The sequence below is a fragment of the Streptomyces sp. NPDC088810 genome (assembly GCF_044750305.1).
In the GTDB taxonomy this organism is placed as follows: Bacteria; Actinomycetota; Actinomycetes; order Streptomycetales; family Streptomycetaceae; genus Streptomyces.
In genome coordinates this window covers 686,637-742,577 of record NZ_JBIVJQ010000002.1, presented here as the reverse complement: position 1 = coordinate 742,577, position 55,941 = coordinate 686,637, and the positions used below count along the sequence as shown (strand labels likewise).

Here is a 55,941-nt window from a genome sequence, read left to right as displayed (position 1 = left end):
TACACCGCCCTCCTCGGCTACCTGCTGTTCCTGGCCTTCCCCTTGCTGTGGCTGCTGTCCACCGCGCTGAAGCCCCCGCGCGAACTGGGCAGCCTGCACCCGGCCTGGATCCCGCGCGACCCGACCCTGGCCAACGTCCGGCAGGCCTTCGCCGAGCAGCCGCTGGCGCGCGCCGCCCTCAACTCGCTGCTGGTGGCGTTCTGCACCGCCGTCGTCGCCGTACTGATCGCCACCCCGATGGCCTACGTCATGGCCCGGCACCGCACCCGGCTGGCCCGGGCCGCCACGGGGTGGGTGGTGGTCAGCCAGGCGTTCCCGTTCGTGCTGGTGATCATCCCGTTGTTCCTGGTGCTGAAGAACCTGCGGCTGATCGACTCCTTGACCGGACTGGTCCTGGTGTACGTGGTGTGGGCGCTGCCGTTCGCGCTGTGGATGCTCGTCGGCCATGTCCGTGCGGTACCCGTCGAGCTGGAGGAGGCGGCGGCCGTCGACGGGGCCGGCCGGCTGAGAACGCTGGTGTCGGTGACGGCGCCGCTGCTCGGCCCCGGCATCGCGGCGACGGCCCTGTTCACCTTCGTCACCGCGTGGAACGAGTTCTTCTTCGCCCTGGTGCTGCTCAAGAGCCCCGGCAAGCAGACCCTCCCGGTCGTCCTCACCCACTTCATCGGTGCGGAGGGTGTGGCCGACCTCGGCCCGCTGGCCGCCGCCGCGTTCCTCGCCACCCTGCCCTCCGTCGCCGTCTTCGCGCTCGTCCAGCGGCGGATCACGGGCGGCCTGCTCGCCGGGGCGGTGAAGAGCTGATGCGCACCACAATCGCCACGGCGCTCGTCGTCCTCCTGCTCCTCCTCGCCGGCTGCTCCTCGGGCGGCCGCACGGACGGCGGCCCGATCACCCTGCGCTTCCAGTCCCTGGCCTGGCAGCAGGAGTCCGTCACCGCCAACAGGGAGCTGGTGCGGGAGTGGAACGCCACCCACGCCGACGTCAAGGTCGAGTACGTCCAGGGAAGCTGGGACAGCGTGCACGACCAGCTGCTCACCTCCTTCGAGGGCGGTGAGGCCCCGGACGTCATCCACGACGCCTCCGACGACCTGGCCGACTTCGCCTACGGCGGCTATCTCGCCGACCTGACCGGGCTGCTGCCCGCCCGGCTGCGGTCGGACATCCCGCGCGCCGGCTGGGCGACGACCACCTTCGGACACGGTGTCTACGGCGTGCCGTTCCTCCAGGAGCCCCGGGTGCTGATCGCCGACGCCGACCGCCTGCGCGCGGCGAAGGTGCGCATACCGACGCCCGAACGCCCCTGGAGCTGGGCGGAGTTCAGGCAGGTCGCCAAGCGGCTGAGCGGGCCGGGGCGGTACGGCGTCGCCTGGCCGCTGAAGGAACCCGTCTCCGCCACGCTCAACCTGTCCCTGTCGGCGGGCGGGCGGCTCTTCCACCGGGGCGCGGACGGCAAGGTCACCGTACGCTTCACGGCCGGGGACGCGGTCGTACCGCGCACCATCCGCGACCAGGTCGTCCTCGACCGCAGCGCGCCCGCCTCGACGCTCGGCAGCGGCGGCTCGGACACCCTGCCCGGCTTCTTCGCCGGCCGGTACGCGATGGTCCCGCTGGGCTTCTCCTACCGCCAGCAGATCGTGCAGCAGGCGCCCGAGGGCTTCCGCTGGACGGTGCTGCCGGCCCCGGCCGGTGCGGACGGGCCCGCCCAGGGTGTCAGCCCGCAGACGCTGTCCGTGTCCGCCGACTGCCCGCACAAGAAGGAGGCGGTCGCGTTCATCGACTTCCTGCTGCGGCCGCGGAACATGGTCCGCCTCGCCCTCGGCGACTGGATGCTGCCCACCGGCACCCAGGCCCTGAAGGACCCGGCCCTGCACACCGCCGAGTACGGCTGGGCCACCGGCACCGCCCTGGCGGCCCGGCTGCGTCCGGCACCCGCCCAGTCCGTGCGCGGCTACCCGGAATGGAAGGACAAGGTGGCCACCCCGGCCTACCAGGAGTACTACAGCGGCGCGATAGGCCTCGCAGAGCTGCGCCGGCGCCTCGAAAGGGACGGCAACCTGGTGCTGGCCCGCTACCAGCGCTGAGCGGTCGCCTCCGGGAGGTGACGCGGTGCACGGAAAAGCGTTAGACGAGACGTATCGTCTCACCCAGCCTCAACGGTATGCCTTCTGCGACCGCACCCGCCCATATCGCCATGTTCTCCATCGCCGCCCACGGCCATGTGAACCCCAGCATGGAGGTGATCCGTGAACTCGTCGCCCGCGGCCACCGCGTCACCTACGCCATCCCGCCGGCCTTGGCCGACAAGGTGGCCGCCACCGGCGCCCGGCCCGTGCTCTACACCTCCACGCTGCCCGGACCCGACGCCGACCCCGACGCCTGGGGGACCACCCTGCTCGACAACGTCGAGCCGTTCCTGGACGACGCGATCCAGGCGCTCCCGCAACTCGCGGAGGCCTACGCCGGCGACATCCCCGACCTCGTCCTGCACGACATCACCTCCTACCCGGCCCGTGTCCTCGCCCACCGCTGGGGCGTCCCGGCGATCTCCCTCTCCCCGAACCTCGTCGCCTGGGAGGGCTACGAGGAGGAGGTCGCCGAGCCGATGTGGAAGGAGCCGCGGCAGACCGAGCGCGGACGGGCGTACTACGCCCGGTTCCAGGCCTGGCTGGCCGAGAACGGCATCACCCGGCACCCGGACCCCTTCACCGGCCGCCCGGCACGCTCCCTGGTGCTCATCCCCAAGGCCCTCCAGCCGCACGCCGACCGGGTCGACGAACGCGTCCACACCTTCGTCGGCGCCTGCCAGGGCGACCGCGCCGGCGAGGGCGACTGGCAGCGGCCCGCGGACGCGGAGAAGGTCGTGCTGGTCTCCCTCGGTTCGTCCTTCACCAAGCAGCCCGCCTTCTACCGGGAGTGCGTGCGCGCCTTCGCGGACCTGCCCGGCTGGCACGTCGTCCTCCAGGTGGGCCGGCAAGTGACCCGGGACGAGCTGGGCGACGTACCGGCCCAGGTGGAAGTGCACAGCTGGGTCCCGCAGTTGGCGATCCTGCGGCAGGCCGACCTGTTCGTCACGCACGCGGGCGCCGGCGGCAGCCAGGAGGGGCTCGCCACCGCCACGCCGATGATCGCCGTACCGCAGGCCGTCGACCAGTTCGGCAACGCCGAGATGCTCCAGGGGCTCGGGGTCGCCCGGCACCTGCCCGCCGAGGAGGCCACCGCCGGCCGGCTCCGGGAAGCCGCGCTCGCCCTGGTGGACGACCCGGAGGTGGCCCGCCGGCTCAAGGAGGTGCAGGCGGAGATGGCCCAGGAGGGCGGCACCCGGCGGGCGGCCGACCTCATCGAGGCCGAACTCCCCGGCCGCGCCCGGCGGTAGCCGGCCGTAGGAGGTACGCCGCGGTACGAGCCTTGTGGAGGACGGCGGTGGGAGCGCGGACAGGGCCCGCCGGTCCCCACGGGGGAACCGGCGGGCCCTGCGGCGGCGTGCGGGGTCAGACGGTCAGCCGCTCGCCCCGGTCGGTCACCGGCGACGCGGCCTGTTCCGGCGCCTCGTCGTGGGTGAGGTCCGGCAGCCGGTGCAGCCACTTCGGCAGGTACCAGTTGCGCTCGCCCAGCAGCGCCATCACCGCCGGCAGCAGCACCCCGCGGATGATCGTGGCGTCGATCAGGACCGCCGCGGCCAGGCCCACGCCCATCTGCTTCATGGACTGCATGGACAGCGTGCCGAAGATGGCGAAGACGGCGACCATGATGACGGCGGCGCTGGTGACGACCCCGGCCGTGGTGACCACGCCGTGCCGGATCGCGTCCTTCGTCGTACGGCCGCGCATCCGGGCCTCGCGGATCCGCGAGACCACGAACACGTGGTAGTCCATCGACAGCCCGAACAGGATCACGAAGAGGAACAGCGGCAGCCAGGTGACGATCGCGCCGACCCCCTCCGCGCCCACCAGCGAGGCTCCCCAGCCGTGCTGGAAGACGGCGACGAGGATGCCGTACGCGGCGGCCACCGACAGCAGGTTCAGCACGATCGACGTGATCGCGACCGTCAGCGAACGGAACGACAGCAGCATCAGCAGGAAGGCGAAGACGACCACGAACGCGAAGACCGGCACGACGGAGCCCATCAGCTGGTCGTTGAAGTCGTGGTTGCCCGCGACCTGCCCGGTGATCGGCGCCTCAACGCCGTCGGCCTTGCCGAGGGTGGCGGGCCGCACCTCGTCGCGCAGCTTCTCCAGGCTCTTCGTCGCCCGGTCCATGTCGGAGCCGCCGACCAGCGGCACGGACACCAGGGCGACGTTCTGCGCGTCGTACAGCTTGACCTCGACCGGGCCGCGTGAGGCGCCCGAGGCGATGGCCTGCTTGCGGAAGTCGGCCAGTGCCTGCCGCACGTCGGGGGCGTTGATGTCCTTGGCCTTGACGACGACCTGAGCGGGCTCGCTGCCGCCCGGGAAGGCGTCGTTGAGGTGGTTGTAGGTCTGCACCATGGGCAGCGAGTCACCGAACTCCTGGTCCAGGGTGAGCTGCTGGGTCTTCATGCCGAGCGCGGGCGCGGCGATCGCCAGCAGCGCGCCGGCCGCGACGACGACCGAGAGCAGCGGCTTGGCCAGCACACCCCGCAGCACGGCCGACCAGAACCGGCTGTCCCCGCTCCCCGTGCGCCGGCGGCGGCGCAGGTACGGGATGCGGCCCTTCTCGACCCGTTCGCCGAGCAGCGACAGCAGCGCGGGCAGCACGGTGACCGAGCCGACCATGGCGACCGCCACGACCATCAGCGAGGCCAGGCCCATCGCCTCGAACTCGGCGAGCCCGGTGAACAGCATGCCCGCCATCGCCACGCACACCGTCACACCCGAGACGACGATCGCCCGGCCGCTGGTGGCGGCGGCGATCCGCAGCGCGGTGCCCGCGTCCCGGCCGGCGGCCCGCTCCTCGCGCTCGCGGCGCAGGTAGAACAGGCAGTAGTCGACGCCGACGGCCATACCGACCAGCAGCATCACGGAGTTGGCGGTGTCGCTCATCGGCTGGAGGTGGCTGACCAGACCCATCAGGCCCATCGTCGCCATGATCGCGGTGATCGCCAGGGCCACCGGCAGCAGCGCGGCCACCAGCGCGCCGAACGCGATCAGCAGGATGCCGAGGGCGACCGGCACCGCCGAGTACTCGGCCTGCTGGAAGTCGTCCCCGAAGGCGTCCTTGTACTGCTTCTGCATGCTGGCGCCGCCGATCTCCTCGATCCGCAGGCCGGCGTGGTCCTTCTGCACCCCGGCGACGGCGTTCAGCACCGGCTCGATCCGGTCGGCGGCCGTCTCCGCGTCACCGCGCAGGTCGAACTGGACCAACGCGGTGCGCCCGTCACGGGAGATGGTGTGCGTGTCGTACGGCGAGGTGACGCCCGTGACCTTGCCGGTGCCCTCGACGGCCTTGACGACGTCGGCGACGGCCGCGCGGAACTCGGCGCCGGTGGCTTTGACGGTGCCGGTCCTCCCCTGGATCAGCACGGTCTCGCCGGCCGGCTCCTTGATCCCGGCATCCTCGATGATCTTCGCGGCGGTGTGTGTCTCGCCCTTGAGCTGGTCGCTCTGGTCCACGTCGACGCGGCCCGCCGCGGAGCCGAGCCCCATCGCCAGGACCACGAACAGCACCCATATGCCGACGGCCGCCCAGCGATGCCGGGCGCTCCAGCCGCCGGCGCGGGCGGCCAGCCCCCGCACCCGCACCTCAGTGTTCCCCATGACGGGTCTGCCCCCCTCGTGTGCGGTGACGGCCCCCTGCCGTCACCTCTGTGCTTGTTCGATTCGACGGTAGGGGCCGGATAAGAACGTCTCGTCGTACTGTCCGGTGAACTGCGCGGTGGCCGGATCACCGCTGGGGAGGACGACGGCCCCTTACATCTATCGCCGGTTCTCGGGGGCGGCTCTCAGGGGGCCCGGTGTCCGATCCGCCGCCAGGGCTCCCGGTTTGTCATTGCGAAAGTTTGTTGGACACGTCACAGCTGTGTGGCGGAGTTGATCCGCACCCCGCTGATCAGCGAGAGTTTCGCGCAACCCGGCCCACGCCGGGCGCGGCCGTCGTGCCCGCCCCCACGGGGCACGACGGCCGCACGGCCCAGCGCCGGGGACCGGGCGCCGCGGGACCGGCCGCGTGTGCGAGGCTCGGCGGCATGCGCTACCTCATCATCGGAGCCGGCGCGGTCGGCGGTACCGTCGGCGGCCGGCTGGCCCAGGCCGGACGCGAGGTCGTCCTCGTCGCCCGCGGCCCGCACCTGGCCGCCCTGCGCGAGCACGGGCTGCGACTGCGGGTCCCGCAGGGGGAGTCGACGCACCGGCTGCCCGCCGTCGACGGGCCGGGCCCGCTCGGCGAACTGCGCCCCGACGACGTCCTGGTGCTCGCCGTGAAGACCCAGGACACCGTGGCCGCCCTGGAGACCTGGGCCGGCATACCCGTCGCCGGCGGCGGCACCGCGGCCGAACGGCTGCCGCTGGTCTGCCTGCAGAACGGCGTCGAGAGCGGCCGGCTGGCACTGCGCCGCTTCCGGCGTGTGTACGGCGTCTGCGTCTGGCTGCCCTCCACCTTCGTGGAACCCGGTGTCGTCTCCGCCGCCGGCGCCCCGCTCACCGGCATCCTGCACCTCGGCCGCGCCCCGCACGGTACCGACGACACCGCCCGCCGGATCGCCGCCGACCTCACGGACGCGCACTTCGAGGCGCCGGTCGTGCCCGACGTGGCCCGCTGGCAGTACGCCAAGCTGCTCGGAAACCTCGGCAACGCGCTGGAGGCGGTCAGCGGACCCGTGGCGAGCGAGGCGGCGCAGGCCCTGTTCGCGCGGGTCCGGGCGGAGGGCGAGGCGGTGCTCGACGCCGCCGGGATCGCGTACGCCGGCGCCGGGGAACAGCGCGCGGCCCGCGGCGACAAGGTCACCCTGGTCCCGCTGGACGGGGTCCCGCGCGGCGGCGGCTCCTCCTGGCAGTCCCTGGTCCGGGGCACCGGCACCATCGAGGCCGACTACCTCAACGGCGAGATCGTCCTGCTCGGCCGCCTGCACGGCGTCCCGACCCCGCTCAACGAGCTGCTGCAACGCCTCGCCAACGAGTTCGCGCGCGAGGGCCGGCCGGCCGGTTCGCTGCCGGTCGCCGACCTGGTCCGGCTGGCCGACGAGGCGGTACGGCAGGGCGGGTGACCAACCTCCTCGACCGCAAGCATTCGTCGATTGGGCCAGTCACAGCGGGGGCGATTGGACCGGGACTGAGGTCCACCCGGGCACTAGCGTCGCCGTCATGACGCACCGCAGCACCGACACCCCGACCCGCACCGCCGCCGGCCCGACCCGGGTCGACTTCTTCTTCGACCCGGCCTGCCCCTTCGCCTGGATCACCTCCCGCTGGCTGCTGGAGGTCGATCGGTTGCGCCCGCTCGACCTCCGGTTCCGGGTGATGAGCCTGTACCTGCACAACACCGGAAACGAACTGCCGGACTGGTACCGGGACCTGGTGGACCGGTCGATCGGCCCGGTGCGGGTCGCCGCAGCCGCCGCCGAACGGCACGGAGATGCGGTGCTGCGCGACCTGTACACCGCGCTCGGCACCCGCATCCACGAACACGGCGTCAAGGACTTCGACATGGTGATCACCGAGTCGCTGGCCGAACTCGGGCTGCCCGCAGGCCTGTCGGCCGCCGCCCACGACCCGGCGTACGACGACGCCGTCCGCCGCAGCCACGCGGCCGGCGCCGAACCGGAGACCGGCGGTTACGTCGGCACCCCCACCCTGCACCTCGACGGCACCGTGTGGTTCGGGCCCGTGCTGCGCGCCGTGCCGCGCGGTGCCGAGGCGGCCGAACTCTTCGACAGCTTCCGGGTACTGGCCCGGCACCCCGACCTCTTCGAGCTGAAGCGCACCCGCACCGGGGCACTCCGGTTTGACTGACCCGGAGGAGAGATTGGCCGATAAGCGCCCCTGCGACGGGCCGGCCGCAGCGCACGTGTGACACGGCGGCCCCGGCCGGCGCAGAACCAAGAGCCGTCGCGGTCCGACGTCGCAGGGGAGCGCCGGACCGCGACGACCAATACCACACGCCGGCCCCCCGGCACCATGGCTCGCCGAACCACGCGACAAGCCCGCGGAGTCGTCCCTAGGGTGAAGCGCGCGGAAGGCCTGAGGGGGGCGGACGGATGAGTGTGACCGGCAGACCATCGCCGTCGTTGCCGCAGTACCGCAAGGACGGGGTGACCCGGCACGTGAGCGCCTCGGTGCACCTCGGCGACGACTTCGCCCTCTACGACATCAAGCTCGTCGCCCTCGCCCGGCACGCGCGCGTGGCCGCCCGCCGCGCCGCCCTCGACCGCCGGATGGTCTGCCGCCAGATCGCCCTGCCCGTCGGAGTCCGGGGACTGGTCAACGCAGACCCGTCACTCGGATGGGTGACGATTTTCGGCCCTCTCGTGGAACCGGAGGCCGAGGCCGCGCCCCATGACCTCGAACGCGCCAACGTCCTGCCGTACGCCGACGAGGCCGCCCACACCAAGCCGATCGTCGGCAGCGGCGAGAAGACCAAGGACGTCGTCTCGCACCCCCTCGACATCGGCAGACCCGCCGACGCACCCGGCGGCGAGAGCCGCCGTGCTCCTCCGGCCGCCCGGCCTCACCTGGGAAGTCGCCGCCCACGCGATACCGCCGCTCGACGGTCGCTTCCACCGCGTGGACCGGCTCCCGGTGGCCCCGTTCGACCACGCCACCCGCCGCACCGGCCCCGAACGGCGCGGCGCACTCGGCCGCGTCCTGCGCCGCCACCGCCGGCAGCGCGACCGCGAACGCGCCCTGGCCGGGTCCGCGACACGGTTCCTCCGACAAGGCCGTACAGGTCATCACAACGCAGACGTACAACATCGGTAACGTCAGCGGTCCCAGCAACTTCGGTGCCCCACGGGACAGTTCTCCTGGCCGGTCCGGCCGCGCCGAAGCCCCAACCCCAGCCATCGGACGACTCCTCCGGCCCGGAACCGAGCCGCCGGAGCACAAGCGAGGACAGGACATGAGTTCCTACAACATCGGCAACGTCAACGGCCCGGCCCACTACGGCGACCACGGGCAGACCCCGATCAACCACGCCAACCCCGACCTGCCGACCATGATGGACCTCGCCGCGCGGCTCACCGAGACGCTGCGCGCCGAGTACCCGGAACTGGTGCGCCAGGGCGAGATCATCCAGGCCCAGTTTCAGGAGTCCGCCGAGGACGGCCTGCCACCCAACCGGGGCCGGATCCGCTCCGCGCTGGAAACGATCGCCATCGCGGCCTCGGCCGGCACCGGCAGCCTCGCCTTCACCCAGCAGCTGCTCACCGCCCTGGGGCTGTGAGCGACCGGAGCGCCGCCGCCGAGGTGCAGGTCCAGCCCCGACCGCAGCGGCACCGTCCGACCGGGCCCGGCCGTCTGCACGGTGCCGCCGGAGCGGGTGCCCGTCCAGGTCTCCCGTGAGCTTGGCCCCGAGCGCCGCGTCCGAGCAGTCGTGCCGCGTCGCCTCCGGCGGCAGATGATGGGCCTGCACCCGGGCGGCGCGGCGCAGCCGGACGCGGTGCCCGGTGCGGGGCGGGGGAGTGGCCACCGTCAGCCGCGACGGCAGCACCAGCCGGGCCCGCACCCCCGGCAGTCCTGCGGCGGATTCTCGTACTCCGCCGCGTGGCCGCGACCAGTCACCGGCAACCCGCAGCCCGAGACGAACCGGCAGTCACGCCCCGAGAGCCGTCAGAGCCGGCCGGCAAGCGCCCTCGTACCGCTCCACCAGCACCCGAGCCACCTCGGGCGCCGCACCCAGCACATCGCCCAGGACATCCGCCCCGGCCGCGCCGCGCGCGATACGGTCCGGCAGGAAACCGGGGGCCAGGACGTACGGCGCCACAGCCACCCGCTCGCAGCCGAGCGCGCGCAGCTCCCGCACCGCGTCCTCGGTGCGGGGAAGGGATGCGGAGGCGAACGCAGGCCGCACGGCGCACCAACCGGTGTGCCACCACTCCCGCGCGATGTCGGCGATCACTGCGATCGCCTCCGGGTCGGAGGACCCCGCCGAGGCCAGCACGACCCCGGTCGAGGACTTGTCGGCGGGGGACAGTCCCGCCTCGTACAGACGCCGTTCGAGGGCGGACAGGAGCAGCGGCGACGGGCCGAGCACCTCCGCCTGGCGGATGCGCAGCCGCGCCGGCGCGTCCCGCAGCACGGCGGGGATGTCCGCCTTCGCGTGGAACGCGCGGGTCAGCAGCAGGGGGAGGGCGACGACGTCACGGACGCCCTCCGCCGCCAGCGACTCCAGCACCCCCTGCACGGACGGGACGTTGAAGTCCAGGAAGCCGGTCTCCACCCGCACGTCGGGGCGCAGGGAGCGCACCCGGCGTACGAGAGCGTGCACCGTCGCGGCATGGCGCGGGTCGCGGCTGCCGTGGGCGATGACGACGAGGACGGGACGGACCGGCTTCGCAGGGCGCATGGGGCTCAGCTCTTCACCAGCAGGCCGCGGCTGCGCAGCACCCACCGCTCCAGCGGACTGAAGATCAGCAGGTCGATCGCTATGCCGACGAACAGGATGAGCAGGATGGCGAGGAAGACCGTCGCCATGCTGCTGTTGGTGCGGCCCACCTCCAGCAGCTGGCCCAGGCCCATGCCCATGTCCGGCGACTGGGCGATGATCTCGGCGGCCATCAACGAGCGCCAGGAGAACGCCCAGCCCTGCTTCAGACCGGCCACATAGCCGGGCAGCGCCGCCGGCATCACGATGTGCCAGGTGCCGCGCAGCCCGGTCGCGCCCAGGGTGCGGCCGGCGCGCAGGAACAGCGGGGGCACCTGGTCGACGCCGGACACCAGGCCGTTGGCGATCGAGGGGACGGCGCCGAGCAGGATCACGGTGAACATCACCGAGTTGTTCAGGCCCAGCCAGATCACCGCCGGCGCGACCCAGGCGACCGAGGGCAGCGACTGCAGACCGGACAGGATCGGGCCGATGGCCGCGCGCACGAACTTCACCCGCGCCACCAGCAGGCCCAGCGGCGTACCGATGGCCAGCGCGAGCAGGAAGCCCAGCAGACCGCGGGAGACGCTGCCCCAGATGTAGTCGAGCAGGGTCCCCTTGAGCCACTGGTTTTCGACCTCGGCCCACACGCCTCCGGGAGAGGGCAGCTTCGACGGGTCGTCGACGACCGGGTACAGGAGGCTCCAGGCCGCCAGCACCACGGCGACGGCGACGATGGGCGGCAGGATCTTGTTCTTGAAGGTCTGGCTGAAGGGCGTACGGCCGGTGGCCGTGGTCTCCAGCGCGTCGAGGCCCGCCTCGACGCTTCCGGCGTCCTGGGCCGGCGTCGTCTCAGTGCTGGCCATGACGGCGGATCTCCCCACGCAGTACATCGGTGATCTCAAGGGACAGTTCGGCCACGGGCGCGTCCTCGATGCGCCGCGGCTGCGGGATGTCGACCGTCCACTCGCGCGCGATCCGGCCCGGGCGCGAGGACAGCAGGACGACCCGCTGGGCGAGCCGCACCGCCTCGCGCACGTTGTGCGTGACGAAGAGGACGGACAGGCCCGTCTCCGCCCAGATGCGGGTCAGCTCGTCGTGCAGCACGTCCCGCGTGATGGCGTCGAGGGCCGCGAACGGCTCGTCCATCAGCAGCAGGTTGCTCTCCTGGGCGAGGGCGCGGGCCAGCGCCACGCGCTGGCGCATACCGCCCGACAGCTCGTGGACCCGCTTGCCGTACGCGCCCTTCAGACGGACGAGTTCGAGCAGCTCCTCGGTCTTGCCGCGGCGATCGTTCTTCGGAACTCCCCTGAGCTTGAGGGCGAGTTCGATGTTCTTGCCCGCGGTCAGCCACGGGAAGAGGGCGTGCTCCTGGAACATCAGGGCGGGGCGGCCGTCCGTCGCGATGGAGCCGGCGGTCGGCCGGTCCAGGCCCGCGACCAGGTTGAGCAGAGTGGACTTGCCGCAGCCCGAGGCCCCCAGGAGGGTGACGAACTCGCCGGGCGCGACATCGATGCTGATGTCGTCCAGGACGAGCTGCTGCCCGCCCGGTCCTGCGAAGGACTTCGAGACGTGCTCAAGGCGGGCGGCGTACTCCACCGACTCTGCGGCCTTGGCGAGGGTCGTTGCCATGGTCGTCACCTCCTGGGAACTCATCGGGCGGGGATCAGCTGGCGCCGAGACCGGCGTCGTCGACCGTGTTCGCGCCCTCGGCCTTGAGGACCTTGTTGAGGATCGTGAGGTCGTAGATTCCCTTGAGGTCCGGCTTCTCCAGCAGGCCGGCCTTGACCGCGTGCTCCGCCTCGGTGTGGAGGGTGGCGGCCAGCGGGTCGTCGGTGAACTGGATGGACTTCCACGCCGGGTCCAGGACCTTGGCCGGCAGCGCCTTGCCCGAGTCCGCCTCGAGCTGCTTGTTCGCCACGGTCTTCGCCTGGTCGGGGTTGGCGTTGATCCACTTGTTGGCCTCGACCGAGGCCTTCAGCACGGCCTCGACGGCCTTCGGGTGCTCCTTGAGGAAGGCCTGGCGCACGATGATGTTCGTGATCACGAACTTCTTGTCCGGCCACAGCGAGGCCTCGTCGAGCAGCACCTTGCCGCCCTCGGCGACCAGCTTGGACGCGGTCGGCTCCGGCACCCAGGCGCCGTCGACGGCACCGGACTTGTAGGCGTCCGGGGTGATCTTGTTGTCGGTGCGGACCACCGACACATCGCCCTTGCCGGTGTTCGCGTCGACCTTCCAGCCCTGGTCGGCGATCCAGTTGAGGAACGCCACGTCCTGCGTGTTGCCGAGCTGCGGCGTCGCGATCTTCTTGCCCTTGACGTCCTTCAGGGACCTGATCTTCTTCGGGTCGACGACGAGCTTCACGCCGCCGGAGGCCGAGCCGCCGATGATCCTCAGGCCCTTGCCGTTGGACTTGACGTACCCGTTGATCGACGGGGACGGGCCGATCCAGCCGATGTCGATGGAGCCCGAGTTGAGCGCCTCGATCTCCGAGGGACCGGCGTTGAAGATCTGGTAGTCCGCCTTGGTGGCGCCGAGTTCCTTCTGGAACAGGCCCTGATGACGGGCGACGAGCGCGGTGCCGTGGGTCAGGTTGCCGAAGTAGCCGATCTTGACGGACCCGAGGCCGTCGATCTTGGACGAGCCGGCGGCGACCTTCTCCTTGGCGTTGTCGGCCGTGGACTCGGACCCGTAACCGCAGGCGGTGAGGGTGAGCAGGGGGAGCGCTGCTACCGCGGCGACACCGCGGCGAAGAAGAGCTGAGCGGATGGCAGGCACGGGAGGGTGTCCTCTCGTTGGCCCGGCGGTCACGGTCTTTCAGGTCGTGGCCGGGAATTCGGCAAGGGTCTTCGTCTCGTCCGGGACGTCGGGTGGGGGGACGGGGCGCGCAGGCGGTGCGCGTACGTCATCGCACACATCGCGCCACTCCGCCCTGCCCGCTGCCGAGGGCGCCGCTGCCGATGCGGCCGCCCTCCTTCGCGAACGTCGAGTAGAAGTCCGTGGAGTTCATTTTCAGAAGTCCCAGCCGTCGTCGTCGGCCGCGTCCTTGACCGGCTCGGGCGCGGCGAACGACTCGCCGACCATGCCGGCGGTGAGCGTGGTGCCGTCGGAGGGGTCGATCAGGATGAACGAGCCGGTGCGGCGCGAGTCGGCGTAGGAGTCGACCGGCAGCGGCTCGGCGGTACGGATCTTCACCCGGCCGATGTCGTTGGCGACGAGCTGTCCGGGGTGCGGGTGCAGGGACAGGTCGTCGAGCGTCAGCCGGGACGGGATGTCCTTCACGATCGCCTTGACCGTGCGCGTGCCGTGCTTGAGCAGGACCCGGTGGCCGACCGTCAGCGGGGCGTCGGCGACATGGCAGACGGTCGCCTCCACGTCCTGGGTGGTGGCCGGCGCGTCCTTCGTCGGCACGATCAGGTCGCCGCGCGAGACGTCGATGTCGTCCGCCAGCAGCACCGTCACCGACTGCGTCGTCCAGGCCACGTCGACCGGCTCGCCCAGCAGGTCGATGCCGGCGATCGTCGTCGTACGGCCGGACGGCAGGACGGTGACCGGCTCGCCCACCCGGAAGGTGCCGGCCGCGATCTGGCCCGCGTAACCCCGGTAGTCCGGGTGCTCGGCGGTCTGCGGCCGGATCACGTACTGCACGGGCAGCCGCGCGTGGCAGTGCGCCAGGTCGTGGCTGACCGGCACGGTCTCCAGGTGCTCCAGCACGGTCGGGCCGCCGTACCAGTCCATGTTCGCGGACGGCTCCACCACGTTGTCGCCGGCCAGCGCCGAGATCGGGATCGCGGTGACCTCAGGGACGCCCAGCTCGGTGGCGTACGCCGTGAACTCCTCGGCGATCGCGGCGAACACGGACTCCTCGTAGCCGACCAGGTCCATCTTGTTGACGGCGAGCACCGCGTGCGGGACGCGGAGGAGGGCGGCGATGGCCGCGTGCCGGCGGGTCTGCTCGACCACGCCGTTGCGGGCGTCGACGAGGATCACCGTCAGCTCGGCCGTGGAGGCGCCCGTCACCATGTTGCGGGTGTACTGCACGTGACCGGGCGTGTCGGCGAGGATGAACCGGCGGCGCGGGGTCGCGAAGTAGCGGTAGGCGACGTCGATGGTGATGCCCTGCTCCCGCTCGGCGCGCAGGCCGTCGGTGAGCAGCGCGAGGTCCGGGCCCTCCTGGCCGCGGCTCGCGGAGGCGCGCTCCACGGCCTCCAGCTGGTCGGTGAGGACCGACTTGGAGTCGTGCAGCAGCCGTCCCACGAGCGTGGACTTGCCGTCGTCGACGGAGCCGGCGGTGGCGAACCGCAGCAGGGTGGTGGCCGAGAGCGCCTCGGTCGTGGTCGTGCTCATGCTTAGAAGTACCCCTCGCGCTTGCGGTCTTCCATCGCGGCCTCGGACATCTTGTCGTCGGCGCGGGTCGCGCCCCGCTCGGTCAGCCGGGACGCGGCGATCTCGGCGATGACGGCGTCCAGCGTCGTCGCGTCCGAGTCGACGGCGCCCGTGCAGGACATGTCGCCCACCGTCCGGTACCGCACGAGCCGCTTCTCGACGGTCTCGCCGTCCTTCGGGCCGCCCCACTCGCCGGCGGTCAGCCACATGCCGTTGCGCTGGAACACCTCGCGCTCGTGCGCGAAGTAGATCTCGGGCAGCTCGATGCCCTCGCGGGCGATGTACTGCCAGACGTCCAGCTCGGTCCAGTTGGACAGCGGGAAGACACGGACGTGTTCGCCGGGGGCGTGCCGGCCGTTGTACAGGTTCCACAGCTCGGGGCGCTGACGGCGCGGGTCCCACTGGGAGAACTCGTCCCGCAGCGAGAACACGCGCTCCTTGGCCCGGGCCTTCTCCTCGTCGCGGCGGCCGCCGCCGAAGACCGCGTCGAACTTCTCCGACTGGATCCTCTCGGTGAGGGGGAGCGTCTGGAGCGGGTTGCGGGTGCCGTCGGGGCGCTCCTTGAGCACACCACGGTCGATGTAGTCCTGGACGGAAGCCACATGGAGACGCAGCCCATGTGCGTCCACCACACGGTCCCGGTACTCAAGGACTTCCGGGAAGTTGTGTCCCGTGTCCACATGCAGCAGCGAGAAGGGGATCCCGGCCGGCGCGAACGCCTTCAGCGCGAGGTGCAGCATGACGATGGAGTCCTTGCCACCGGAGAACAGGATCACCGGGTTCTCGAACTCGCCCGCCACCTCGCGGAAGATGTGCACCGCCTCGGACTCCAGAGCGTCCAGGTGCGACAGGGCGTACGGGCTCGCCGTGCCCTCGTCGACCTTGGCGACCGTGGTCATGCCAGTCCCCTCTCGCTCAGCAGCGCGTACACCGACCCGGCGGACTCCTGGACCGTCTGGTGCTGCGACTCGATCCGCAGGTCGGGCGTCTCGGGTTCCTCGTACGGGTCGTCGACCCCGGTGAGACCGGTCAGCTCGCCCGCCGCCTGCTTGGCGTACAGGCCCTTCACATCGCGCACGCTGCACACCTCGACCGGGGTCGCCACATGGATCTCCAGGTACGGCGTCCCGTTCTCCTCGTGCCGCTTGCGGACCGCGTCCCGGCTGTCGCCGTACGGCGCGATCACCGGCACCAGCGCCTTGACGCCGTTACGGGCCAGCAGCTCGGCGACGAAGCCGATGCGCTGCACGTTGGTGTGCCGGTCCTCCCGGGAAAAGCCGAGGCCCGCCGAGATGAACTCGCGGATCTCGTCGCCGTCGAGCACCTCGACACGGTGGCCCTCGGCACGCAGCCGGTTCGCCAGCTCGTACGCGATGGTGGTCTTGCCGGCGCTCGGCAGACCCGTGAGCCAGACGGTGGCTCCGGTCGTCACGTGGTTCTCCTGCTTGTCGAAAGTCGTCATCCGTGCAGCCCGCACTCGGTCTTGGCGCGGCCCGCCCAGCGGCCGGCCCGCGCGTCCTCGCCCTCCAGGACCCTGCGGGTGCACGGGGCGCAGCCGACGGAGGCGTAGCCGTCCATCAGCAGCGGGTTGGTGAGCACGCCGTGTTCGGTGACGTAGGCGTCCACGTCGTCCTGGGTCCAGCGGGCGATCGGCGAGATCTTGACCTTCTGCCGCTTCTCGTCCCAGCCGACGACCGGGGTGTTCGCCCGGGTCGGGGACTCGTCGCGGCGCAGGCCCGTCGCCCACGCCTGGTAGTCCTTCAGGCCCTCTTCCAGCGGCTGCACCTTGCGCAGCTTGCAGCACAGGTCGGGGTCGCGGTCGTGCAGCTTCGGGCCGTACTCCGCGTCCTGCTCGGCGACCGTCTGCCGCGGTGTGAGGGTGATGACGTTGACGTCCATCACGGCCTCCACGGCGTCCCGGGTGCCGATGGTCTCCGGGAAGTGGTAACCGGTGTCCAGGAAGACGACGTCCACGCCCTTCAGCACGCGCGAGGCGAGATGGGCGACCACGGCGTCCTCCATGGAGGAGGTGACGCAGAACTTCTTCCCGAAGGTGTCCACCGCCCACTGGAGGATCTCCAGCGCGGAGGCGTCCTCCAGGTCACGGCCCGCCTGCTCGGCGAGTGCCTTCAGCTCCTCGGTCGTACGCTCCTGCTGAGCCGTCGTCATATCCGGTCATCCCCTCCGTTGTCGGCTCGCTGCAGCCCCCGGGCGAGCAGCCCGAGGAACTTCAGCTGGAATGCGCGGTTGCACGCCCCGCATTCCCAGGCGCCGTGGCCCTGCTCGTGCGGACGCAGGTCCTCATCACCGCAGTAGGGGCAGTAGAAGGGCGCCGCACGCTCACTCACGACAACGCCTCCTCGGAAGCCCGGGAGGCCCAGGTCGCGAACCGCTCGCCGTCCTCGCGTTCCGCCTGGAAGCGCTTCAGCACCCGCTCGATGTAGTCGGGCAGCTCCTCGGCGGTGACCTTCAGGCCGCGCACCTTGCGGCCGAAGCCCGCCTCCAGGCCGAGCGCGCCGCCGAGGTGGACCTGGTAGCCCTCGACCTGCTCGCCCCGGTCGTCGAGGACCAGCTGGCCCTTGAGACCGATGTCCGCGACCTGGATACGGGCGCAGGCGTTCGGGCAGCCGTTGAGGTTGATGGTGATCGGCTCGTCGAAGTCCGGCAGCCGGCGCTCCAGCTCGTCGATCAGCTGCGAGCCGCGCTGCTTGGTCTCCACGATGGCGAGCTTGCAGAACTCGATGCCGGTGCAGGCCATCGTGCCGCGCCGGAAGGAGGACGGCCGCGCGGTGAGGTCCAGTGCCTCCAGGCCCTCCACCAGCGAGTCGACCTGGTCCTGTTCGACGTCGAGGATGATCATCTTCTGCTCGACGGTGGTGCGGACCCGGCCCGAGCCGTGCGCCTCGGCGAGGTCGGCGACCTTCGTCAGCGTGGCCCCGTCGACCCGGCCGACGCGCGGCGCGAAACCGACGTAGAACCGGCCGTCCTTCTGCCGGTGCACACCGATGTGGTCGCGCCACTGCTGCACCGGCTGCTCGGGGGCGGGCCCGTCGACCAGCTTGCGCCCTCCCAGGTACTCGTCCTCCAGTACCTGCCGGAACTTCTCCGCGCCCCAGTCGGCGACCAGGAACTTCAGCCGGGCGCGGTTGCGCAGCCGCCGGTAGCCGTAGTCACGGAAGATCGAGATGACGCCCTCGTAGACGTCCGGGACCTCGTCGATCGGCACCCAGGCGCCGAGCCGCACGCCCAGTTTGGGGTTGGTGGACAGACCGCCGCCGACCCACACGTCGAAGCCCGGGCCGTGCTCGGGGTGGCGCACGCCGACGAACGCGACGTCGTTGATCTCGTGCACCACGTCCAGCAGCGGCGAACCCGAGATGGCCGTCTTGAACTTGCGCGGCAGGTTCGAGTACGCCTTATTGTTCAGGACGCGGCGCTTCATCTCCTCCAGCGCCGGCGTGGCGTCGATGATCTCGTCCTCGGCGATGCCCGCCACCGGGGAGCCGATCATCACACGCGGGGTGTCACCGCAGGCGGTGACCGTGGACAGGCCCACACCCTCCAGCCGGTCCCAGATCTCGGGCACGTCCTCGATCCGGATCCAGTGGTACTGCACGTTCTGCCGGTCGGTGATGTCCGCCGTGCCGCGAGCGAACTCCTGCGAGATCTCGCCGATCACCCGCAGCTGCCGCGTGGTGAGCGCCCCGCCGTCGATGCGCACGCGCAGCATGAAGTACTCGTCGTCCAGCTCCTCCGGCTCCAGGACCGCGGTCTTGCCGCCGTCGATCCCGGGCTTGCGCTGGGTGTACAGCCCCCACCAGCGCATCCGGCCGCGCAGGTCGTTCGGGTCGATCGAGTCGAAGCCGCGCTTGGAGTAGATCGTCTCAATGCGTGTCCGCACATTGAGACCGTCGTCGTCCTTCTTGAACTGCTCGTTGCCGTTGAGGGGCGTGAAGTGGCCAACGGCCCACTGGCCCTCACCGCGGTGACGGCTCACCTTGCGGCGGGGCGCGGAGGCGGCAGGGTTCTGTGGGGTGGCGGCCATGGGTGTACGTCCTTCGGGACAGGCGGGAAGTCGGCTCTGACCTGCGCGTACGTGCGCATGCGGGCGTGGGTGCGCGCCATTGCGCAAGCGGGATCAGGTACGGGGAGTGAACGGCGGTGCTGGGGCGTCAGCTCGCCGGACACATGGCGCTGGACATGCGGCCGAGGTCGACGTGCCGCCGACTCACCAAGGCAATTCCAGTTCCAGGCATGACGGAAGCGTGGCACGGCGATCTGGACACAGTCCAGCTTCGTCCATCATGCGGACACCCTTGTCCCGGAATGTGGGACAAGGGTGTCGTCGCTCACATGCGCTGCCGCAAGGCTTGTCCCGTCAGGTCAGGCGGGGTATGCCCCGGGCCACGGCCCCGGCGTGGCCAGGTCCGGCTCCAGTTCCACCTTGGTGTCGAACAGCTTGAAGCCGCGCCGCTGGTAGTTGTCCATCGCGAAGTCGCCGTCCTTGCTGCACGTGTGCAGCCACACCCGCTTGGTCGGCGTCCGCCCGGGCCAGCGCTCGGCCAGGTCCCAGGCGCGGGCCGTGCCGTACGCCAGCAGGTGCCCGCCGATGCGCCGGCCGCGGAAGGCGGGGATCAGCCCGAAGTAGACGATCTCGACCACGCCCTCGTCCTGCGGGTCCAGCTCGACGAAGCCCGCCGGCGTGCCGCGGTCGTAGGCCACCCAGGTCTCCACGCCGGGCCGCTCCAGGTACTCCTGCCACTGCGCGTACGTCCAGCCCAGCCGGTCGGTCCACTGGATGTCGCCGCCGACCGAGGCGTACAGGAAGCGGCTGAACTCGGGGGAGGGCACCTCGGCGCGGACGATCCGGACGTCGCCGTCGGGGGCGGCGGCGGGCAGGAGATCGGCCGGGGAGGTCTGCTCCAGGGACCAGGTGGTGACAGGAACGCTGCTCATGCGGGCCAGGGAACCATCCCGCGGCCCGGTCTGTCGATCGGCGTCGGGGACCGCGGCCGGCCCCCGCTCCGCCCCGGCCCGCGGGGTCAGTCCAGGGCGCGGTCGAGGCCGGCCAGCGGCAGTGCGAACAGCATCCGGTCGGACAGCGACCAGACCTCGCCGGTCGCCTGCCAGTAGGAGAGGGAGCCCGCGTCCCGCGCCCAGCAGCGGTCCGAGGCGTCGGCGCCGCAGCGGGCCGCCCGGGCCCGCGCGGTGTCCTGCCGCCACAGCGCGCCGTGCCCGTCCTGCGAACCGGGCAGCCGTCCCACATACCAGGACGCCCGGTCGGCCCCCGCCTTCCGGTACGACAGCACGCCCCGGATCCCGGTCGCACGGGTCCGGTACGCCTCCACCGCGTCCGCCCGACCCCGGGCGTCCGTGGCGAGCAGCCCGGGGCGCGCCGGGTCGGTGCCGAACGCGTACCGCCACAGCCGGGCGCGCCGGTCGCCGTCGGGCGCGGTCCACTCCGCGGCGACCAGGCTGTCGGGCGCCGTACCCCGGTCCAGGGCGAGGGCGCCGGGACAGGGCGGGCCGGCGGGGGCGCAGCGGCCGGCGGTGAAGCGGTAGGAGCCGACCGCGGGCAGGACATAGCGGTAGCCGTCGGCGGACCAGCCGCCGGGCACCCGGCCGATCGCGGCAGCGTCGACGCTGGTGCGCTGGATGCGGTCGAGGTCGTAGACGTAGAGCGCGTCGGCGCTGCCGGACGTGGTGGTGACCAGCAGTTTGTTCTCGTACCAGACCATGCCGGAGATCCCGGAGGCCAGGCCCCGGTAGTCCCGGCCGCCGTCGACCGGGACCACCAGCAGCGCCCAGCGGTAGGCGAGGTGCGCGGGGTCGTCCGCGTCGACGAAGGCGACCCGGGCCAGGCCCCGCTCGGCGGGGCGGCCGGCGGTGGTGCTGTGGGTCCAGCCGGCCAGGACCACCCGGTGGGTGCCCCAGACGCCGTCGTCGTCGGCGTCCCCGGACGTGGTCACCGAGGCCGGCCGCCAGGCGTCGGCGGCGGTGTCGGCCGGGTCCCAGCAGTAGGCGCGGGCGGCAGCCGGGGCGACGGGCAGGGACCCGCGGTCGCCGGAGGAGCAGTCGGCGGCCTCGCGAAGCTCGCGGTCGGCGCTTTGCAGTACGTCGTCCACGCCGACCGGGCGGCCCATCGAGGCGGCGAGCCGGTCCAGCGTGCGGGCGGGGACCAGGCGCTCCTGGAGCCGGAGCGGGCCGGTGTCCGCGGGGGAGGTCAGCGGCTTCAGCGCGCCCGGGCCCTCGCCGACCTCGGCCTGGGAGGCACTGATCAGGGTGGCGGCGGCGGTGAGTGCCAGTGCCGTACCGGTCAGGACGGCGCGCAGTGCCGCGCCCCGTCTGCGCCGGCGGTGTCTGCCGCGATGCTTCATCTCTCCTCCAGAGGGCGGGCCAACTGCGCCTCATGATCCGTACGTTGACGGGAGGAACAGGTGGGGAGGCCCGTACGGGATGCTACGGCAGGAACGGGCCGGGCAGGGTGAAGTCGCCGCAGATCGGCGGAGGGAGCGCGGGCGGGGCCGGGGTCGGGCGGTCGGTCGTTCACGCCGGGGGCTGCCCGGTCCGGCCGTCGTGCGTGGCGTTCCGTTTCCGGGTCACCGCCGGTGCCGTCGACTGGGGGAGCAGGTCGCGTGGATCATGCGGAAGGATCACGTCCACTTCCGCATCGTCGCAGAAACGATACGGCCGATGGTGCAGGAGTTCCCCGAGGTACCGCCGGATCCTGGACATCTCGGCCCGCACGGTCACGGTCCGGGAGGGATCGCCGAACAGGTCCTCCGCCAGTTCCGCCGCCCCGCGCCCGGTCCGGTGCTCGGCGAGCAGGAACAGCAACTCGGCGTGCCGCGGACTGAGGTCCCGCGTCCAGGAGGCCGCCGAGGCCGTGACCTGCACCGTGCAGCGGCCCGCCCGGGAAAGGTCCAGCACGATCCGGCGGACGGCACCGGCCTGAGCCTCGTCCTCCGCCCGCAGCAGCCAGCCCCCGGCCAGCGGCTCCACCGCGCACGAACCGAGCGAGGGCAGCCACCGGCGGCCCGGCGCCAGCGACTTGGGCAGCGCCACCCGCCGCACGTACGGCATCCCGGTCACGGCCGCCGCCCAGCCGTTGCGGTCCACCACCAGCGCCCGCCCGGCCAGCCGGGCCAGCACCGGCGCCGCCACCGCCCGCAGCCCCTCCAGCGAGGTCTGGTGCAGCTCCCGCAGCCGGGCCTCGGCCAGCTTGGCCACCGAGTCCACCCAGGCCAGGGTGGCCGGATGCACGGTCTCCAACGGGCCGCTGACGTCCACCACCCCGAGCAGCCGGCCGTCCCGCGGATCGGTGATCGGCGCGCCCGTACAGGTCCAGGAGGCGTGCGACCGTACGAAGTGCTCGGCGGCGAACACCTGCACCGGCCGCCGCACCACCGCCGGGGTGCCCACCCCGTTGGTGCCGACGACGTCTTCCCGCCAGTCCGCGCCGAGTTCGAAGCCGAGTCCGTCGGCCTTGCGCAGCACCGCGGCCGACCCCTCCCGCCACAGCACCCGCCCGTCGGCGTCCGCCACCACCATGATGTGCTGGGTGACGTCCGCGACCGAAAGCAGCCCCTCCCGCAGCACCGGCAGGACGTGCCGCAGCGGGGACTCCTCCCGCCGGCGGCGCACCTCGTCGGACGGCAACAGCCCCGAGCGGAAGTCGTGTTCGGGGTCGACGCCGCTGCGCAGCATCCGTCCCCAGGACTGCTCGATCACCGGCCGGGGCGCGATCCGCGCACGTTGTCCGGCGAGCGTGGCCTCGCGCACCTCGTTCAGCACCCGCGCCGCCTGTGCCGCGTCCACGGCGGCCAAGCGCGCCACGTTCATCGGCGGGTTCACCACTGCGGTCCTCCGGGAAGGGCATCGAACACACTTGTCAAGTCGTCCGGGCGGCGGTTTCCGGTCCGACTGTGCCTCCCATACTGCCGCTCCGGGCATGGCGGAGGCACAGACTCCGCGCATGTGCCCCCATAAGTTGCAACCCCTTGCAACCCTGGTGGACCGCCGAGCGGTGGCTGAGACTTGGCCACGACGCCCTGCGCGTCCGCGGGCTCAACGGGCCCCGATGGTGGGGGTGGTGCCGTGTCGGCGCAGCACCACCCCCCGCCGTCCGGCGGTTCGGCCGTGCGCGGCGGGGAGTGCGCTTGCCGTGCACCGGCGGCTGCGGGCCCGTGTGGCTGGTCGCGCAGTTTCCCGCGCCCCCGGGCCGGTCAGGTCGGCCCGGGCTTCACAGCGTCGGGCGTGCCCGGTCCACCACCGACTCCAGGTCCAGGCCCGTCGGCAGCGTGCCGAAGGACGCGCCGTGGTCGCCGCCCAGGCGGGAGGCGCAGAAGGCGTCGGCCACCTCCGGCGGTGCGTGCCGTACCAGCAGGGAGCCCTGGAGGACCAGGGCGAGCCGCTCCACCACACGGCGAGCCCGGCCCTCGATGCCGTCCAGGTCGGCGAGTTCGGTGAACAGGTCCTTCACCGCGCGGTCCAGCCGGTGGTCGGCGCCGTGCGCACGGCCGATCTCGGTGAGGCAGGCGTCCAGCGCGCCCGGCTCCCGCTGCAGGGCCCGGAGCACGTCCAGCGCCTGCACGTTCCCGGCGCCCTCCCAGATGGAGTTCAGCGGCGACTCCCGCACCAGCCGGGGCAGGCCGGACTCCTCGACGTACCCGTTGCCGCCCAGGCACTCGGCGGCCTCCACCGCCACCGGCGCGCAGCGCTTGGTGATCCAGTACTTGGCCGCCGGCACCGCGAGCCGCAGGAAGGCCCGCTCCTGCTCCCCGCCGTCGTCGCAGGCCGCGGCGAGCCGCAGCGCGAGCGCGGTCGCGGCCTCCGACTCCAGCGCGAGGTCGGCGAGGACGTTGCGCATCAGCGGCTTGTCGACCAGCTTGCCGCCGAACGCCTCCCGGTGGGTGCAGTGGTGCACGGCCTGCGCCACCGCCTGCCGCATCAGGCCCGCCGAGCCGAGCGCGCAGTCCAGCCGGGTCGCGGCGACCATCCCGATGATCGTGTGCACCCCGCGGCCCTCCTCGCCGACCCGGCGCGCCCAGGTGCCGGCGAACTCCACCTCGGCGGAGGCGTTCGAGCGGTTGCCCAGCTTGTCCTTCAGCCGCTGGATCAGGAAGACGTTGCGCCCGCCGTCGGGCAGGACCCGCGGGACCAGGAAGCAGGTCAGCCCGCCCGGGGCCTGCGCGAGCACCAGGAACGCGTCCGACATGGGCGCCGAACAGAACCACTTGTGTCCGGTCAGCACATAGGTGCCGGGCTCCGTGAGGGGCCGCGCCACAGTGGTGTTCGCGCGGACGTCGCTGCCGCCCTGCTTCTCGGTCATGCCCATCCCGAACAGCGCGCCGGGCTTCTGGCCGGCGGGCCGCAGCTCCCGGTCGTAGACCGTGGACGCCAGCCGGGGCTCCCACTCGGCGGCCAGGCCGGCGTCGGCCCGCAGCGCGGGCACGGCCGCGTGCGTCATCGACAGCGGGCAGCAGGTGCCCGCCTCCACCTGCGTCCAGACCAGGAACCCGGCCGCCCGGCGCACATGCCCGGCGGGCCGCGTCCAGGCGCCGGTCAGACCGGCCGAGACGCCCTTGCCGAGCAGCCGGTGCCAGGCCGGATGGAACTCGACCTCGTCGATCCGGTGGCCGTACCGGTCGTGGCTGTGCAGCCGGGGCGGGTGTTCGTCCGCCTGCACCGCCCATTCGTGCAGCTGTGCGGAGCCGGCGGCCCGGCCGAGCGCGGACAGCTCGGCGCGCACCTCGTCCAGGACGTCCGGGGCCGTGTGGCGATCGACGGCCTCGGCGAGGGCCCGGTCGGCGGTGAAGACGTCGTAGCCGACCAGCGGGGGCGGCTGGTTCGTCACGGTGTGGGTGGAGGTGCCTGCCATGGTTGCGAACCTACCCGGGAAGGCGGCGGTGATGGCCTCCGGAGTGGCACGGCGCCGGGAACCGGACGGGTCGAACCCTTGATCGCCCCCGGAAGGTGAGGGCGGCCCGGCGCGGCGGATACCGTTAGGACGTGCAGCCAGCAAGTGAACCCCCCGAGCAGCCGGCCGGTCGGCTCCACCGGGCCAGAGCCCTCTACCGGAACGTCTCCAAGCGCAGGACCGCCTGGCTGTTGCTCAAGGACACCGTCAACTCCTGCATGGAGTACCGCATCCTGGGCCTGGCGGCCGAGGCGGCCTTCTTCACGCTGCTGTCCGTGCCGCCGCTGCTGCTGAGCCTGATCGGACTGCTCGGTTACGTCGACGACTGGACCGGCGCCGACACCATCCACAGCCTGGAGACCAACCTCCTGGAGGCCTCCCGCACCATCCTCTCCGACAAGGGCGTCAAGGAGATCGCCGAGCCGATCCTGCACGACGTGATGAAGGGCGGCCGGCCCGACGTCATCTCCATCGGCTTCCTGTTCGCCCTGTGGTCGGGTTCCCGCGCGGTGAACGTCTTCATCGACACCATCACCGTCATGTACGGCCTGGACGGCGTCCGGGGCATCGTCAAGACCCGGATCATGGCGTTCCTGCTGTTCATCGTGGCGCTGCTGATCGGCTCGGTGGCGCTGCCGCTCATGGTGGCCGGGCCGGACGCGGTGGTGCGGATCCTGCCCTGGTCGGAGACGGTCGTCCAGGTTCTGTACTGGCCGGTCGTGATCGTCCTGTCCATCGTCTTCCTGACGACCCTGTACCACGTGTCCGTGCCGGTCCGCTCCCCCTGGATCGAGGACGTGCCCGGCGCCCTGGTCGCCCTCGCCATGTGGGTCCTGGGCAGCTTCCTGCTGCGCATCTACCTCACGAGCACCATCGAGGGCGCCACCATCTACGGCTCCCTCGCCGCCGCCGTCGCCGTCCTGCTGTGGATCGGTGTGTCCGCCTTCGCCGTGCTCGTCGGCGCGGCCGTGAACGCGGCCATCGACCGGGTCTGGCCCGCCGCGGCCACGGCCGCCGCGCGCGAGGCCAACGAACGGATGCGCCGGGTGCAGGTCGCCGAGTACGTCGCCCGCGCCGCGGCGGCCCGCGAGGTCGACCCCGACGACCCCGACATGCCCTCCGAGTTCCCCGAGCGCTGGTCCCGCTTCCTGCCCCCGGAGGACGTGACGGCCCGCCTGCGCACCCACGCGAAGAATCCGCATCACGCCCACAAGGGGCAGGGCGGGCACGGGGGGCACGGGGGCAACGGCAGCGACGGCGGGACGGCACACCCGGTGAAGTGACGTTGCGGCCGGCAGCGACGGTGGCCGGCAGTGACGGTGGCCGGCAGTGACGGTGGGGCCGACCCGCTCCCCCGTGCACGTGGTGCCTGCCCCCTATCCGGTGCCCGTCTCCACCCTCGGGTGTGGACCCTGCGGTGGAGAAGGCGGCTGCGCTTGTCCCCGGATGTCCACCCGGCACTCCACCCCTGCGCCGATCCGCCGGACACCCTCCCCCGCCTAGCGTGAATGCGCAGGCCGGAGCCGTCCGGTCTGCGGCAGCACAGCCGGGCACCGCCGTCGTCGCACCGCCCGGTACGGCTCCGGAACCGGGCAGGGAGGCAGCGATGGACAGGGCGGACGCGAGGGGCCGGACGCGAGGGGGCGGTACGCCGCAGGAGGTGGGCGGGACGGCCGGGACGGCCGCGCCGGCCCGGCCCGCTCGGCCACCCGAACCAGCGCCCCGGCCCCCCGGAAGCGTCCGCGGCCCGCTCCTCTCCCTCGCCGTGGACGTCCTCCTGCCGCTCCTCGTGTTCTACGCGGCCCGGGCACTCGGTGCCGGTCAGACGGCCGCCCTGCTGCTGAGCGGTGCGCCGCCGACGCTGCGGCTGCTGGCCGGTGCGGTGCGGTACCGCCGGATCGACGGCGTGGACCTGTTCCCGACGGCGCTGCTGGCCACCGCGGCGCTGGTGTCGCTGATCGGCGGCGGTCCTCGCGTCCTGCTGTTCAAGAACGCGGCGCTGCCGCTCGCGGTCGGCGCCTGGGCGCTCGCCACCGCGTTCACCGGCAGACCCCTGGCGTTCCAGCTGGGACAGCGACTGCACCGGGCAGACGCGGCCCGCGCACGGGCGAGGGTCTGGCGGGACAGCGCCCCCTTCCGCCGCGGCCTGCGGGTCCTCACCCTCCTGTGGGGAGCCGAGCAGCTCCTCGACGGCACCCTCGGTGCACTCGCCGCCGCCATGCTGCCGACCGACACGGTGCCGCTGATCGACCGCGTCCTGTCCTTCCTCCTGCTGGGCGTGATCGCCGGGATCACCGCCGGCTACGCCCGCCGCTTCCGCACACGCCACTCCCTCCCGCTGTTCGGGGCCCCGGCACCGGCGGCGGAACGGCCCCGGAGCGGTGGACCGGGGCAGGGCACCGGCATCACCGGCGACGTACGCTGACTCCCGTGTACGCGGAGCGGGCATCCCGGCTGACCGGCGCGGTCGTGTGGACGAACTCCCCGGCCGGCACCGGCACCCGGCCCGTGCTGCCGGACGGCTGCATGGACCTGATGTGGAGCGAGGGCCGGCTGCTGGTCGCGGGTCCCGACACCCGCCCCTACCTGCCCGAGGGCCCGGCCCGCTCCTGGACGGGCATCCGCTTCTTCCCCGGCACCGCACCCGCGCTGCTCGGCGTTCCGGCACACGAACTGCGCGACCTGCGGGTGGGGTTGGCGGACCTGTGGCCGGCGGCGCGGGTCCGGCGGCTGGCCGGCCGGATCGCGGCGGCCCCCGACCCTGCGAGCGCCCTGGAGGACCTCGCGCTGGACCGGGCGGCGGAGGCAGGGCCGCCGGACCCGGTGCTGCGCCGGGTGGTGGAGTGCCTGGCCGAGGGACACCCGGTGTCCGCTACGGCCGCCGCACTCGGCCTCGGCGAACGCAGCTTGCACCGCCGCTGCCTGACCGCGTTCGGTTACGGCCCGAAGACCCTGGCCCGCATCCTGCGGCTGCAGCGGGCGCTGGCCCTGGCCCGCTCCGGGACGCCGTACGCCGAGACGGCGGTCCGCGCGGGCTACGCGGACCAGCCCCATCTGGCGCGTGAGGTGCGGCGACTGGCGGGGATGCCGCTCGGGGAGCTACTCGCCGGGGACGGGTAGCGGGGCGAACAGGTCGACCGCGTTGCCGTCGGGGTCGTGCACGGTGGCGTACCGCTGGCCCCAGAAGGCGTCCCACGGCTTCAGCTCCCCGTGGTGGCCGGCGGCCACCAGCTCCTCGTACCGGGCGTCGACCTCGGCGGGGGAGCCGCAGCGGAAGGCGAGCGAGACCCGGCCCGCGCCGGCGGGCGGCTGCCATCCGGGGTGGAAGGAGCGGACGGTGTCCTCGGTGTCCAGGGCGAGCCGCAGCCCGCCGGGCAGTTCGGCCTCGACATGCGGCTGGTCCTCGGCTCCCTCGGGGAAGACCAGTCCGAGGCGGCGGTAGAAGGCGAGCGAGGCGGCCAGGTCGGAGGCGACCAGGCCGATCACGGCGAATCGTACGGTCATGCGGGAACCGTAGGCGGCGGCCGGTCGGCCGGTCTTGAAGGAATCGGACACCGGCGGCGGGCACCGGACCGGTCAGGGGCGCCTCGCGCGGCGGTTCCGGCCGGTCGCCCCGAGGTGTTCGACGAGGACGAACGTGACGCTGATCAGAAGGGACCATGCGCCGAACTTGGTCAGCGGCACCGGCTGCCAGCCGCCGAGCTGCTGCGGGTAGCTCCAGGCGCCCGCATAGGTCGCGGCGTTCTCGGCGACCCACAGGAAGAAACCGATCAGGACGAAGGCCAGGGCGAGCGGCATGCGGTAGCGGTGTGCGCCCACGCTGAAGCCGACCCAGGTGCCGGCGGTCGCGGCGGTCATCGCCACCGCGAGCGGCCAGCGCAGGTCGGGAATCCAGTGGTGGGTGAAGAAGTTGAGGTAGACGGCGGCGGCGACCAGGGTCGTGGCGGCGGCGCGGTAACGGGTGTAGCGCAGCCGCATCAGCCGCCGGGCCCGGCAGACGTAGCTGGCGACCGCCGCGTACATGAAGCCTCCGTACAGCGGCACCCCGGCGATCTTGGTGAGGGCGTCCTCCGGGTAGCTCCACGAGCCCAGATGCACCTTGACCAGCTCGAACAGCAGCCCCAGCACATGGCACACGGCGATCACGGCGGTGTCCCGCCGGGTCTCCCAGCCGACCCGGCGGGCGACGAGGGTGAGCAGCACGCCGTAGCCGAGGACCAGGTCGTAGCGGGCGACGGGCAGCGGCGGCAGCAGCCGGGAGGCCGCGATCCCGGCCAGCAGCGCCCCGGCGAAGGCGCAGGCGCGGGCCTGGACCACGCCGAACCGCACCAGTTGCGCGAACCCGTGCCGGAGTCCGCCCGCGGCGGACCCGTCCTCCTTGCGCATGCCCCCTCCTTCGCGCGACAGCGAGGGCCCCGATGGGCAGGGCCGCATTTGAACACGTTCAATTGGAGGGCGTGGTTCCCGCGTGACCCAGCGAACCCGGCAAGAGCCGGAAGAAGGACCGTGGTGCTCGGCTTCCGGCGCTCAGCCGAAAGCGACCGGTCCGTTCGGTGTGTCCACGCTGAAGGAGAGCGCGGCCGGGCCCGCCGTGAGCGTCAGCGAGGTGCCCGGGGCGGCGAGGGGGCCGCGCACCAACTGAGGGCCCAGGGCCGGGGCCGGCACCGCCGGCAGCGGGGTGACCGGCAGGCCCGAGGCGGCCGGGTGCGGGGAGTCGCCCCAGTCGATGAGGAACGGCAGCAGACCCGAGGCCTCCAACGGGACCGGCGTCGGTCAGCCGCCACCGCGGCAGGGTGCCCTCCCGGGTACGGCGGCTCATCGGCCGTACCGCACCCGGGTCATGACCCCGCGCCCGCGCCGCGACGACCGCCGCGTCCAGGCCCGGCGGGCTGATCGCCCAGGCCGGCACGGAGGGGCCGGCCGGCCGGTCGACGCCGAACGGCCGCGGCCCGGCGGGCTCGGGCTGCTCCGGATCCGGCCCGAGGATCTCCAGACAGCTCCGGCCGCCCAGCCCCACCAGGTGATTGCGCGTCCCAGCCCGACATGCACCCCGCCGGGCACCGGCACGACCCCGGTCCGCCGCACGAACCCGGCGACCGCCGCGCCCAGGTCAGGCGTGGCGAGGACGAGATGGTCCGGCAGTGGCGGAATCTCGTTCACCGCCCAGGAGGTCACGGGCTCGAAACCGCCCCCGGGAACGCCCGTGCGGCACCATGGGCACATGATCCGTACCGCACGCGCCCTGCCGCTGCTGCTCCTGCCCGCCCTGCTCACGGCGTGCGGCACCGAGAAGGCGGATGCCGGCGACGCCCGGGAGCCCGCGCCGGCCACCACCCAGGGGCGGCACGAACTCGACGACCGGCTCCGCGCGTTGGGCATCGCACCCGAACTCGTCTACGTCACCGACGTACCGGGCTTCACGCTCGCCCAGCAGTCGGTCGGCGTGAACGGGGACGACGGCTTCTCCGCCTCGTACTGGGCTAGGGACGGCGCCGTACTCCACCTCTACGCCGAGCGCGGCAGCGCCGCCGACTGCCCCGAGGGCTACGTCTGCCGGGCACCGGCGAAGGGCCGGGTGGTGCGGATCGGCGGCGAGAAGGTCGCACCCGGCGTGCTCCGCCGAGCCGCCGACGCCGTCCACCGCCCCGCACCGGAGGAACTCGCCGGCCTCCTGCCGCCGCCCCGCACGGCGACGGCCCCGGTGCAGCGCGGCGACCTCCCGTCCTACGGCGACGGAGCGCCCGACAACAGTGTGGGCGAGGGCGGTTGACCCGTTCGTCCACCGGGGGCCGGAAACGCCGGTCCCGGGCCGGGGCGCGCCCGCCTGGAGTCGGGTGGCATGCCTCCTCGTCTCCTCCTCTACACCCGTACCGCCGACCACCGGCACGACTCCATCCCGGACGCCGTCGCCGCCGTCCGGGCCCTCGGCCGGTTCGCCGTCGAGCACACCGAGGACCCCGCGGACCTCGAACGGCCGCTGGACGCGTTCGCGGCCGTGGTCTTCCTCTCCACCAGCGGCGACGTGCTCAGCCCGGCCGGGCGCGAACGGCTGGGGAGCCACGTCCGTTCGGGCGGAGGCTTCGCCGGGGTGCACGCGGCGGCCTGCACCGAGTACGGGTGGCCGTACTACGGCGAACTCCTCGGCGCCCGCTTCACCCGGCACCCCGCCCACCAGCCCGGCCGCGCCCTCGTCACGGACCCCGCCCACCCCGCCACCCGGCGGCTGCCGGCCGTGTGGGAGGTCACCGACGAGTGGTACGACTTCGACCACCCTCCGGGCGGCGGGGCACGGGTGCTGCTGCGCGCCGACGAGACGTCGTACGACGGCGGCGGGATGGGTGCGGACCATCCGCTGGCCTGGTGCCGCGAACAGGGTGCCGCAGGCGGACGCGTGTTCTACACGGCGCTCGGCCATGCCGCCGACGCCTACCGCGACCCGGTCTTCCTGGCCCACCTCAACGGGGGTCTCACCTGGGCGGGACGGCTCGCCGAGTGACGTTTCTGCGGTGAACCGGTTCCGCCATCGGAGTGAGTAAAGCTGGCGTAGGAGGAAGGTCACGTGACTATCTAGAGATGCTCTTGTCTTGGCAAAGGGCGTCGAGACGCGGCGGCCCACCCCCCCTTCCGCCCCGCGTCACCCACCCACAGGAGGAGCCGGACCTTGACTTACGGGAAGAAGCTGCGCGAGCGCATCGCCGAGCCCGGGACCACTCCGCTGATCGGCGTGTACGACATGTACTCGGCGTCGATCGCGGCCAAGCACTACGACGGGATGTTCGTTTCGGGCTTCGGCTTCGCGGCCTCGTACTACGGGCTGCCGGACATCGGATTCATCGCCTGGCCCGACATGGTGGCCTTCGTCCAGCGGCTGCGGGGCGCGTTCCCGCACCACCACCTGCTGGTCGACATCGACGACGGGTACGTCGACCCCGAGGTCGCCTGCCACGTCGTCGAAGGACTGGAGCGCATCGGCGCCTCCGGGGTGATCCTCGAGGACCAGAAGCGGCCCCGCCGCTGCGGCCACGCCGACGGCAAGCAGGTGCTGCCCCTGGAGGAGTACCTGGAGAAGCTCCACAAGGTCCTTGAGACCCGCAAGGACCTGGTCGTCGTCGCCCGTACCGACGCCACCGACGAGCACGACATCCTGCACCGCGCCGAACAGCTGGCGGCCACCGACGCCGACGTGGTGCTGGTCGACGGCGTGCGCAGCGTCGAGTGGATCAAACGGATCCGGGAGGTCGTCGGGGACAAGCCGCTGCTGTTCAACCAGATCGCCGGCGGCAAGTCGCCCCGCCTGTCCCTCGGCGAGCTGTCCGACCTCGGCGTGGACGTCGCCATCTACAGCACCCCGTGCCTGTTCGCCGCGCACGAGGCGATGGACTCCGCCCTCGCCGGCCTCAAGGCCGCCGACGGCCGGCTGCCGGAGGTGGACCCGGAGAGCGGGGTCGGTGTGCAGGCCTCCACCAGCCTGCTGGAGCGCAACATCGCCCCCGAGCGGCTCACCCCCGAGCGGCTCACCCCCGAGGGCGTGGGCGTGTGACCGGAGCCGTACCCCGGCTCGGCGTGGCCACGGCGGTCGCCGCCGCGCTCCTCGCGACCGGTGCCGTACCCGCGGTCGCGTCGTCCGGGAGTCTGATCACCGTGATCGACAACTCGCAGGCCGACTCCTGGCTCGAGGTCGACCGCGCGGCCAACGTGCAGACCGGCAGCGGCACCGCCGGCAGCGACCACGACGGCAGCGCCGTGGACGTGGTGGAGGCCCTCTTCGGCGCCGACCGGGGCGAGGAGGACTGAGGGAACGAGAGACCGGGACAACCGGAACGGCAAGACGGCCGGGCACCCCGTGCGGGAGGTGCCCGGCCGTCGCCGTGTGTCCGGACCGTCCGGGGACTCAGTCCTCCGTGAGGTCGGGACGGCCGTTCTCGTCGAGCTCGACGTCCTCCTTCGGGTCGTGCTCGTCGGCGGGCGAGGCCACGGTGGCGCGCTGCGGTCCGGGAGCGACGGTACGGCAGGCGGCGTGCGCCGAGCCGTAGACGGTGACCAGGGCGGCTGCGGCCACGGCGAGGGCCGCGGCGGTACGCGTGGTGCGCTTCATGCCCGGCAAACGAACCCCGCACCGGCACGGTCACCGCACTCCGCCCGAACCGGCCGCCCACGTCACGCGGTCGACGGCCCGGCCGGCACCGGTCCGCGCGCCGCGGCGCGGCTCGCCGGAGGCGGGGCCGTGCTCGCCCGCTCCACCAGCCGAGTCGACAGCTCCGTCCGCGTCCCCTCCGGGCGCTCGCCGTGCATCATCCGCACCAGCAGCCGCAACGCCGTCGCCGCCATCTCCGCCAGCGGCTGGCGGACGGTGGTGAGCGCCGGAGCGACCCAGCGGGCCTCAAGCAGATCGTCGAAACCCACCACGCTCACCTCGTCCGGCACCCGCAACCCCCGCTCCGCGAGCGCCGCGTACACCCCGAGCGCCATCCGGTCCGCGCACACGAACACCGCGGTCGGCGGCTCGGGCAGGTCCAGCAGCTCGTGCATGCGCAGCCGGGCGGTGGTCTCGTCACGGCCCGCGTGCCGCACGTACTCGGCGCACTGCCGCACGCCCGCCGAGGCGAGCGCCGAGCGGTAGCCGGCCACCCGGGCGCCGTCGGCCATCGCACGCCGGTGCCCGGCGATCACCGCGATCCGCTCGTGGCCCAGTCCCAGCAGATGCTCGGTCGCGCTCACCCCGCCCTGCCAGTTGGCCGCCCCGACCGACACCACCCCGGCCGGCGGCTCGTGCACCGGGTCGATGAGCACGTACGGGATGCGGTGGTGGTCCAGCCACCCGTACTGCGCGGCGGACAGCTCCCCGAGCGGCAACAGCACGCCGGAGGAGCCGCGCGTGGTCAGCTTGTCCAGCCAGCCGCGCCCGGGCCGGGCGTCCCGGGTCCGGGTCGGCCCGGCCGAGACCACCACCTCCAGACCCGCCTCGTACGCCGCCGCCTCCACTCCCTGCAGCACCGCACCCGACCAGGAACTCTCCAGCGAGTGCAGCACCAGGTCCACCAGGCCCGGCGCCTTCGACGCGTCGAAGCGGGGCCGGCGCACATAGCCGAGCCGGTCGAGTGCCTCGGTCACCCGGCGGCGGGTCTCCGGTGCCACGTCCTCCCGGCCGTTGACCACCTTGGACGCGGTGGGCACCGACACGCCCGCCTCCCGGGCCACCACCGCCAGCGTCGGCCCGGCCGCCACGCTCGCACTCCCCGCACGGACCATAGGGAACCACCTCTCCGGCCCGCCCGTGGGCCACCGAAAGTTGCGACCAACGCTGCTCCTACGGCCTGCTCACCGACCGTACAGAAAGCGCTTCCTACGATAGGGGTGCGTCAAGACGGCGGGAAGACACGGGAATTCACGGGATGGCGGGCGCCACTGCTTTCGAAAGCAGGGTGCCTGTGGGCGGCGGTTCGGGCGGCCGTATCAGGCGACCCGGGACAGATCCGCGTGCCGCACCTCGTGCCGCGGCGGCAGGCCCTCGGCCAGCCGCTCCAGCTCCTCCACGACGATCGCGCCCAGCCGTTCCAGCTCGTTGCCGAGCGAGCCCGCGATGTGCGGGGTGAGGAAGACGTTGGGCAGCCGGTACAGCGGCGACCCCGCGGGCAGCGGTTCGGGGTCCGTGACGTCGAGGACCGCACCCAGGCGTCCCGACACCAGCTCCTGCGTCAGCGCCTCGTGGTCGACCAGCGCACCGCGCGCGGTGTTGATCAGCACGCCCCCGTCCCGGACCAGGGCCAGCCGGGCCCGGTCGAGCATGTGGTGGGTCTCGGGGATGTCGGGGGCGTGCAGGGTGACGATGTCGCTGCGCCGCAGCAGCTCCTCCAGCGGCACCGGTTCCGCCCCCAGGCCGGCGGCCTCGGCGGGACTGACGTAGGGGTCGTACAGCAGGACCGTGAAGTCGAACGGCCGCAGCAGCTCCATGAGCCGGCGGCCCACGCGGGAGGCGCCGACGACCCCGACGCGGCGGCCGAGGTTGCCGGTGGCCGCGGTTTCGGCGGGGTTCGGATGGGTGTGGGTGCGGCGGTAGCGCTCGCGGTGGCCGAAGGCGTCCTTGCCGACGAGCAGGATCATCGCGAGCGTGTACTCAGCCACCGGCAGCGCGTTGCCGGTGACCGCGCTGGAGACGGTGACGCCACCGGCCCACAGCGCCTCCCCGACCAGGGAACGGACCGAGCCGGCGGCGTGCAGGACGGCACGCAGCTTCGGCACCGCGGCCAGGACACCGGCGTCCAGGTGCGGGCAGCCCCAGCCGGTGATCAGCACCTCGGCCGAAGCCAGCGCGTCGGCCGCCGCCGGATCGGCGAAGTCCCGGACCACGAACGCCGGGTCGATGTCGGCCGTCCGCCTCAGCCGGTCCAGGAGCGGCGGGGGGAAGAGCAGCGGGAGGTGCACCGGATCCATCGCGAACACGGCCCGCGGCGGCTGAGGGCTGGGCATGGCTCTCCTGACGAAACGGGAGCGTGGAAGCGTTGTGAGAAAGCGCCTTCTAACGTATGTCCGCCGGGAAGAACGGGTCAATCGGCAGGGGCCGGGCGGCGGATCACGGCGGGTCGCCGGCCAGGCGGCGGCTCGCCGGCCGGCCGGCCTCTCCGGCCAGGCGGCGGGTTGCGTCCGGCGCGGCGAACCGACTGGACGCCGTCTGTGGTGCCGACCCGTTCACGGGTCCCCGGCGGGGGCGCGCTCCCGACCCGTGGCGCTTCGGGAGTGGCAACCGGTCGCCTGCCCGCCCGCGTTCACCGTCACCGCCACGGCCGGATGCACGAGCGGCACCCACCCTCATTCGGCCCTCACCGTAGGCACCCCGCCGCCCGCCCCGTGGATCCACGGCGACCTCGGCGACGTCCTCCTCGACGGCCGTGCCTGCGGCACTCTCGGTCTCGACGGCCGTGCCTACGGCCGTGCCTACGGCACCCTCGGCCGGGTCGCCGCGCTGCGGACCGGAAGCACCACCTGCGCACACGGAACCCTCGTGGTGCGGGCCACCGGGACCGACCCGACCGTCGACAACCGCTACGAGCAGCCCGCCTCCGGCGCACTCAGGTACGCCGAACAGCCCAGCCCCCAGGCCCCTGCACCGGAATACATCCGGGCGATGTGATGCTCTGATGTGAACGGTGCACGAGCGCGGCGAAGGGCTGGCGGGCGATGACGGCAGACCAGGCGGGCCCCGTGGTCAGCACACCCCACGGAGCCGTACGCGGTCGGTACGAGCACGGCATCGCGGTGTTCCGCGGCATCCCGTACGCCGCCCCGCCCTTCGGCCCCCGACGGTTCCGCCCGCCCCAGCCGCCCGAGCCCTGGGACGGCGTCCGCGACGCCGGCGCCTTCGGCCCCACCGCGCCGAAACCCCCGTACTCCGAGGCGTTCGCCCGGTACCTGTCCGACCCGGTGATCCCCGGCGACGACTGCCTCAACCTCAACGTATGGACCCCCGAGCCCGGACCCGGCGCCCGGCTCCCCGTCCTCGTCTGGCTGCACGGCGGCGCCCTGACGAGGGGCTCCTCCGCCGTGCCGGTGTACGACGGCCGCAACTTCGCCCGCGACGGCGTCGTCTGCGTCTCGGTCAACTACCGACTGGGCGTCGAGGGTTACGGCCTGTTCCCGGACGCACCCCCCAACCCCGGCCTGCGCGACCAGCTCGCCGCCCTGCGCTGGGTGCACGAAACGATCGACGCCTTCGGCGGCGACCCCGACCAGGTCACCCTGTGCGGCCAGTCGGCCGGCGCCATCAGCACCGGCGTCCTGCTCGCCGCCCCCGCGACCCGCGGCCTGATCCGGCGCGCGGTCCTGCAGAGCGGCCCGCCGGAAGCCTCCGACCGGGACAAGGTACGGCGCATGGTGCGCCGCATGGCCACCCGGCTGAAGATCCCCGCCACCGCCGAGGCCTTCGCCGCCGTCGACCGCGACCTGCTGCTGCGCACCCAGGCCGAGGTCGGCCGGCTCAGCAGCCCGGTCCTGGGCGGCCCCGCGTTCGGCATCGTCGTGGACGGCGATCTCGTACCCCGCGACCCCCTCCAGGCCCTGCTCGACGGCGACGCCGCCCAAGGCGTCCAACTGCTCATGGGCTGGACCCGCGACGAGTACCGGCTCTGGTTCGTGCCCGGCGGACTGCTGGAACACATCGACCGTCTCGGCCCTGTCGCCCTCGCCGTAGCCATGGCCCGCTGCCACGCCGGACACGAGGTGCCCCGCGCCTACCGTGCCCTCCACCCAAACGCCGGCGTCGCCGAGATCGTCGGCCAGATGGTCACCGACCACCTGCTGCGCGCCCCGCTGCACCGCCTCGCCGACGCCCGGCCCGGCACCTCCTACCTCTACGAGTTCGCCTGGCCGTCCCGCCTCCCCGACCTCGGCGCCTGCCACGCACTGGAACTGGGCTTCGTCTTCGACACCGGTGACGTGCCCGAGTCCAAGAAATTGGCCGGCGAGGGCGCCCCGCAGGAGCTGTGCGACGCGATGCACGCGGCCTGGGTGCGGTTCGTCGCGACCGGGGATCCAGGGTGGCAGGCCTGGGACGCGTCGCATCCGGTGCGGATGTTCGGCGACGGTGGACCGTATACGGCATACGGTCCACGGGATGCAGAACTCGCCCTATGGTCGACCACCTACACCACCACGGAGCCCGGCCCCGCCGAGATCCGGGCCCCAGGAGCCGAGTGGGCCGCGGCGGTACGGCGGTTGCGACGGTCGGCGGGGGCCCGACGGCGGTGATCGCCGTCTGTCATCTGTCGCTTGGCGACAGGTCACAGGCCACAGTCGACGGGCGACAGATGACTGTTGCCGGGCGACGGGCGACTGTCGCCGGTCGACAATCGCCGGAGCGGCCCAGTCAGGGGAGGACCGTCACCGACGCAGTCGGGTCTTCCGGCCGGCGGGCATGAGCGGCCGACGGCAGCAGAACGACGGCACCAGGACGATGACGCAGCCGGTGCCGCGCGGCGCGCTCAGACCGCGTCCAGCGCCTGCGCCATCGACGCGATCGCCGCCGGCCCCACCCGGCAGCACCCCCCGATCAGCCGAGCCCCCGCGTCCCGCCACGCCTTGACCTGCTCGGCGCTGAACGTGGTGCGCCCTGCCCAGGCACGAGCCTCCGCGTCCCACGCCTCGCCGCTGTTGGGGTAGACCACCACCGGTTTGCCCGTCACGCGGGCCGCGATCCCGACGGCGTCCGCCACATCCTCGGGCGCACAGCAGTTCACTCCGACCGCGATGACCTCGTCCACGTCTGCGGCCAGAGCGAAGGCTTCTTCCAGCGGCTGTCCCGCGCGGGTGTGCCGACCGTCGACCGTATACGAAAGCCAGGCGGGCACCCCCAGGCCGCGCACCGCCCGCAGCAGGGCCGCCGCCTCGTCCGCGTCCGGAACCGTCTCCAGCGCCAGGACGTCCGGCGCGGCCTCGGCCAGCACCTCCAGGCGCGGCCGGTGGAACCGCTCCAGCTCCTCGACGCTCAGACCGTACCGGCCCCGGTACTCGGAACCGTCCGCGAGCATCGCCCCGTACGGGCCGACCGAGGCCGCCACCCACAACGGCCGGTCATCACCCTCCACCTGGGCCTGCCGGGCGGCCTGCCGGGCCAGCTCCACGCTCAGCCCGAGCAGTCGGGTCCCCTCCGCACGGCTGATCCCGCGCTTCGCGAAACCCTCGAAGGTGGCCTGGTAGCTGGCGGTGATCGCGACCTCCGCGCCCGCCCCGAAGTAGGCGAGGTGTGCCTCGGTGACCGCCTCGGGCCGCTCGGCGAGCAGGCGTGCCGACCACAGCTCGTCGCTCAGATCGTGTCCGGCCGACTCGAGCTGGTTGGACATGCCGCCGTCGAGCACGACGGTTCCGGCGGCGAGGGCTGTGGCGAGACTGGGGGAGGTGTTGCTGGTCATGTCATGACGCTAATCGAAGCGCGAGGGAAGCGAACCCGGGTGTCCAGCAGGTGAGCAACCGCCCCTGCTCATCCTGACCTGCGGAAACTCCGCGCGCGGCAACCATTGTGTCCAGTTCGTGAACAGATCGCCCAGCATGTGGGACGCCGGGTTACGATCACGCCTCCCCCCTCCCGCTCCCCGTGTACGGAACCCGTCATGACTGCCCCCAGCTCCACCGAGCCCGCACGGCCCACCGAATCCTCCGCCGGCACTCCCCGGCGCCGCACCTTCGGCCTGGCTGCCGCCACCGCCCTCGTGATGGGCAACATCATCGGCGGAGGCATCTTCGCCCTGCCCGCCACCGTGGCCCCGTACGGCACGGTCAGCCTGCTCGCCTTCGCCGTCCTGTCCGTCGCAGCCGTCCTGCTCGCCCTGCTCTTCGGGAAGCTGGCCCGCCGCAGCCCGGTCACCGGCGGCCTGTACGTCTACCCCCGCGATGCCTTCGGCCCGTTCGCGGGGTTCCTGTCGGCCTGGTCGTACTGGACGATGTGCTGGGTCAGCATCGCCGCGCTCGCGGTCGCCGTCGTCGGATACGTCGACGTCCTCATACCCCTGCACGGCAACCACCTGCTCGAAGGTCTGGTCGCCGTTGCCGCACTGTGGCTGCCGGCCGCCGCGAACTTCGCCGGTACCCGTGTCGTCGGTATGGTGCAGATCGTATGCACCATACTGAAGTTCGTCCCTCTTCTCCTCATCGCCACCGTCGGCCTGTTCTTCGTACACACCGACAACTTCGGCCCGTTCAACGCCACCGGTGACAGCGTCCCGGGCGCCGTCGCCGCCTCGGCCGCACTGCTTCTCTACAGCTTCCTCGGGGTCGAGTCGGCCGCGGTGAGCGCGGGCGAGGTGGACGACCCGGAACGCACGGTGGGCCGCGCGAGCATCCTCGGCACGCTGGGCTCCGCGCTCGTCTACCTGCTCGGCACGGTCGCCGTCTTCGGCCTGGTCCCGCACGCGCAACTCGCCCAGTCCGGCGCGCCGTTCGCGGATGCCGTAGATGCGATCACCGGCGGCCACTGGGGCGGCACCGCCATCGCCCTGGTCGCCGTCGTCTCCATCACCGGCTGCCTCAACGGATGGATCCTGCTGGCCGCGCAGATGCCGTACGCCGCCGCCCGCGACGGACTCTTCCCGGCTTCCTTCGCCAAGACGGGCAAGGGCGGAGTGCCCGGCTTCGGAGTGTGGGCCTGCGCGGTCCTCGGCACAGCCCTGATCGCCCTCAACTACACGGCGGGTCCGGACACCACCTTCCGGGTCCTCGTGCTCATCACCACGTTCACCGGCTGCGTGCCCTATCTGCTGTCCGCCGCCGCCCAGTTGTACTGGCTGGTGCAGGGCTCCCGCGCCCAGGTCCGCCCGGCCGGCCTCGCCCGTGACCTCACCGTCGCCGCGCTGTCCTTCGCCTTCTCCTTCTGGCTGATCGCCGGCGCCGGCTACGCGGCCGTCTATCAGGGCGTGCTGTTCCTCTTCGCGGGCATCCCGGTGTACGTGTGGCTGCGCGGCCGTCAGGAGCAGGCCGGAACGCCCGCCTGACGTCAGATGTCCACCCCCGGAGGGGAAGCGCTTTCCCCTCCTCCCGTCCGACCCATTGACCCTCTCGTGGCCCACCCTTACCTTTTCGGCGTTCGGGATCACAGATGCTGTGCGTGATTTCGAACGTACGACATGTCGAAGGTACCGCTGTCCCCCACCGAGAGGCAGTCCGCATGAGCCGCGACCACGACCTGCCCGAAACACCCTCCCGCCGGCTGCTCCTGAAGGGTGCCGCAGCCGCCGGTGCCCTGGCGGCCACCTCCGCGACCCCCGCGCTCGCGTCCCCGCCCGCGCCCGGCAAGGCGGCCCCCCACGTGAACCCACTCGTCCTCCAGCGCGCCGACCCGCACATCACCCGCCACACCGACGGCCTCTACTACTTCACGGCGACCGTCCCCGAGTACGACCGCATCATCCTGCGCCGCGCCCCCACCCTGAACGGACTGTCCACCGCCGCCGAGTCGGTGATCTGGCGGGCACACGCCACCGGCCCGATGGGCGCGCACATCTGGGCACCCGAGCTGCACCGGATCGGCGGCAAGTGGTACATCTACTTCGCCTCCGCCCCCGCCGAGGACGTCTGGGCCATCCGCATCTGGGTGCTGGAGAATGCGAACCCCGACCCCTTCAAGGGCACTTGGGTCGAACGCGGCCAGGTCAAGACCGCCTGGGAGACCTTCTCCCTCGACGCCACCACCTTCAAGCACCACGGCACCCGCTATCTGGTCTGGGCCCAGCACGAGCCCGGCATGGACAACAACACCGCGCTGTGGATCTCCAAGATGACCAACCCCTGGACGCTGACCGGCCCCCAGGTCCGACTGTCCACTCCCGAGTACGACTGGGAGTGTGTCGGCTACAAGGTCAACGAGGGCCCTTCCGTCCTGCAACGCAACGGCCGCGTCTTCCTCACCTACTCGGCCAGCGCCACCGACTGGCACTACTGCCTGGGCCTGCTCACCGCCGACATCCACAGCGACCCGATGGACCCGCGGAGCTGGAGCAAGTCGCCCGTCCCCGTCTTCACCAGCAACGACACCACGAAGCAGTACGGCCCCGGCCACAACTGCTTCACCGTCGCGGAGGACGGCCGTACCGACGTCCTCGTCTACCACGCCCGCCAGTACAAGGAGATCACCGGCGACCCGCTGCACGACCCCAACCGGCACACCCGCATCCAGAAACTCGGCTGGAAGCCGGACGGTACCCCGGACTTCGGCGTCCCCGTGGCCGACACCGTGAAGGCGGGTGCCTGAGATGAGACGCGCGTACGCCATCCTGCTCGCCCTGTGCTGCGCCCTCGCCGCCGCCCTGGCGACCGCCGGCCCCGCCCAGGCGGCACCGCAGACGATTGCCAACGGTATACAGTTCGCCGACACCGCAGGGAATCCGATGCACGCCCACGGCGGCGGCGTCCTCAAAGTCGGCGCGTACTACTACTGGTTCGGCGAGGACCGCAACAGCGACAACACCTTCCGGTCCGTGGACGCCTACCGTTCCACCGACCTGAAGAACTGGGAGTTCCGCGGCCGTGTCCTCACCCAGTCCTCGGCCACCGAACTGGCCACCGCCTACATCGAACGCCCCAAGGTCATCTACAATGCGGCCAGCGGCAAGTTCGTCATGTGGATGCACAAGGAGAACGGCGCCGACTACAGCCAGGCACGCGCCGCCGTCGCCGTCTCCGACACGGTCGACGGCACCTACACCTACCGGGGCAGCTTCCGCCCGCTCGGCCAGTACATGTCCCGCGACCTGACCACGTACGTCGACACCGACGGCACCGCCTACATGGTCTCGGCCGCCAACGAGAACTACGACCTGCACATCTACCGGCTCACCTCCGACTACACCGGCATCGACAGCCTGGTCGCCAACCCCTGGCCCGGCGGCCATCGCGAGGCCCCCGCCCTGTTCAAGCGTGGCGGCGTGTACTTCATGCTCACGTCGGGAGCCACCGGCTGGAACCCCAACCAGCAGCAGTACGCCACCGCCACCTCCCTCGCCGGCCCCTGGACCTCCTGGACGAACGTCGGCGACTCCACCGCCTACGGCTCCCAGACCGCCTACGTCCTTCCGGTGCAGGGCAGTTCGGGCACCTCGTACCTCTACATGGGCGACCGCTGGGGCAACTCCTTCGGCGGCAAGGTCAACGACTCCCGGTACGTCTGGCTGCCGCTGGCCTTCCCGACCTCCACCTCGATGAGCATGTCCTGGTCTCCCGAGCTCACCGTCGACACCACCGCGGGCACCGTCACCGGCACCAGCGCCGCCTACAACACGCTGATCGCCCGGCACAGCGCCAAGTGCGCCGACGTGGCGAACCAGTCCCTGTGGCAGGGCGTCGCCGTCAGCCAGTACACCTGCAACGGCGGCGCCAACCAGAAGTGGTGGTTCAAGGACCTCGGCAACGGCTACCACGCGCTGGTGGGCCGGGGCAGCTCCCTGTGCCTGCAGGAGAACGCGAGCAGCGTCACGCAGGAGAACTGCACCGGCGCCGGCAGCCAGCAGTGGTCGGTCACCGCCTCCGGCTCGTACGTCACCCTCAGGGCCCGCGCGAGCGGGGAGTGCCTGGACGTGTCCGGCGCCTCCACCGCCAACTCCGCCGCGCTCATCACCTACACATGCAACGGGGGCACCAACCAGCAGTGGAGACGCGGTACCTGATGATGAATCAGATGAGCAGGTCGATCGCGTCGATCGCCGTGCCCGCGCTGAGATAGCCGGTCGTCCCCGAACCGCTCACCACGTTGATCTTCAGCACGTTGTACTGGCCGGTGTCCGTGCGCCAGGCACTGGCCGGGACGCTGTAGGTGAAGGTGTGGTTGTTGCCCCGGTACGAGCCCACCGTCAGGGACCGGGTGCTCGGCTGGATGGGCGGGGCGGGGATCGCAGAGGTCCAGGCGTCGTTGACCGTGATCTGCGGCCGGCCGTTGGCGTAGGCCGTCGTCACGCCGATCCTCAGGGTGTGCGCGGCGGCGGCCTGCGCGGCGGTGAGCCGGAAGTAGACCAGCAGCCCGCTGTTGACGTCCTTCCAGAGGTAACACGGGAACGCGGACGTCTCCGTACCACTGCCGATCACGACGTTCCCGGTCCAGGACGCGGCCCGCACGTCGGAAGGGTGGGCGTACGTCATCAGGTCCGCGTTCTTGAAGCCGCTCGGGGTGCCGTTCCAGTCGCCGATCCGCCAGATCGCGGTCGCGGTGGACGGGTCGTTGGACGACGGGATGGCGATCGTGTTCACAGTGGTCGTCGCGCCCGCGGATACGGTCACCTGTGTACTGTATACAGCCAACTCACCCTTGTAGACAGTCAGCGTGTATGCGCCCGGCAGTATGCGGGAGACCGAGAAATACCCGTCGGAGGCACGCGCCGCCGCCCAGTACTGCGCTGCCCCGTTGGCGAGTCCGACCGTGTACGGGTACGCCGTGTTCCGCCCGGTGATGCCGACTCCGGCCACCCGCCCCCGCCCGCTGTCCGGCACGTACCCGGCGATGCCCAGCGAGTCGGCCCACGGAGTGGTCAGCGTGCCGTGGTACAGGGCGGACGACGGTGCCCCGCCGTCCGTGAACGCGATGACGTACGGGCCCTGGAGGCCGTACCGCTCGTCCTCGGTCTGGTTCTCGCCGTAGTACAGGATCTCGTACAGCCCGCCGCCGTCGGCACTCTGGTGGCGCAGCAGGGAGCGGTAGAAGGGGCCGCCGGAGGCCTTCTCGTGGTTGCTGCGGACGATCCACAGGCCGACGCTGCCGGTGGTCCAGCCGATGTAGTCGTAGTCGATGGCCCGGAGCTTGGAGTAGTGCTTGGAGCGGGTCTGCCCGTCGGACTTCGCGAACACGTCCGAGGCCTCGATGGTCCTGGTGGTGTAGGTGTAGGAGTCAGGCTGGTCGTTGAGGAACAGGCCCGCCCGGACGCGCACGATGTAGCGGGTCGCGCTGACCGAGGAGTCGGCCTTGTTGGTCCACAGGTAGACGTTGTTCTCACCGCTGCGGGCGGCGTAGTAGTGGCGCAGCGTGCCGTGGGTGACCGAGATCAGGATGGTGGAGCCGGACTGGGCCAGGGTCACCGTGGAGCTGCCGAGGCCGGACTCGATGTGCGAGTTCTTGCCGCCGTAGCCCTGGTACTCGGTGCCCTTGTAAGCCAGGGAGGTCAGGTCGCCGGTGACCTTGCTGACCTTGAACACGAGGCCGGCGCCGGTGTCGACGACGTAGTTCGAGCCGTCGTCGCTCCAGCCGAAGCCGGCGGCGGACGCGGCGGTGGCGAGCGGGCCGGCGAGGGCGACGGAACCGGCGGCGGCAGCGGCGCCGACGACGAAGCCGCGGCGGGTGACCGCGCTGTCGAGGGATCCGGACATGGGGGTGCCTCCTTCGGGAGGTCCGGGGTGTGCGGGTGTCTGGCAGGGTGACAGTTGAATCGATTTTGCGAAAGGGCTTTCACTACGGTGAAGTTGGTGGTGGTAAGAAATATCGCCAAAGGCTAGAAAGCGCTTGTCCGGAGCGGTACGGTCTCCGGTCGGCCGAGGTTCGACCGACGGAGGAGCCGCTCATGAGACGTTTCACAGCCGCCTTGCTGGTGCCGGCCGCCCTGGGCGCCGTACTGACGGCGGCCCCCGCCCAGGCCCACCCGGGCAAGCCGCCCGGCATCGACAACTGCACCGCCACCGCCTGCCACTTCGACGTCCCGCCCGGCACCTACGACGTGACCGTCCGGCTCGGCGGCGCCACCGCGTCCAGCACCCGCATCACCGGCGAGACCCGGCGCTCGCTGCTGCCGGAGACGGCCGCGGCGGCCGGCGAGCACATCAGCCGCAGCTTCACCGTCGACGTCCGCACCCCCGAGGGCGAACCCACCGGACCCGACGGAACGCCCGGCCTGGACCTGTCACTCGGCGGCTCCGCACCCGCCCTCGCCGGCATCAAGGTCACCCCGGCCCGGCACGCCCGCCAGATCGTCCTCATCGGCGACTCCACCGTCTGCGACCAGCCCGCCGACCCCTACTCCGGCTGGGGCCAGCAGCTCCCGCAGTACCTGCGCAAGGGCCTGTCCGTCGCCAACTACGCCGACTCGGGCGAGAGTACGGTCACCTATCTGCAGAACCCACAGCTCTGGGGCACCGTGCAGCCGCGGATCCGGCCCGGCGACCTGGTCCTCGTCCAGCTCGCCCACAACGACAAGACCACCGACGAGGCGACCTACCGCGCCAACCTCGAGACCCTGGTGGCGGGCATCCGCGCTCAGGGCGGCCGGCCGGTGCTCGTCACCCCGATCGTGCGCCGGTGGTTCAACGCCGACGGCACCCTGAACAACAACACCGCCCTGCTCGTCAACGGCCTCGGCGTCGACCACCCGGCCGTCATCCGCTCGGTCGCCGCCGCCGAGCACGTCCCGCTGATCGACCTCACCGCGAAGACCAAGGCGCTGGTGGAGTCCCTCGGCGTGGAAGGCTCCAAGTCGGTCTACCTCTACAACGAGAAGCGCGACAACACGCACACCTCCGTCCACGGCGCCACCCTGTACGCGGGCCTGGTCCGCGACGAACTGCTCGCCCAGCATCTGGTGCCCGAGGGCACGGTACGGGTGGGATGAACCCCCGGGGCGCCCCGGCAGGAACCGGAGCGCCCCGGGTCCCGCGAGGAAGGACAGCCACCGCCGTGATCGAACTGCCCGCCGACGACCGCCGATCGAGCCCGTACACCGGTTACACCCGCGCCCACTGGGAGACCGCCGCCGACGCCCTGCTCGCCGCCGTCGCGCCGTACGCCACCCCCGACCGCGCCCTCTATCACCTGCCCGGCGACCACGCGAGCCACTCCGGCCGCCTCTCCGACGGGCTCGAAGGCTACGCCCGCACCCTGCTGCTGGCCGCGTTCCGCCACGACGAGACCGCGCTCGGCCGGTACGCCGAGGGCCTCGCGTCCGGTCCCGGAGGCGTCTGGCCGCGGATCACGGACCGCAGTCAGCCGCTGGTCGAGGCCGCCTCGATCGCCCTCGCCCTGCGGCTGACCCGGCCGCTGCTGTGGGACCGCCTGGACGACACGGTGCGCCAGCGGACCGCCGCCTGGCTGGCGGACGCGCTCACCGCCGAACCCTGGCCGTGCAACTGGGAACTGTTCCCGGTCACCGTCGGCGGCTTCCTCGCGGAGATCGGCCACCAGGAGGAAGCGGCGCGCAAGGCGATCGACCGCGGGCTGGAGCGGGTCGAGGGCTGGTACGTCGGCGACGGCTGGTACACGGACGGCGACGGCCGGAAGTTCGACTACTACAACGGCTGGGCCATGCATCTGTATACAGTCCTCCACGCATGGCTGGCAGACGACAGTGAACTGCTTTCTGTATACGGTCGACGGTTGTCACGCCACCTCGCCGACTACGCCCGCCTGTTCGGCGCCGACGGCGCCCCCCTGCGCCAGGGCCGCTCCCTCACCTACCGCTTCGCCACGACGGCCCCGCTCTGGCTCGGCGCCCTGACCGGGCACACCCCCCTGCCCCCCGGCGAGACCCGCCGCCTGGCCTCCGGCGCCCTGCGGTACTTCCTCGACGGCGGCGCGGTGGACGAGCGGGGTCTGCTGCCGCTCGGCTGGCTCGGCCCCGACGAGTCCCTGGTGCAGACGTACTCCGGCCCCGCCTCCCCGTACTGGGCGAGCAAGGGCTTTCTCGGTCTGCTGCTGCCGCCCGGGCACGAGGTGTGGACGGCGCAGGAGGCACCCGCCCCGGCCGACCACACCGACGACGCGCACCCCGTGCCCGTCCCCAACTGGCTGGTGCAGACCACCCGTTCCGACGGACTGGTCCGGCTGCACAACCACGGCAGCGAGGACGTCCGCTACGACCCCCACTACACCCGGCTCGCCTACTCGACCGCCACCGCGCCCGTGCCGTCGTACGACAACAGCGTGATCGTCGACGGTGACGCGAGCCGTACGGGGATCGAGCCGCTCGGCACGGGGGACGGGTGGATCGCCTCCCGGCACACCGTGCGCGCCGGGGTCACCGTCACCAGCCTGGTGGTGGTGCGAGGTGCCGTGGAGGTACGGGCCCATCTGGTGGCGGGCGCGGCGCCCGGGACTCCGGTGCGGGTGACGGGCTGGCCGGACGGAGACGGCGTACGGGCCGAACTCGCGCCCGTCACCGGTCTGTCGGCCGAGCTGACCGGGTTGACCGGGGACGGTGCGGGCACGCTCTTCGTGGCGCTCGCCCGGCTCACCGGGGAGCCGGACCCGCTGCCCCTGACCGATCTGGTGTCCGTGGCGGTGCGCGAGGCCGACGGCGCGGAGCCGGGCCACGAGGTGCGGGTGAACTGGCCCGAGGGCGTGACCGCCGCCTTCCGGTTCACGGCGCCGGACGGGCGCTCCGCGGGTGCCTCGTGGTCGGTGGCACCCCGGGACGGTTCGGCGGCTGCCGAAACGTGCCGGGTCTAGCGTGGCCGTATGACCGCAGAGCCTGCCTCCGCCCAGTCCTTCGCCGGCCTCCACCACCGTCCGGGCGAGCCGCTGCTGCTGCCCAACGCCTGGGACCACGCCTCGGCCGCCGCCCTCGCCGCCCGGGGCTTCCGGGCGATCGCCACGACGAGCCTGGCGGTCGCGGCGGCCGTCGGCCTGCCCGACGGGGAGGCCGACCCGCGAGCACACCGTCCGTCTCGCCCTCACCCTACGCTCCGAGCCGTATCTCCTCTCCGTCGACGCCGAGGACGGCTTCAGCGAGGACCCGGACGAAGTCGCCGAGCTGGCACGGGAGTTGCGAGCGGTCGGCGCTGTCGGCATCAATCTGGAGGACGGCCTGGGCCCGGCCGGCCGACACGCGGCGAAGATCGCCGCGGTGAAGGCCGCCGTGCCCGGTCTGTTCGTCAACGCCCGTACGGACACGTACTGGTCGGGCGACGGCGACGAGAAGGAGACCCTGCGCCGGCTCGACGCCTACCAGGAAGCCGGCGCCGACGGGGTGTTCGTACCGGGCCTGAGCGATCCCGGGCGCATCGCCACCCTCGTCCGGCACACCGCCGTCCCCCTCAACGTGCTGTACACGCCCGCCGGACCCACGGTCGGCCAGCTCGCCGGCCTCGGTGTACGCCGGATCAGCCTCGGTTCGCTGCTGTACCGGCGGGCACTCGGCGCGGCCCTGGACGCCATGGCCGACATCGCGGCCGGACGCGCCCCGGGCGGTACGACCCCGTCCTACGCCGACGTCCGCGCGCTGGAACGCAGCGTCTCGGCGAGTGCGTCGGCGAACTCCACGGGGTGATCCAGCGTGCCGAGATGCCCGCCCGGGAACTCGGCAAAGGCACACCCGAGCCGTCCGGCCAAGAACTCGGCCGTACGGTGCAGCAGTTGGCCGCGCGAGCCGGTCCCGGCGGCGATCGTGAGCCGGCCCGGAGGCAAGGGTACGGCGGGCGTGTACGCGCTGAACGGGCGCAGCACCCGGGCCAGGAACACCCCCATCGGGGTCGCCGACTCGCCCTCGGCGGGCGGCCGTCCGGGCCCGTCCAGCTGCTCGATCAGCTCCGTCCGCCGGTCCGTCCCGTCCGGCAGGACCGTCACGCACGGCGGCTCGTGCGCGACCACGTGCGCCAGCCGGCCGGGGTACCGGGCCAGCAGGTCCAGGACCGCGATGCCACCGGAGCTGGTGCCGCACACGTACGCCGACTCACCCGCCGGCAGCACCTCTTCCAGCACTCGCCGCGCGCCCTCGCTCCAGTCCGTGACCCGCTGCTCGGCGACCGGCCGGCCGAGCCGGCCGTGTGCGAGGCCCAGCGGGTCGTACGTCACCACGGTGAAGCGCGTGGCCAGCCGCTCGGTGAGCGGCCCGAGGCCCATCGGATGCCCGGCCCCGCCCGGCACCAGCAGCAGTACGGGACCGCGGCCCGTGACGTCGTGGTACGGCCTGTCAGTCATCGTTCTCCGTCTCCCGGGGCCAGTGTTCGAGGGCGAGGTGCAGGGCGTCGACCGCCTTGTCCCAGGAGGCCGTCACGTCCCGGTCCGCGCCGAAGCCGCCCGCGCTCTCCAGGACGCAGTAGCCGTGGAAGGTGCTGCGCAGCAGGCGCACCGCGTCCGTCAGGTCCGGTTCCTCCAGGCCGTACGCGCGCAGCATGCCGTAGGTGATCTGCGCGGTGCGGCGCAGTGCGGGGGAGTCGGCGATCAGGGCCTGGTCGATGCGGATCTGGGTGGCCGCGTACCGGCCCGGGTGGCGCAGGGCGTAGTCGCGGTAGGCGCCGGCGAACGCCGTCAGCGCCTCCTTGCCGGCCCGGCCGGCCACGGCCGCCGCGATCCGGTCGATCAGCTCGCCGCCCGCGTACAGCGCCAGCCGGGTGCGGAGGTCCTGGAGACTGCGGACGTGCGAGTACAGGCTCGCGTCCTTGACGCCGAAGCGGCGGGCCAGCGCGGAGATGCTGACCTGGTCGAACCCGACCTCGTCCGCAAGCTCCGCGGCGGCCGCCACCACCCGCTGCGCGCTCAGTCCCGCCCGGGCCACCTGTCCACCTCCCTTGGAAACCTAGGGGATACCCTAGAGCATCTAGGAAAGCTGGGCGTGCGCATCAGTCGATCGGCGCGTACAGCACTCCCAGCTTGTCGATCTCGGTGCCCGAGCGGCCGGTGAAGCCGGCGATCTGCCAGCCGGTCGGCGCGGTGAACGTGGTGCTGTCGCCGGTGGCCGTGCCCGCCGCGAGCGTGCGGCCCCGGTCGGTGGCGAACGCGGCCGAGAAGATCCGGGTACGGCCGTCCTTCCGGCCCTCTGTGAGCTTCACCGAGGTCAGGTGTTCCCCGGCGGCGAGGGTGAGGGAGGCGGCCGTACCGCCCGTGCCGCCGTGGCCGAGGACCGTACCGCCGTCATGGGTGAGGGACACGGCGTCCAGACGGGTGCCGCCGCGCAAGGTGAGGGTGCGCGGGGCGGGCGCGGCCGGCAGGTCGTCGGCGTCACTGAAGGCGGTGCCGTGCGGGCCGCCGAAGAAGTCGCTCGCCCGGAGCTCCGGGGCGAGGGTGTAGGAGAAGTCGACGGTGTGCGGGAAGTGGTCGGAGAGGTTGCCGCCGGCCGCGTCCAGGAATCCCGCCCACTCGTCGTGGTAGCGGGTCGCGGTGAGAGAAACGAGGCCGCTGCCGCGGTAGAGGACCTTGTCGACCACCTCGCAGTCGTCGGGCGGCGCGGATGCCGGGCACAGCAGCGGATCGGCGCCCTGCGCGGGGACCGTACCGCCCTTGGCCAGCCGTACCCAGGCGTCGGTCAGGCCGTTGCCGTCGACGAGGGTACGGATGTTGTCGCCGGCGCGGGTGTAGCGGGTGTTGGTGTCGCCCATCACGATCACCGCGTTGCCCGCCGAGTTGGCCTGGATGAACGCCGACAGCTGCGCGATGTTGGCGCGGCGCGCAGCCAGGGCGTCGTCGGTGTCGTCGGCGTTGGGGTGCAGGTTGTAGAGGTCGACGTACACGCCTTCGGCGAGCCGTACCCGGGCGAGGGTGAAGCCCTTTGGTGTGAGGCAGTTGGTGCCGGTGCAGTCCTTCCACTTCACCCGCTCGAAGTCCTCGAAGGGGAAGGCCGACAGGGTGTTGAGGCCGTCGCCGATGCCCGCGCCGCCGCTGGTCGCGGTGCGGTAGGGGCGGTTGTCGCCGGCGTAGAGCGCCGCGTGGTAGTTGAAGTCCTCCTGGACGTTGATGATGTCGTAACCCGCCAACCGCGGTGAGATCAGCGGGGTGTTGGTGGCCGGATGGCTGGAGCTGAGGCCCTCCGGCAGCCCGGCCACGTTGTACGTCAAGACGCTGAAGCTCCCTGAGCCGGCGGCATGTGCGGTACCGGCGGTGGCGGTGAGCCCCGACACGGTCAGCAAGCCGGCGGCGAGAGCGCCGAGGAGTCGTCCCATGGGTCGCATGCCGACCATGTTCACGTCAACTTGGCGGGTTGGGAAGGTGGTGGGGAAAACGCTTGCATGAACAGGGGGAACCGGTGCCCGACGCCGCCGCGGCCGGCCCGGAGGAGGGCCGGCCGCGGCGGGCGTCGGAGCGGTGCCGGTCAGCCGGTGCCGGTGGCGCCGGACGGCGAGAAGACGAACGAGAACTCCGCCGGCTCGGCCCGCAGGTGGTACTGGGGCAGCGGGGCCGGGCCGCAGGACTGGGAACCGATGCCGTGCTGGCCGTGGTCCAGGTGGACCCAGACCGTGTCACCGGGCACCAGGTCGCTGCGGTGGGCGGCGGCGTCCAGCTGCTCGGTGGTCCAGCGGCGGGCGGTGAGGTGGAACGCCGGGTCGCCCTCGATGCGCAGGCCGCCCAGTTCCGCCCAGCGGACGTCGATGCGGGCGCCGTTCTCCTGGGGGCGGACGTATGGCGTCTGCAGATCGTCTACGGTCGACTGCCAACGGCCGACTGTAGACGCCATCCTGGTGTCCGGATACGCCTCCCCCGGGCCGCCGCCGTACCACTGCACACGGTCGGCAGCAGACAGTCCGAAGCGGATACCGAGGCGGGGGAGCGGGACGTTCCAGTCGCCGTCCGGGATGGTGCATACGGTCAACCGGATACGGTCTCCGTCCGACGTCCAGCGGTATACCGTCGACAGCCCCAGCTCCCAGGCGGCCGGCGCCACCCGCGTGCGGACCGTCAGCGCGTCCTCGCCCACCTCGACGGCGTCCAGGCGGTGCCGCATCCGGTGCAGGCCGAGCTTGCGCCACAGCAGCCCGTAGCGCAGGTCGCTCTGCCAGGCGGCACCGTCGTCGTTGTCGGTGGTGGCCCGCCACACGTCCAGCCGCAGACCGGTGACCGGTACCTCGCCGATCGTCCGCAGCGCCCCGGTCCGGGCGTCGAACACGGCCGGACCGAGGTTGATCACCCCGTCGCCGGGTGCCGACCGGGCGGTCGCGGCGACGTACGGCACCCGGCGCGCCGACGCCGGGATCTGGCCCCAGGCGACGACATGGTCCCGCGGCGCCCACGACGTGGCGGAGGCGAGGGACGCCCGGATGGTCCAGTGCGCCTCGCCGGCCCGTACCCCGGCCGGTGCGGCGGGCAGCTTGACCTGGGCGGACTCGCCGGGCGCCAGCGCGGGCACCGGCAGGGTGCCGGAGTCCACGGTCTCGCCCTCGATCTCGTACGACCACGAGAAGGCCAGCGCCGACAGGTCCGCGAAGTCGTACCGGTTGGTGATCCGGACCGTGCCGGCCGCGCTGTCCGTGCCGTCGGCCGTGACGGTGACCGGCTCGATCACCTTCTTGTACTCGAGCAGACCGGGGGAGGGCCGCCGGTCCGGGAAGAGCAGGCCGTCGCAGACGAAGTTGCCGTCGTGCAGTTCCTCGCCGAAGTCGCCGCCGTAGGCGTATCCCAGTTCCGGGTGGGCGATGCCGTGGTCGATCCACTCCCAGACGAAGCCGCCCTGGAGCCGGTCGTGGGCCTCGAAAAGCCGTTGGTAGTCGACGAGTCCGCCGGGGCCGTTGCCCATGGCGTGGGCGTACTCGCAGAGGATGAACGGCAGTTCGCGGCGCCTGTGCGGACCGCCGTCCAGGCCCCGGCCGATCCGCTCGACCTCGGCGTGGTCCGCGTACATCCGCGAATACACGTCGGTGTCACGGCAGTTTAGGTCGCCCTCGTAGTGGACGAGCCGGGAGCCGTCCCGTCCGTGGATCCACTCGGCCATCGCGGTCAGGCCCCGGCCGGTGCCTGCCTCGTTCCCGAGTGACCACATGACGACCGACGGGTGGTTCTTGTCCCGCTCGACCATGCGGGCCGCCCGGTCGAGCAGGGCCGGGGTCCAGCGGTCGTCGTCGACGGGGTTGTCCCGCCAGCCCTGCTCGGTGAAGCCGTGCGTCTCCAGGTCACACTCGTCGATCACCCACAGGCCGTACTCGTCGCACAGGTCGAGGAAGGCCGGGTGCGGCGGGTAGTGGGAGGTGCGGACGGCGTTGATGTTGTGCCGCTTCATCAGCAGCACGTCCTCGCGCATCGTCTCGAGGTCCAGGGCGCGGCCCCGCTCCGGATGCCACTCGTGCCGGTTGACGCCCTTGAAGAGCAGCGGCCGGCCGTTCACCTTGATCAGGCCGTCGGACAGCTCCACCGTGCGGAAGCCGATGCGCAGCGGCACCCGCTCGCCCTCGGTGGCCAGCACGCCGTCGTACAGCCGCGGTGTCTCCGCCGTCCACGGCTCGACCGGGACGGTCACCGGCTCACCGGTGGCGACGTCGATGCCGAGGTCCGGGACCGTGACCCGGCCCGCCACGTCGGAGTCGACGCGGAGGGTGCCGGTGCCGGACAGGTGGTCGTACGAGGCGTGCACGAAGAAGTCCTGGACGCTGCCCGCGGGGCGGTGCAGCAGGGTGACGTCCCGGAAGATCCCCGGCAGCCACCACTGGTCCTGGTCCTCCAGGTAGGAGCCCGCCGACCACTGGTGGACGCGGACCGCCAGTACATTGCCTACAGTCTTCAGCAGATGGCCGACCGAGAACTCGTGCGGCAGCCGCGAGCCCTTGAACTCGCCGAGTTCCGTGCCGTTCAGCCAGATCCGGGCGCAGGACTCCACTCCGTCGAAGCGCAGCACGGCGGCGCCGTCGGCCGGCCAGTCCGCCGGCAGGTCGAAGACGCGCAGGTGGTCGCCGGTCGGGTTCTCGGTCGGCACCCGGGGCGGGTCGACCGGGAACGGGTAGAGGTGGTTGGTGTAGATGGGGGAGCCGTGTCCCTGGAGCACCCAGTGGCCGGGGACCGTGACCTGCGCCCAGTCACCGGCGTCGTACCCCTGCGCCGCGAACGAGTCGTCCTCGGCGTCGGCCGTGTCCGACAGCCGGAAGCGCCAGCTGCCGTTGAGGGACAGGGACTTGGCGTCGGAGGACGCGTACCAGGCGCGGGGCGGCAGCGCCCCGGAGCCCGGCGAGACGTCCTCGACGTAGGCGGTGGTCGTGCGCAAAGACATCGGTCTCCTAGCTCAGCCCTTGATGCCGGTCTGCGCGATCCCCTGCACCAGCCAGCGCTGGAGGAAGAGGAACACGAACAGCAGGGGCAGGATCGAGATGGCGGTCGCCATGAAGATCAGGTGGTAGTTGACGGTCTGGTTGGTCATGTACGACGACAGCGCGACCTGGACGGTCCAGGCGCTCGGGTCCTGGCCGATGACCAGCGGCCACAGGAAGGCGTTCCAGCCGTTGATGAAGGTGATCGTGGCGATCGCCGCGAAGAAGTTCAGCGAGTTCGGCACCACGACACGCCAGTACGCGCCCCAGTAGCCGAGCCCGTCCACACGCGCCGCCTCCTCCAGCTCCTTCGGGAACCCGAGGAAGTACTGCCGGAACAGGAAGCAGGTGAAACCGCTGAAGAGCCCCGGAACGATCAGGCCCCGGTAGCTGTCCACCCAGCCGAGGGAGGACACCAGCACGAAGCTGGGGACGAAGGTGACCGCGGCCGGGACCATCAGGGTCACCAGAACGCCGTAGAAGATCTTGTTGGCGTGCCGGTAGGGGATGCGGGCGAGGGCGTATCCGGCCAGCGAGCAGACGAACAGCGTGCCGACTGTATGCAGGATCCCGACGACCAGCGAGTTCCACATCGACTGGCCGAAGTCGACCGTCGGATCGTCGAACGGCTCGGTGATGTTGCTCCACTGGATGTGGGCCGGGAAGAACTTCCAGTTCTCGCCGGTGATCTCCGGGTCGGTGGACAGGGCGTTGCGGATCAGCAGGTAGAAGGGGATGAGGAAGAGGAGCGCGGCGACACTGGTGGCGATGTACAGGCCGGTGGAGCTCATCACCCCGCCGCGCCGGGCGCGCTTGCGGACGTCGGGTGCGGTCGTGGTCACTTGGACTCCTCACCCCTTCCGAAGCCCATGATCTTCCCCTGGAACAGGGTGACGACGCAGATCAGCACGGTCAGCACCACGGCTCCGGCGCTGCCCTTGCCGTAGTTCTGGTCCTGGCCGAGGGCGGTGTAGTAGAGCTCGACCAGCGGCGGCCGGCCCCAGGTCGTCTTGGACAGCAGGTTGAAGAACTCGTCGAAGGCCTGGTAGGCCGCCACGAGCAGCAGCAGGATCACGGCCGTGGAGGTGGCCCGCAGCTGCGGCAGCGTGATGTACCGGAAGGTCTGCCAGCCGCGCTTGGCGCCGTCGATGGCGGCGGCCTCGTACAGCTCCTGCGGGATGTTCTGCAGCGCGGCCAGGAAGAGGATCATGTAGAAGCCGGACTGCAGCCACAGGCGGGCGGTGATGATGACCAGCCAGTACCAGGGCGGGTCGGGGTTGGCGAGCCAGGCGATGTTGTCGACGCCGAACAGGCCGAGCACCGTGTTGGCCAGGCCGAAGCGGACGCCGTTGAAGAGGGACATCTTCCAGATGAGCGAGGCGGCGACATAGCTGCATGCGGTCGGCAGGAAGAACACCGACCGGTAGAACGCCCGCATGAAGCGCAGCCGGTTCACCAGCAGGGCGAGGCCCAGGGAGACCGCCCAGGTGGTGGGCACGATGAAGGCGGCGAAGACGGTGAAGGTGCCGAGCGAGCCCATGAACCCGCTGTCGGAGAGGATCTCCCGGTAGTTGCCCAGACCGACGAAGTCGCTGGGCGTGACCGTGAAGCGGGCCTCGAAGAAACTGAGGTAGAGGCTCCAGCCGATCGGTACGTAGACGAAAATGATCAGCCCGATCAGGAACGGGCTGGTGAAGAGCCAGAAGTTGAAGGTGCGGCTGCCCCGCAGCCTCCGCCGCGGCCGGGCCCCGGCGGC

49 protein-coding genes and 2 pseudogenes (2 of these 51 running past the window's edge) are annotated in these 55,941 nt (G+C 72.2%); 21 read left to right on the top strand and 30 right to left on the bottom strand.

Features of this window, described 5'->3' with window-relative positions; all coding sequences use genetic code 11:
* From ACIP4Y_RS09875 to mgt, 3 genes are all read left to right on the top strand, one after another.
* A protein-coding gene (locus tag ACIP4Y_RS09875; RefSeq protein ID WP_401390152.1) for a carbohydrate ABC transporter permease crosses the window boundary here: on the top strand, positions 1 to 801 show its 3' portion. 69 nt of this gene lie to the left of the window's left edge; the window shows 801 of its 870 coding nt (coding positions 70-870); its start codon lies beyond the left edge, outside the window; its stop codon occupies positions 799 to 801.
* A complete protein-coding gene (locus ACIP4Y_RS09870; protein ID WP_401390149.1) occupies positions 801 to 2,081 on the top strand; it encodes an ABC transporter substrate-binding protein in 1,281 nt (426 codons plus the stop codon). The genes ACIP4Y_RS09875 and ACIP4Y_RS09870 overlap by 1 nt, the downstream gene beginning before the upstream one ends.
* 77 nt (positions 2,082 to 2,158) lie before the next feature.
* A complete protein-coding gene (gene mgt / locus ACIP4Y_RS09865; RefSeq protein WP_401390146.1) occupies positions 2,159 to 3,373 on the top strand; it encodes a macrolide-inactivating glycosyltransferase in 1,215 nt (404 codons plus the stop codon).
* Between the two features lie 115 nt (positions 3,374 to 3,488).
* Here the strand turns inward: mgt and ACIP4Y_RS09860 are convergent, their stop codons facing one another.
* Positions 3,489 to 5,732 carry an MMPL family transporter gene (locus ACIP4Y_RS09860; protein WP_401390143.1) on the bottom strand — a complete coding sequence of 748 codons (2,244 nt, stop codon included), beginning with the start codon at positions 5,730 to 5,732 and terminating at the stop codon, positions 3,489 to 3,491.
* Between the two features lie 428 nt (positions 5,733 to 6,160).
* Between ACIP4Y_RS09860 and ACIP4Y_RS09855 the strand changes: the two genes are divergently transcribed.
* The 3 genes from ACIP4Y_RS09855 (at position 6,161) to ACIP4Y_RS09845 (ending at position 9,351) form a co-directional block, all read left to right on the top strand.
* The gene (locus ACIP4Y_RS09855; protein ID WP_401390140.1) at positions 6,161 to 7,177 is read left to right on the top strand and encodes a ketopantoate reductase family protein; all 1,017 of its coding nucleotides are present in this window, start codon (positions 6,161 to 6,163) and stop codon (positions 7,175 to 7,177) included.
* A 97-nt stretch (positions 7,178 to 7,274) separates the two neighbouring features.
* Complete coding sequence (locus ACIP4Y_RS09850; RefSeq protein ID WP_401390137.1) at positions 7,275 to 7,922, top strand: DsbA family protein; 648 nt, start codon at positions 7,275 to 7,277, stop codon at positions 7,920 to 7,922.
* A gap of 1,105 nt (positions 7,923 to 9,027) precedes the next feature.
* Positions 9,028 to 9,351 carry a hypothetical protein gene (locus ACIP4Y_RS09845; RefSeq protein WP_401390134.1) on the top strand — a complete coding sequence of 108 codons (324 nt, stop codon included), beginning with the start codon at positions 9,028 to 9,030 and terminating at the stop codon, positions 9,349 to 9,351.
* Positions 9,352 to 9,720: 369 nt separating this feature from the next.
* On the opposite strand, the gene ACIP4Y_RS09840 is transcribed toward ACIP4Y_RS09845, so the two are convergent.
* The 15 genes from ACIP4Y_RS09840 to ACIP4Y_RS09770 all read right to left on the bottom strand — a co-directional run bounded on the left by ACIP4Y_RS09840 (position 9,721) and on the right by ACIP4Y_RS09770 (position 24,758).
* Positions 9,721 to 10,473, bottom strand: a complete 753-nt coding sequence (locus ACIP4Y_RS09840) for a sirohydrochlorin chelatase (protein WP_401390131.1) — start codon at positions 10,471 to 10,473, stop codon at positions 9,721 to 9,723.
* Between the two features lie 5 nt (positions 10,474 to 10,478).
* Complete coding sequence (locus ACIP4Y_RS09835) at positions 10,479 to 11,357, bottom strand: ABC transporter permease (RefSeq protein WP_401390128.1); 879 nt, start codon at positions 11,355 to 11,357, stop codon at positions 10,479 to 10,481.
* Complete coding sequence (locus ACIP4Y_RS09830) at positions 11,344 to 12,123, bottom strand: ABC transporter ATP-binding protein (protein WP_401390125.1); 780 nt, start codon at positions 12,121 to 12,123, stop codon at positions 11,344 to 11,346. The genes ACIP4Y_RS09835 and ACIP4Y_RS09830 overlap by 14 nt, the downstream gene beginning before the upstream one ends.
* A 34-nt stretch (positions 12,124 to 12,157) precedes the next feature.
* The gene (locus ACIP4Y_RS09825) at positions 12,158 to 13,270 is read right to left on the bottom strand and encodes an aliphatic sulfonate ABC transporter substrate-binding protein (protein WP_401390122.1); all 1,113 of its coding nucleotides are present in this window, start codon (positions 13,268 to 13,270) and stop codon (positions 12,158 to 12,160) included.
* A gap of 234 nt (positions 13,271 to 13,504) precedes the next feature.
* Positions 13,505 to 14,839 carry a sulfate adenylyltransferase subunit 1 gene (locus ACIP4Y_RS09820; RefSeq protein ID WP_401390119.1) on the bottom strand — a complete coding sequence of 445 codons (1,335 nt, stop codon included), beginning with the start codon at positions 14,837 to 14,839 and terminating at the stop codon, positions 13,505 to 13,507.
* Between the two features lie 2 nt (positions 14,840 to 14,841).
* Positions 14,842 to 15,777, bottom strand: coding sequence for a sulfate adenylyltransferase subunit CysD (gene cysD / locus ACIP4Y_RS09815; RefSeq protein ID WP_401390116.1), 936 nt, complete (start codon positions 15,775 to 15,777; stop codon positions 14,842 to 14,844).
* Positions 15,774 to 16,310 carry an adenylyl-sulfate kinase gene (cysC, locus tag ACIP4Y_RS09810; RefSeq protein WP_358641255.1) on the bottom strand — a complete coding sequence of 179 codons (537 nt, stop codon included), beginning with the start codon at positions 16,308 to 16,310 and terminating at the stop codon, positions 15,774 to 15,776. The genes cysD and cysC overlap by 4 nt, the downstream gene beginning before the upstream one ends.
* Positions 16,311 to 16,336: 26 nt before the next feature.
* Positions 16,337 to 17,047, bottom strand: a complete 711-nt coding sequence (locus tag ACIP4Y_RS09805) for a phosphoadenylyl-sulfate reductase (RefSeq protein ID WP_401390114.1) — start codon at positions 17,045 to 17,047, stop codon at positions 16,337 to 16,339.
* Positions 17,044 to 17,226 (bottom strand): hypothetical protein, encoded by a 183-nt coding sequence (locus ACIP4Y_RS09800; RefSeq protein ID WP_358641148.1) that lies wholly within the window; start codon positions 17,224 to 17,226, stop codon positions 17,044 to 17,046. Before ACIP4Y_RS09800 ends, ACIP4Y_RS09805 begins: the two co-directional genes overlap by 4 nt.
* Positions 17,223 to 18,923, bottom strand: coding sequence for a nitrite/sulfite reductase (locus tag ACIP4Y_RS09795; protein WP_358641149.1), 1,701 nt, complete (start codon positions 18,921 to 18,923; stop codon positions 17,223 to 17,225). The genes ACIP4Y_RS09800 and ACIP4Y_RS09795 overlap by 4 nt, the downstream gene beginning before the upstream one ends.
* 127 nt (positions 18,924 to 19,050) lie before the next feature.
* The gene (locus ACIP4Y_RS09790) at positions 19,051 to 19,134 is read right to left on the bottom strand and encodes a putative leader peptide (RefSeq protein ID WP_358641257.1); all 84 of its coding nucleotides are present in this window, start codon (positions 19,132 to 19,134) and stop codon (positions 19,051 to 19,053) included.
* A gap of 127 nt (positions 19,135 to 19,261) precedes the next feature.
* A complete protein-coding gene (locus ACIP4Y_RS09785; RefSeq protein WP_401390109.1) occupies positions 19,262 to 19,834 on the bottom strand; it encodes a GNAT family N-acetyltransferase in 573 nt (190 codons plus the stop codon).
* Between the two features lie 86 nt (positions 19,835 to 19,920).
* On the bottom strand, positions 19,921 to 21,255 hold the full coding sequence (locus ACIP4Y_RS09780; protein WP_401390106.1) for a hypothetical protein: 1,335 nt from the start codon (positions 21,253 to 21,255) through the stop codon (positions 19,921 to 19,923).
* A gap of 169 nt (positions 21,256 to 21,424) precedes the next feature.
* On the bottom strand, positions 21,425 to 22,720 hold the full coding sequence (locus ACIP4Y_RS09775) for a GAF domain-containing protein (protein ID WP_401390103.1): 1,296 nt from the start codon (positions 22,718 to 22,720) through the stop codon (positions 21,425 to 21,427).
* Between the two features lie 400 nt (positions 22,721 to 23,120).
* Positions 23,121 to 24,758: an acyl-CoA dehydrogenase family protein gene (locus ACIP4Y_RS09770; protein ID WP_401390100.1), complete on the bottom strand. Its 1,638-nt coding sequence runs from the start codon at positions 24,756 to 24,758 to the stop codon at positions 23,121 to 23,123.
* A gap of 131 nt (positions 24,759 to 24,889) precedes the next feature.
* Between ACIP4Y_RS09770 and ACIP4Y_RS09765 the strand changes: the two genes are divergently transcribed.
* The 3 genes from ACIP4Y_RS09765 (at position 24,890) to ACIP4Y_RS09755 (ending at position 27,917) form a co-directional block, all read left to right on the top strand.
* Entirely contained in the window at positions 24,890 to 26,080 is a 1,191-nt protein-coding gene (locus tag ACIP4Y_RS09765; RefSeq protein WP_401390097.1) for a YihY/virulence factor BrkB family protein, read from the top strand.
* A gap of 323 nt (positions 26,081 to 26,403) precedes the next feature.
* The gene (locus ACIP4Y_RS09760; protein WP_401390094.1) at positions 26,404 to 27,222 is read left to right on the top strand and encodes a VC0807 family protein; all 819 of its coding nucleotides are present in this window, start codon (positions 26,404 to 26,406) and stop codon (positions 27,220 to 27,222) included.
* A gap of 5 nt (positions 27,223 to 27,227) precedes the next feature.
* Entirely contained in the window at positions 27,228 to 27,917 is a 690-nt protein-coding gene (locus ACIP4Y_RS09755) for a helix-turn-helix transcriptional regulator (protein WP_358641161.1), read from the top strand.
* Here ACIP4Y_RS09755 and ACIP4Y_RS09750 read toward each other — a convergent pair.
* The 3 genes and pseudogenes from ACIP4Y_RS09750 to ACIP4Y_RS09740 form a co-directional block, all read right to left on the bottom strand.
* Positions 27,897 to 28,301, bottom strand: a complete 405-nt coding sequence (locus tag ACIP4Y_RS09750; RefSeq protein ID WP_401390090.1) for a VOC family protein — start codon at positions 28,299 to 28,301, stop codon at positions 27,897 to 27,899. The genes ACIP4Y_RS09755 and ACIP4Y_RS09750 overlap by 21 nt on opposite strands.
* A gap of 72 nt (positions 28,302 to 28,373) precedes the next feature.
* A complete protein-coding gene (locus ACIP4Y_RS09745) occupies positions 28,374 to 29,183 on the bottom strand; it encodes a DUF817 domain-containing protein (RefSeq protein WP_401390087.1) in 810 nt (269 codons plus the stop codon).
* 141 nt (positions 29,184 to 29,324) lie between these two features.
* Positions 29,325 to 29,957, bottom strand: a pseudogene (locus ACIP4Y_RS09740) (VOC family protein).
* A 61-nt stretch (positions 29,958 to 30,018) separates the two neighbouring features.
* Here ACIP4Y_RS09740 and ACIP4Y_RS09735 point away from each other — a divergent pair.
* The 4 genes from ACIP4Y_RS09735 (at position 30,019) to ACIP4Y_RS09720 (ending at position 32,591) form a co-directional block, all read left to right on the top strand.
* On the top strand, positions 30,019 to 30,567 hold the full coding sequence (locus tag ACIP4Y_RS09735; protein ID WP_401390084.1) for a membrane lipoprotein: 549 nt from the start codon (positions 30,019 to 30,021) through the stop codon (positions 30,565 to 30,567).
* A 69-nt stretch (positions 30,568 to 30,636) separates the two neighbouring features.
* Entirely contained in the window at positions 30,637 to 31,293 is a 657-nt protein-coding gene (locus ACIP4Y_RS09730; RefSeq protein WP_401390081.1) for a ThuA domain-containing protein, read from the top strand.
* A gap of 165 nt (positions 31,294 to 31,458) precedes the next feature.
* The gene (locus ACIP4Y_RS09725) at positions 31,459 to 32,337 is read left to right on the top strand and encodes an oxaloacetate decarboxylase (RefSeq protein WP_401390078.1); all 879 of its coding nucleotides are present in this window, start codon (positions 31,459 to 31,461) and stop codon (positions 32,335 to 32,337) included.
* Entirely contained in the window at positions 32,334 to 32,591 is a 258-nt protein-coding gene (locus ACIP4Y_RS09720; RefSeq protein ID WP_358641177.1) for a hypothetical protein, read from the top strand. Before ACIP4Y_RS09725 ends, ACIP4Y_RS09720 begins: the two co-directional genes overlap by 4 nt.
* Positions 32,592 to 32,688: 97 nt before the next feature.
* Here ACIP4Y_RS09720 and ACIP4Y_RS09715 read toward each other — a convergent pair whose 3' ends face one another.
* From ACIP4Y_RS09715 to ACIP4Y_RS09705, 3 genes are all read right to left on the bottom strand, one after another.
* Entirely contained in the window at positions 32,689 to 32,892 is a 204-nt protein-coding gene (locus tag ACIP4Y_RS09715) for a hypothetical protein (protein WP_401390075.1), read from the bottom strand.
* Between the two features lie 62 nt (positions 32,893 to 32,954).
* The gene (locus tag ACIP4Y_RS09710) at positions 32,955 to 34,046 is read right to left on the bottom strand and encodes a LacI family DNA-binding transcriptional regulator (RefSeq protein WP_401390072.1); all 1,092 of its coding nucleotides are present in this window, start codon (positions 34,044 to 34,046) and stop codon (positions 32,955 to 32,957) included.
* Positions 34,047 to 34,250: 204 nt separating this feature from the next.
* On the bottom strand, positions 34,251 to 35,264 hold the full coding sequence (locus ACIP4Y_RS09705) for a hydroxyacid dehydrogenase (RefSeq protein WP_401390069.1): 1,014 nt from the start codon (positions 35,262 to 35,264) through the stop codon (positions 34,251 to 34,253).
* 253 nt (positions 35,265 to 35,517) lie between these two features.
* Between ACIP4Y_RS09705 and ACIP4Y_RS09700 the strand changes: the two genes are divergently transcribed.
* Together ACIP4Y_RS09700 and ACIP4Y_RS09695 are read left to right on the top strand one after the other, a co-directional pair.
* On the top strand, positions 35,518 to 35,925 hold the full coding sequence (locus tag ACIP4Y_RS09700; RefSeq protein ID WP_401390067.1) for a hypothetical protein: 408 nt from the start codon (positions 35,518 to 35,520) through the stop codon (positions 35,923 to 35,925).
* A 47-nt stretch (positions 35,926 to 35,972) separates the two neighbouring features.
* Positions 35,973 to 37,538: a carboxylesterase/lipase family protein gene (locus tag ACIP4Y_RS09695; protein WP_401390064.1), complete on the top strand. Its 1,566-nt coding sequence runs from the start codon at positions 35,973 to 35,975 to the stop codon at positions 37,536 to 37,538.
* A 233-nt stretch (positions 37,539 to 37,771) separates the two neighbouring features.
* Here the strand turns inward: ACIP4Y_RS09695 and mmuM are convergent, their stop codons facing one another.
* Positions 37,772 to 38,698: a homocysteine S-methyltransferase gene (mmuM, locus tag ACIP4Y_RS09690; protein WP_401390061.1), complete on the bottom strand. Its 927-nt coding sequence runs from the start codon at positions 38,696 to 38,698 to the stop codon at positions 37,772 to 37,774.
* 198 nt (positions 38,699 to 38,896) lie between these two features.
* Here mmuM and ACIP4Y_RS09685 point away from each other — a divergent pair, with 198 nt between their 5' ends.
* The 3 genes from ACIP4Y_RS09685 (at position 38,897) to ACIP4Y_RS09675 (ending at position 42,940) form a co-directional block, all read left to right on the top strand.
* Positions 38,897 to 40,273 carry an amino acid permease gene (locus ACIP4Y_RS09685; RefSeq protein WP_401390058.1) on the top strand — a complete coding sequence of 459 codons (1,377 nt, stop codon included), beginning with the start codon at positions 38,897 to 38,899 and terminating at the stop codon, positions 40,271 to 40,273.
* 173 nt (positions 40,274 to 40,446) lie between these two features.
* The gene (locus tag ACIP4Y_RS09680; RefSeq protein WP_401390055.1) at positions 40,447 to 41,529 is read left to right on the top strand and encodes a family 43 glycosylhydrolase; all 1,083 of its coding nucleotides are present in this window, start codon (positions 40,447 to 40,449) and stop codon (positions 41,527 to 41,529) included.
* Position 41,530: 1 nt separating this feature from the next.
* Positions 41,531 to 42,940, top strand: a complete 1,410-nt coding sequence (locus ACIP4Y_RS09675; protein WP_401390053.1) for an RICIN domain-containing protein — start codon at positions 41,531 to 41,533, stop codon at positions 42,938 to 42,940.
* 7 nt (positions 42,941 to 42,947) lie between these two features.
* Here ACIP4Y_RS09675 and ACIP4Y_RS09670 read toward each other — a convergent pair whose 3' ends face one another.
* Positions 42,948 to 44,627 carry a rhamnogalacturonan lyase B N-terminal domain-containing protein gene (locus ACIP4Y_RS09670; RefSeq protein WP_401390051.1) on the bottom strand — a complete coding sequence of 560 codons (1,680 nt, stop codon included), beginning with the start codon at positions 44,625 to 44,627 and terminating at the stop codon, positions 42,948 to 42,950.
* Between the two features lie 191 nt (positions 44,628 to 44,818).
* Here ACIP4Y_RS09670 and ACIP4Y_RS09665 point away from each other — a divergent pair, with 191 nt between their 5' ends.
* From ACIP4Y_RS09665 to ACIP4Y_RS09655, 3 genes and pseudogenes are all read left to right on the top strand, one after another.
* Positions 44,819 to 45,859, top strand: coding sequence for a rhamnogalacturonan acetylesterase (locus tag ACIP4Y_RS09665; RefSeq protein WP_401390048.1), 1,041 nt, complete (start codon positions 44,819 to 44,821; stop codon positions 45,857 to 45,859).
* Positions 45,860 to 45,927: 68 nt separating this feature from the next.
* Positions 45,928 to 47,691, top strand: coding sequence for a DUF2264 domain-containing protein (locus ACIP4Y_RS09660; protein WP_401390677.1), 1,764 nt, complete (start codon positions 45,928 to 45,930; stop codon positions 47,689 to 47,691).
* A gap of 9 nt (positions 47,692 to 47,700) precedes the next feature.
* Positions 47,701 to 48,511 (top strand): annotated as a pseudogene (locus ACIP4Y_RS09655) (isocitrate lyase/phosphoenolpyruvate mutase family protein).
* Here the strand turns inward: ACIP4Y_RS09655 and ACIP4Y_RS09650 are convergent.
* From ACIP4Y_RS09650 to ACIP4Y_RS09625, 6 genes are all read right to left on the bottom strand, one after another.
* A complete protein-coding gene (locus ACIP4Y_RS09650) occupies positions 48,445 to 49,161 on the bottom strand; it encodes an alpha/beta fold hydrolase (RefSeq protein WP_401390045.1) in 717 nt (238 codons plus the stop codon). The pseudogene ACIP4Y_RS09655 and the gene ACIP4Y_RS09650 sit on opposite strands and share 67 nt — an antisense overlap.
* Positions 49,154 to 49,738, bottom strand: coding sequence for a WHG domain-containing protein (locus ACIP4Y_RS09645; protein ID WP_358641201.1), 585 nt, complete (start codon positions 49,736 to 49,738; stop codon positions 49,154 to 49,156). The genes ACIP4Y_RS09650 and ACIP4Y_RS09645 overlap by 8 nt, the downstream gene beginning before the upstream one ends.
* A 64-nt stretch (positions 49,739 to 49,802) precedes the next feature.
* Entirely contained in the window at positions 49,803 to 51,119 is a 1,317-nt protein-coding gene (locus ACIP4Y_RS09640; protein ID WP_401390674.1) for a jacalin-like lectin, read from the bottom strand.
* A gap of 149 nt (positions 51,120 to 51,268) precedes the next feature.
* Positions 51,269 to 54,148: a glycoside hydrolase family 2 TIM barrel-domain containing protein gene (locus ACIP4Y_RS09635; protein ID WP_401390042.1), complete on the bottom strand. Its 2,880-nt coding sequence runs from the start codon at positions 54,146 to 54,148 to the stop codon at positions 51,269 to 51,271.
* 12 nt (positions 54,149 to 54,160) lie between these two features.
* Positions 54,161 to 55,027: a carbohydrate ABC transporter permease gene (locus ACIP4Y_RS09630; protein ID WP_401390039.1), complete on the bottom strand. Its 867-nt coding sequence runs from the start codon at positions 55,025 to 55,027 to the stop codon at positions 54,161 to 54,163.
* A protein-coding gene (locus tag ACIP4Y_RS09625) for a sugar ABC transporter permease (protein ID WP_358641205.1) crosses the window boundary here: on the bottom strand, positions 55,024 to 55,941 show its 3' portion. Its footprint extends 48 nt past the window's final position; the window shows 918 of its 966 coding nt (coding positions 49-966); the start codon falls outside the window, past its right edge; the stop codon is at positions 55,024 to 55,026. Before ACIP4Y_RS09625 ends, ACIP4Y_RS09630 begins: the two co-directional genes overlap by 4 nt.

What these genes read in the sequence shown, in the direction of transcription:
- ACIP4Y_RS09870 (WP_401390149.1), top strand. Translation starts at nt 801, where the DNA reads ATGCGCACCACAATCGCCACGGCGCTCGTCGTCCTCCTGCTCCTCCTC.
- mgt (WP_401390146.1), top strand. Translation starts at nt 2,159, where the DNA reads ATGCCTTCTGCGACCGCACCCGCCCATATCGCCATGTTCTCCATCGCC.
- ACIP4Y_RS09860 (WP_401390143.1), bottom strand. Translation starts at nt 5,732, where the DNA reads ATGGGGAACACTGAGGTGCGGGTGCGGGGGCTGGCCGCCCGCGCCGGC.
- ACIP4Y_RS09855 (WP_401390140.1), top strand. Translation starts at nt 6,161, where the DNA reads ATGCGCTACCTCATCATCGGAGCCGGCGCGGTCGGCGGTACCGTCGGC.
- ACIP4Y_RS09850 (WP_401390137.1), top strand. Translation starts at nt 7,275, where the DNA reads ATGACGCACCGCAGCACCGACACCCCGACCCGCACCGCCGCCGGCCCG.
- ACIP4Y_RS09845 (WP_401390134.1), top strand. Translation starts at nt 9,028, where the DNA reads ATGAGTTCCTACAACATCGGCAACGTCAACGGCCCGGCCCACTACGGC.
- ACIP4Y_RS09840 (WP_401390131.1), bottom strand. Translation starts at nt 10,473, where the DNA reads ATGCGCCCTGCGAAGCCGGTCCGTCCCGTCCTCGTCGTCATCGCCCAC.
- ACIP4Y_RS09835 (WP_401390128.1), bottom strand. Translation starts at nt 11,357, where the DNA reads ATGGCCAGCACTGAGACGACGCCGGCCCAGGACGCCGGAAGCGTCGAG.
- ACIP4Y_RS09830 (WP_401390125.1), bottom strand. Translation starts at nt 12,123, where the DNA reads ATGGCAACGACCCTCGCCAAGGCCGCAGAGTCGGTGGAGTACGCCGCC.
- ACIP4Y_RS09820 (WP_401390119.1), bottom strand. Translation starts at nt 14,839, where the DNA reads ATGAGCACGACCACGACCGAGGCGCTCTCGGCCACCACCCTGCTGCGG.
- cysD (WP_401390116.1), bottom strand. Translation starts at nt 15,777, where the DNA reads ATGACCACGGTCGCCAAGGTCGACGAGGGCACGGCGAGCCCGTACGCC.
- ACIP4Y_RS09805 (WP_401390114.1), bottom strand. Translation starts at nt 17,047, where the DNA reads ATGACGACGGCTCAGCAGGAGCGTACGACCGAGGAGCTGAAGGCACTC.
- ACIP4Y_RS09795 (WP_358641149.1), bottom strand. Translation starts at nt 18,923, where the DNA reads ATGGCCGCCACCCCACAGAACCCTGCCGCCTCCGCGCCCCGCCGCAAG.
- ACIP4Y_RS09790 (WP_358641257.1), bottom strand. Translation starts at nt 19,134, where the DNA reads ATGCCTGGAACTGGAATTGCCTTGGTGAGTCGGCGGCACGTCGACCTC.
- ACIP4Y_RS09785 (WP_401390109.1), bottom strand. Translation starts at nt 19,834, where the DNA reads ATGAGCAGCGTTCCTGTCACCACCTGGTCCCTGGAGCAGACCTCCCCG.
- ACIP4Y_RS09780 (WP_401390106.1), bottom strand. Translation starts at nt 21,255, where the DNA reads ATGAAGCATCGCGGCAGACACCGCCGGCGCAGACGGGGCGCGGCACTG.
- ACIP4Y_RS09775 (WP_401390103.1), bottom strand. Translation starts at nt 22,720, where the DNA reads ATGAACGTGGCGCGCTTGGCCGCCGTGGACGCGGCACAGGCGGCGCGG.
- ACIP4Y_RS09770 (WP_401390100.1), bottom strand. Translation starts at nt 24,758, where the DNA reads ATGGCAGGCACCTCCACCCACACCGTGACGAACCAGCCGCCCCCGCTG.
- ACIP4Y_RS09760 (WP_401390094.1), top strand. Translation starts at nt 26,404, where the DNA reads ATGGACAGGGCGGACGCGAGGGGCCGGACGCGAGGGGGCGGTACGCCG.
- ACIP4Y_RS09750 (WP_401390090.1), bottom strand. Translation starts at nt 28,301, where the DNA reads ATGACCGTACGATTCGCCGTGATCGGCCTGGTCGCCTCCGACCTGGCC.
- ACIP4Y_RS09745 (WP_401390087.1), bottom strand. Translation starts at nt 29,183, where the DNA reads ATGCGCAAGGAGGACGGGTCCGCCGCGGGCGGACTCCGGCACGGGTTC.
- ACIP4Y_RS09735 (WP_401390084.1), top strand. Translation starts at nt 30,019, where the DNA reads ATGATCCGTACCGCACGCGCCCTGCCGCTGCTGCTCCTGCCCGCCCTG.
- ACIP4Y_RS09730 (WP_401390081.1), top strand. Translation starts at nt 30,637, where the DNA reads ATGCCTCCTCGTCTCCTCCTCTACACCCGTACCGCCGACCACCGGCAC.
- ACIP4Y_RS09715 (WP_401390075.1), bottom strand. Translation starts at nt 32,892, where the DNA reads ATGAAGCGCACCACGCGTACCGCCGCGGCCCTCGCCGTGGCCGCAGCC.
- ACIP4Y_RS09710 (WP_401390072.1), bottom strand. Translation starts at nt 34,046, where the DNA reads ATGGTCCGTGCGGGGAGTGCGAGCGTGGCGGCCGGGCCGACGCTGGCG.
- ACIP4Y_RS09705 (WP_401390069.1), bottom strand. Translation starts at nt 35,264, where the DNA reads ATGCCCAGCCCTCAGCCGCCGCGGGCCGTGTTCGCGATGGATCCGGTG.
- ACIP4Y_RS09695 (WP_401390064.1), top strand. Translation starts at nt 35,973, where the DNA reads ATGACGGCAGACCAGGCGGGCCCCGTGGTCAGCACACCCCACGGAGCC.
- mmuM (WP_401390061.1), bottom strand. Translation starts at nt 38,698, where the DNA reads ATGACCAGCAACACCTCCCCCAGTCTCGCCACAGCCCTCGCCGCCGGA.
- ACIP4Y_RS09685 (WP_401390058.1), top strand. Translation starts at nt 38,897, where the DNA reads ATGACTGCCCCCAGCTCCACCGAGCCCGCACGGCCCACCGAATCCTCC.
- ACIP4Y_RS09680 (WP_401390055.1), top strand. Translation starts at nt 40,447, where the DNA reads ATGAGCCGCGACCACGACCTGCCCGAAACACCCTCCCGCCGGCTGCTC.
- ACIP4Y_RS09675 (WP_401390053.1), top strand. Translation starts at nt 41,531, where the DNA reads ATGAGACGCGCGTACGCCATCCTGCTCGCCCTGTGCTGCGCCCTCGCC.
- ACIP4Y_RS09670 (WP_401390051.1), bottom strand. Translation starts at nt 44,627, where the DNA reads ATGTCCGGATCCCTCGACAGCGCGGTCACCCGCCGCGGCTTCGTCGTC.
- ACIP4Y_RS09665 (WP_401390048.1), top strand. Translation starts at nt 44,819, where the DNA reads ATGAGACGTTTCACAGCCGCCTTGCTGGTGCCGGCCGCCCTGGGCGCC.
- ACIP4Y_RS09650 (WP_401390045.1), bottom strand. Translation starts at nt 49,161, where the DNA reads ATGACTGACAGGCCGTACCACGACGTCACGGGCCGCGGTCCCGTACTG.
- ACIP4Y_RS09640 (WP_401390674.1), bottom strand. Translation starts at nt 51,119, where the DNA reads ATGGGACGACTCCTCGGCGCTCTCGCCGCCGGCTTGCTGACCGTGTCG.
- ACIP4Y_RS09635 (WP_401390042.1), bottom strand. Translation starts at nt 54,148, where the DNA reads ATGTCTTTGCGCACGACCACCGCCTACGTCGAGGACGTCTCGCCGGGC.